At 71.6% G+C, this 57671-nt stretch carries 50 protein-coding genes, 1 tRNA gene and 1 pseudogene (2 of these 52 cut by a window edge); 42 read left to right on the top strand and 10 right to left on the bottom strand.

What is annotated here, in order from left to right; translation table 11 throughout:
• Positions 1-786, bottom strand: the 5' portion of a protein-coding gene (locus tag ACFO6V_RS05730) for an aldo/keto reductase (protein ID WP_377133133.1). Its footprint begins 189 nt before the window's first position; the window shows 786 of its 975 coding nt (coding positions 1-786); it begins with the start codon at positions 784-786; its stop codon lies beyond the left edge, outside the window.
• Positions 787-854: 68 nt separating this feature from the next.
• Here ACFO6V_RS05730 and ACFO6V_RS05725 point away from each other — a divergent pair, with 68 nt between their 5' ends.
• The 3 genes from ACFO6V_RS05725 to ACFO6V_RS05715 all read left to right on the top strand — a co-directional run bounded on the left by ACFO6V_RS05725 (position 855) and on the right by ACFO6V_RS05715 (position 3476).
• Positions 855-1775, top strand: a complete 921-nt coding sequence (locus tag ACFO6V_RS05725) for an undecaprenyl-diphosphate phosphatase (protein WP_377133131.1) — start codon at positions 855-857, stop codon at positions 1773-1775.
• 63 nt (positions 1776-1838) lie between these two features.
• Positions 1839-3149 carry a cysteine--1-D-myo-inosityl 2-amino-2-deoxy-alpha-D-glucopyranoside ligase gene (mshC, locus tag ACFO6V_RS05720; RefSeq protein ID WP_377133129.1) on the top strand — a complete coding sequence of 437 codons (1311 nt, stop codon included), beginning with the start codon at positions 1839-1841 and terminating at the stop codon, positions 3147-3149.
• A 111-nt stretch (positions 3150-3260) separates the two neighbouring features.
• A complete protein-coding gene (locus ACFO6V_RS05715) occupies positions 3261-3476 on the top strand; it encodes a hypothetical protein (RefSeq protein WP_116675661.1) in 216 nt (71 codons plus the stop codon).
• Between the two features lie 90 nt (positions 3477-3566).
• On the opposite strand, the gene ACFO6V_RS05710 is transcribed toward ACFO6V_RS05715, so the two are convergent.
• Together ACFO6V_RS05710 and ACFO6V_RS05705 are read right to left on the bottom strand one after the other, a co-directional pair.
• A complete protein-coding gene (locus ACFO6V_RS05710; RefSeq protein WP_377133127.1) occupies positions 3567-4445 on the bottom strand; it encodes a PAC2 family protein in 879 nt (292 codons plus the stop codon).
• Between the two features lie 105 nt (positions 4446-4550).
• A complete protein-coding gene (locus tag ACFO6V_RS05705) occupies positions 4551-4838 on the bottom strand; it encodes a hypothetical protein (protein WP_165827219.1) in 288 nt (95 codons plus the stop codon).
• A 151-nt stretch (positions 4839-4989) separates the two neighbouring features.
• Between ACFO6V_RS05705 and ACFO6V_RS05700 the strand changes: the two genes are divergently transcribed.
• Positions 4990-5751 (top strand): helix-turn-helix domain-containing protein, encoded by a 762-nt coding sequence (locus ACFO6V_RS05700; RefSeq protein WP_377133124.1) that lies wholly within the window; start codon positions 4990-4992, stop codon positions 5749-5751.
• The gene (locus ACFO6V_RS05695) at positions 5751-6224 is read left to right on the top strand and encodes an NUDIX hydrolase (protein ID WP_377133122.1); all 474 of its coding nucleotides are present in this window, start codon (positions 5751-5753) and stop codon (positions 6222-6224) included. The genes ACFO6V_RS05700 and ACFO6V_RS05695 overlap by 1 nt, the downstream gene beginning before the upstream one ends.
• Before the next feature lie 43 nt (positions 6225-6267).
• Here ACFO6V_RS05695 and ACFO6V_RS05690 read toward each other — a convergent pair whose 3' ends face one another.
• A complete protein-coding gene (locus tag ACFO6V_RS05690; protein WP_377133120.1) occupies positions 6268-6915 on the bottom strand; it encodes an HD domain-containing protein in 648 nt (215 codons plus the stop codon).
• 15 nt (positions 6916-6930) lie between these two features.
• The gene (locus tag ACFO6V_RS05685) at positions 6931-7350 is read right to left on the bottom strand and encodes a hypothetical protein (RefSeq protein WP_377133118.1); all 420 of its coding nucleotides are present in this window, start codon (positions 7348-7350) and stop codon (positions 6931-6933) included.
• A gap of 187 nt (positions 7351-7537) precedes the next feature.
• Between ACFO6V_RS05685 and ACFO6V_RS05680 the strand changes: the two genes are divergently transcribed.
• Entirely contained in the window at positions 7538-9880 is a 2343-nt protein-coding gene (locus ACFO6V_RS05680; protein WP_377133116.1) for a protein kinase domain-containing protein, read from the top strand.
• A 127-nt stretch (positions 9881-10007) separates the two neighbouring features.
• A complete protein-coding gene (locus tag ACFO6V_RS05675) occupies positions 10008-10550 on the top strand; it encodes a hypothetical protein (RefSeq protein ID WP_377133114.1) in 543 nt (180 codons plus the stop codon).
• A gap of 17 nt (positions 10551-10567) precedes the next feature.
• Here ACFO6V_RS05675 and ACFO6V_RS05670 read toward each other — a convergent pair whose 3' ends face one another.
• Positions 10568-11158 carry an HD domain-containing protein gene (locus ACFO6V_RS05670; protein ID WP_377133112.1) on the bottom strand — a complete coding sequence of 197 codons (591 nt, stop codon included), beginning with the start codon at positions 11156-11158 and terminating at the stop codon, positions 10568-10570.
• A gap of 99 nt (positions 11159-11257) precedes the next feature.
• On the opposite strand from ACFO6V_RS05670, the gene ACFO6V_RS05665 reads away from it, so the two are divergent.
• Positions 11258-11947, top strand: coding sequence for an HAD family hydrolase (locus tag ACFO6V_RS05665; protein WP_377133110.1), 690 nt, complete (start codon positions 11258-11260; stop codon positions 11945-11947).
• A gap of 106 nt (positions 11948-12053) precedes the next feature.
• Here ACFO6V_RS05665 and ACFO6V_RS05660 read toward each other — a convergent pair whose 3' ends face one another.
• Positions 12054-12971 carry a RecB family exonuclease gene (locus ACFO6V_RS05660; protein ID WP_377133108.1) on the bottom strand — a complete coding sequence of 306 codons (918 nt, stop codon included), beginning with the start codon at positions 12969-12971 and terminating at the stop codon, positions 12054-12056.
• Positions 12972-13064: 93 nt separating this feature from the next.
• Between ACFO6V_RS05660 and ACFO6V_RS05655 the strand changes: the two genes are divergently transcribed.
• The 27 genes and pseudogenes from ACFO6V_RS05655 (at position 13065) to ACFO6V_RS05525 (ending at position 46911) form a co-directional block, all read left to right on the top strand.
• A complete protein-coding gene (locus ACFO6V_RS05655; protein ID WP_377133106.1) occupies positions 13065-14237 on the top strand; it encodes a site-2 protease family protein in 1173 nt (390 codons plus the stop codon).
• Positions 14238-14295: 58 nt separating this feature from the next.
• Positions 14296-15309 (top strand): tRNA (adenine-N1)-methyltransferase, encoded by a 1014-nt coding sequence (locus ACFO6V_RS05650; protein ID WP_377133104.1) that lies wholly within the window; start codon positions 14296-14298, stop codon positions 15307-15309.
• Between the two features lie 141 nt (positions 15310-15450).
• Positions 15451-17112 carry a proteasome ATPase gene (gene arc, locus ACFO6V_RS05645; protein ID WP_377133102.1) on the top strand — a complete coding sequence of 554 codons (1662 nt, stop codon included), beginning with the start codon at positions 15451-15453 and terminating at the stop codon, positions 17110-17112.
• Between the two features lie 142 nt (positions 17113-17254).
• On the top strand, positions 17255-18916 hold the full coding sequence (gene dop, locus ACFO6V_RS05640) for a depupylase/deamidase Dop (protein ID WP_377135165.1): 1662 nt from the start codon (positions 17255-17257) through the stop codon (positions 18914-18916).
• 96 nt (positions 18917-19012) lie between these two features.
• Positions 19013-19210 carry a ubiquitin-like protein Pup gene (locus ACFO6V_RS05635; RefSeq protein ID WP_116675649.1) on the top strand — a complete coding sequence of 66 codons (198 nt, stop codon included), beginning with the start codon at positions 19013-19015 and terminating at the stop codon, positions 19208-19210.
• Positions 19200-20045 carry a proteasome subunit beta gene (gene prcB, locus ACFO6V_RS05630; protein ID WP_377133100.1) on the top strand — a complete coding sequence of 282 codons (846 nt, stop codon included), beginning with the start codon at positions 19200-19202 and terminating at the stop codon, positions 20043-20045. The genes ACFO6V_RS05635 and prcB overlap by 11 nt, the downstream gene beginning before the upstream one ends.
• Positions 20042-20752, top strand: a pseudogene (gene prcA / locus ACFO6V_RS05625) (proteasome subunit alpha); the annotation flags it as partial. The gene prcB and the pseudogene prcA, both read left to right, overlap by 4 nt.
• Positions 20753-21030: 278 nt before the next feature.
• Positions 21031-22392 carry a Pup--protein ligase gene (gene pafA, locus ACFO6V_RS05620; RefSeq protein ID WP_116675647.1) on the top strand — a complete coding sequence of 454 codons (1362 nt, stop codon included), beginning with the start codon at positions 21031-21033 and terminating at the stop codon, positions 22390-22392.
• Between the two features lie 90 nt (positions 22393-22482).
• Entirely contained in the window at positions 22483-23436 is a 954-nt protein-coding gene (locus ACFO6V_RS05615; protein ID WP_377133097.1) for an FKBP-type peptidyl-prolyl cis-trans isomerase, read from the top strand.
• Positions 23436-24206, top strand: a complete 771-nt coding sequence (hisF, locus tag ACFO6V_RS05610; protein ID WP_377133095.1) for an imidazole glycerol phosphate synthase subunit HisF — start codon at positions 23436-23438, stop codon at positions 24204-24206. The genes ACFO6V_RS05615 and hisF overlap by 1 nt, the downstream gene beginning before the upstream one ends.
• A 244-nt stretch (positions 24207-24450) precedes the next feature.
• Positions 24451-26391 (top strand): ABC transporter ATP-binding protein, encoded by a 1941-nt coding sequence (locus ACFO6V_RS05605; RefSeq protein ID WP_377135163.1) that lies wholly within the window; start codon positions 24451-24453, stop codon positions 26389-26391.
• Positions 26388-28274, top strand: a complete 1887-nt coding sequence (locus ACFO6V_RS05600) for an ABC transporter ATP-binding protein (protein WP_377133093.1) — start codon at positions 26388-26390, stop codon at positions 28272-28274. Before ACFO6V_RS05605 ends, ACFO6V_RS05600 begins: the two co-directional genes overlap by 4 nt.
• 70 nt (positions 28275-28344) lie before the next feature.
• Positions 28345-28791, top strand: coding sequence for a phosphoribosyl-AMP cyclohydrolase (gene hisI, locus ACFO6V_RS05595; protein WP_377133091.1), 447 nt, complete (start codon positions 28345-28347; stop codon positions 28789-28791).
• A complete protein-coding gene (locus ACFO6V_RS05590; protein WP_377133089.1) occupies positions 28788-30404 on the top strand; it encodes an anthranilate synthase component I in 1617 nt (538 codons plus the stop codon). Before hisI ends, ACFO6V_RS05590 begins: the two co-directional genes overlap by 4 nt.
• On the top strand, positions 30401-31045 hold the full coding sequence (locus tag ACFO6V_RS05585; protein WP_377133087.1) for a Trp biosynthesis-associated membrane protein: 645 nt from the start codon (positions 30401-30403) through the stop codon (positions 31043-31045). The genes ACFO6V_RS05590 and ACFO6V_RS05585 overlap by 4 nt, the downstream gene beginning before the upstream one ends.
• A 60-nt stretch (positions 31046-31105) precedes the next feature.
• Positions 31106-31366: an HGxxPAAW family protein gene (locus ACFO6V_RS05580; RefSeq protein WP_116675641.1), complete on the top strand. Its 261-nt coding sequence runs from the start codon at positions 31106-31108 to the stop codon at positions 31364-31366.
• A 4-nt stretch (positions 31367-31370) separates the two neighbouring features.
• Positions 31371-31700, top strand: a complete 330-nt coding sequence (locus ACFO6V_RS05575; RefSeq protein WP_377133084.1) for a DUF4190 domain-containing protein — start codon at positions 31371-31373, stop codon at positions 31698-31700.
• Positions 31684-32151: a DUF2752 domain-containing protein gene (locus tag ACFO6V_RS05570; protein WP_377133082.1), complete on the top strand. Its 468-nt coding sequence runs from the start codon at positions 31684-31686 to the stop codon at positions 32149-32151. Before ACFO6V_RS05575 ends, ACFO6V_RS05570 begins: the two co-directional genes overlap by 17 nt.
• A 238-nt stretch (positions 32152-32389) precedes the next feature.
• On the top strand, positions 32390-33205 hold the full coding sequence (gene trpC, locus ACFO6V_RS05565) for an indole-3-glycerol phosphate synthase TrpC (RefSeq protein WP_377133080.1): 816 nt from the start codon (positions 32390-32392) through the stop codon (positions 33203-33205).
• An 11-nt stretch (positions 33206-33216) separates the two neighbouring features.
• On the top strand, positions 33217-34500 hold the full coding sequence (gene trpB / locus ACFO6V_RS05560) for a tryptophan synthase subunit beta (protein WP_377133078.1): 1284 nt from the start codon (positions 33217-33219) through the stop codon (positions 34498-34500).
• Entirely contained in the window at positions 34497-35441 is a 945-nt protein-coding gene (trpA, locus tag ACFO6V_RS05555; protein ID WP_377133076.1) for a tryptophan synthase subunit alpha, read from the top strand. Before trpB ends, trpA begins: the two co-directional genes overlap by 4 nt.
• On the top strand, positions 35438-36526 hold the full coding sequence (lgt, locus tag ACFO6V_RS05550; RefSeq protein ID WP_377133074.1) for a prolipoprotein diacylglyceryl transferase: 1089 nt from the start codon (positions 35438-35440) through the stop codon (positions 36524-36526). Before trpA ends, lgt begins: the two co-directional genes overlap by 4 nt.
• 114 nt (positions 36527-36640) lie before the next feature.
• On the top strand, positions 36641-41224 hold the full coding sequence (gene gltB, locus ACFO6V_RS05545; protein WP_377133072.1) for a glutamate synthase large subunit: 4584 nt from the start codon (positions 36641-36643) through the stop codon (positions 41222-41224).
• The gene (locus tag ACFO6V_RS05540; RefSeq protein WP_377133070.1) at positions 41217-42695 is read left to right on the top strand and encodes a glutamate synthase subunit beta; all 1479 of its coding nucleotides are present in this window, start codon (positions 41217-41219) and stop codon (positions 42693-42695) included. The genes gltB and ACFO6V_RS05540 overlap by 8 nt, the downstream gene beginning before the upstream one ends.
• Positions 42696-42765: 70 nt before the next feature.
• A complete protein-coding gene (pyk, locus tag ACFO6V_RS05535; protein WP_377133068.1) occupies positions 42766-44202 on the top strand; it encodes a pyruvate kinase in 1437 nt (478 codons plus the stop codon).
• A 125-nt stretch (positions 44203-44327) separates the two neighbouring features.
• Complete coding sequence (locus ACFO6V_RS05530; protein WP_377133066.1) at positions 44328-45998, top strand: RyR domain-containing protein; 1671 nt, start codon at positions 44328-44330, stop codon at positions 45996-45998.
• 100 nt (positions 45999-46098) lie between these two features.
• On the top strand, positions 46099-46911 hold the full coding sequence (locus ACFO6V_RS05525; protein WP_377133064.1) for an oxidoreductase: 813 nt from the start codon (positions 46099-46101) through the stop codon (positions 46909-46911).
• A gap of 34 nt (positions 46912-46945) precedes the next feature.
• Here ACFO6V_RS05525 and ACFO6V_RS05520 read toward each other — a convergent pair.
• Positions 46946-47029 (bottom strand) — tRNA-Leu (locus ACFO6V_RS05520).
• A 136-nt stretch (positions 47030-47165) separates the two neighbouring features.
• On the opposite strand from ACFO6V_RS05520, the gene ACFO6V_RS05515 reads away from it, so the two are divergent.
• Complete coding sequence (locus tag ACFO6V_RS05515) at positions 47166-47774, top strand: ANTAR domain-containing response regulator (protein ID WP_233257301.1); 609 nt, start codon at positions 47166-47168, stop codon at positions 47772-47774.
• Positions 47775-47899: 125 nt separating this feature from the next.
• Positions 47900-48547 carry a GNAT family N-acetyltransferase gene (locus ACFO6V_RS05510; RefSeq protein ID WP_377133062.1) on the top strand — a complete coding sequence of 216 codons (648 nt, stop codon included), beginning with the start codon at positions 47900-47902 and terminating at the stop codon, positions 48545-48547.
• 32 nt (positions 48548-48579) lie between these two features.
• On the opposite strand, the gene ACFO6V_RS05505 is transcribed toward ACFO6V_RS05510, so the two are convergent.
• Entirely contained in the window at positions 48580-48921 is a 342-nt protein-coding gene (locus ACFO6V_RS05505; protein ID WP_377135160.1) for a PaaI family thioesterase, read from the bottom strand.
• A 121-nt stretch (positions 48922-49042) separates the two neighbouring features.
• On the opposite strand from ACFO6V_RS05505, the gene polA reads away from it, so the two are divergent.
• Complete coding sequence (gene polA / locus ACFO6V_RS05500) at positions 49043-51772, top strand: DNA polymerase I (RefSeq protein WP_417715003.1); 2730 nt, start codon at positions 49043-49045, stop codon at positions 51770-51772.
• Between the two features lie 74 nt (positions 51773-51846).
• Here polA and ACFO6V_RS05495 read toward each other — a convergent pair whose 3' ends face one another.
• Positions 51847-52647 (bottom strand): class I SAM-dependent methyltransferase, encoded by an 801-nt coding sequence (locus tag ACFO6V_RS05495; protein WP_377133058.1) that lies wholly within the window; start codon positions 52645-52647, stop codon positions 51847-51849.
• Between the two features lie 227 nt (positions 52648-52874).
• On the opposite strand from ACFO6V_RS05495, the gene ACFO6V_RS05490 reads away from it, so the two are divergent.
• The 4 genes from ACFO6V_RS05490 to ACFO6V_RS05475 form a co-directional block, all read left to right on the top strand.
• On the top strand, positions 52875-54521 hold the full coding sequence (locus ACFO6V_RS05490) for an ABC transporter substrate-binding protein (protein WP_377133056.1): 1647 nt from the start codon (positions 52875-52877) through the stop codon (positions 54519-54521).
• A gap of 122 nt (positions 54522-54643) precedes the next feature.
• The gene (locus tag ACFO6V_RS05485) at positions 54644-55651 is read left to right on the top strand and encodes an ABC transporter permease (RefSeq protein ID WP_116675627.1); all 1008 of its coding nucleotides are present in this window, start codon (positions 54644-54646) and stop codon (positions 55649-55651) included.
• A 56-nt stretch (positions 55652-55707) separates the two neighbouring features.
• A complete protein-coding gene (locus tag ACFO6V_RS05480; RefSeq protein ID WP_377135158.1) occupies positions 55708-56610 on the top strand; it encodes an ABC transporter permease in 903 nt (300 codons plus the stop codon).
• Positions 56607-57671, top strand: the 5' portion of a protein-coding gene (locus ACFO6V_RS05475; protein ID WP_377133053.1) for a dipeptide ABC transporter ATP-binding protein. Its footprint extends 753 nt past the window's final position; the window shows 1065 of its 1818 coding nt (coding positions 1-1065); it begins with the start codon at positions 56607-56609; its stop codon lies beyond the right edge, outside the window. Before ACFO6V_RS05480 ends, ACFO6V_RS05475 begins: the two co-directional genes overlap by 4 nt.

Below are 57671 nucleotides of genomic sequence, written 5' to 3'. Positions count from 1 at the left end.
ACGGCCGAGCCCTTCGGCGGCCGTCGCCACCGCCTCGACGACGGCGGACGCCGAACCTTCCAGGTACGGCTGCACGAAGCCGGCGAGGGCCCCGGCCGCCCGGGAGTCCGCGGGGATGGCGCGCCGGTACTTGCCGGTGAGCACGCCGCGCCCGAGCGGCGACCAGGCGAGCAGCCCGGCCCCGAGCGCGTCGGCGGCGGGCAGCACGTCGCGCTCCACGCCGCGCTGCAGCAGGGAGTACTCGAGCTCGACGGCGGCCAGGCCGACGTCCGGCTCGAGCAGCGTCGCGACGCGCGCAGTGGCCCAGCCCGGGTGGTTGCTCAGCCCCACGTAGCGGGCGCGCCCCGTGGTGACGGCGATGCGCAGCGCGTTGCAGGTCTCCTCGAGCGACGTGTGCGGGTCGGGGCAGGCCACGAGGAACAGGTCGACGTGGTCGGTCCCCATGCGCCGCAGCGACTCGTCGAGGCTGTCGAGCAGGGCGCCGCGCGACGCGTCCACGACGCGGCCCGAGCCGCCGTCGGGCCGCGACTCCGAGCGGATGCCCGCCTTGGTGGCGAGCACGAGCTCGTTGCGTGCCACCTTGCCGGACAGCAGCGTGCCGATGACGCGTTCGGCATCGCCGTCGGCATAGCTGGCGGCGGTGTCGACGAGGCTGCCGCCGGCGTCGAGGAAGTCCCGAACCTGCTCGGCCGCGTCGATCTCGTCGGTGTCGCGGCCCCATGTCATGGTCCCGAGCCCGAGTTCGGAGACCCGTAGGCCAGACCTGCCTACGCGGCGTCGTTCCATGTCGGGCAGGCTACCTTCGGCCCTGGCGGGTGCGTCCGGAGGCGCGCCGTGGGGTAGTGTCACCGCCCGTGACCCCGTGGGAAGCGATTCTTCTGGGCCTGGTCCAGGGCCTTACCGAGTTCCTGCCGATCTCGTCGTCGGCCCACCTGCGGATCGTCGGTGAGCTGATCGGCTCCGGCGATCCTGGCGCGGCCTTCACCGCGATCACGCAGATCGGCACCGAGCTCGCCGTCATCATCTACTACCGCAAGAAGATCGGCGCGATCCTCGTCGCCTGGTTCAAGGCGCTGACGGGCGCGAACGGCACCGGCTGGCGCGCACGCACCGGCCTGGGCCCGCGGTCCGGCTCGGTGGACCTGCGGCACGGCCGCCCCGGCTCGGGCGCGGACCACGACGCCGCCATGGGCTGGTACATCATCTTCGGCTCGATCCCGATCGTCCTGCTCGGGCTGCTGTTCCAGGACGCCATCGAGACCACGTTCCGCAACCTCTGGATCACGGTCTTCACGCTCACGTTCTTCGGGCTCCTCCTGCTCCTGGCCGACATCTTCGGCCGCCAGGAGCGCGAGCTGACGTCGCTCACGGGGCCCAGCGCCCTCGGCTTCGGCCTCGCCCAGGCCCTGGCGCTGGTGCCGGGCGTCTCCCGCTCCGGCGGCACGATCACCGCAGGCCTGACCATGGGCTTCACGCGTAAGGCCGCGGCCGACTACTCGTTCCTGCTCGCGCTGCCCGCCGTGCTGGGCTCGGGCTTCTACCAGCTGGTCAAGACCCTCGGCGAGCCCCTCCCGGCCGGCGCACCCGGCTGGGGCGCCACGATCATCGCGACGATCATCGCGTTCGGCGTCGGCTACGCCGTGATCATCGGCTTCCTCAAGATCATCGGGAACTACTCCTACAAGCCGTTCGTGTTCTACCGGTTCGCCCTCGCCGGCGCCGTCGTGTGGCTGCTCATGTCGGGCACCATCGACGCGACCGGCGGCGTCGCGTAGAACACATCTCCGGCGCCCTGACGTGGTCCGGGAGTGCCGTGGGCGGCGGTTATCGTTGGTCGCGTGCACGCCTGGCCCACACCCCAAGTCCCGGAGCTTCCCGGCTTCCCCGTCTCCGACCCGGTGCGGGTCCACGACTCGACCACCGGTGAGCTCGTCGAGGCGGCGCCGGGGCCGCAGGCCCGGCTGTACGCGTGCGGCGTCACGCCGTACGACGCCACCCACATCGGGCACGCGAACACCTACGTCGCGTTCGACCTGCTGGTCCGCGCCTGGCGCGACGCGGGCAAGGACGTCATCTACACCTCGAACGTGACCGACGTCGACGACCCGCTGCTGGAGCGTGCGACGGCGACAGGTGTCGACTGGCGCGAGCTCGCGGCGTCCCAGACCGCGTTGTTCCGCGAGGACATGACGGCGCTCGGCGTCATCCCGCCGCGGACGTGGACGGGTGCCGTCGAGTCCGTGCCCGAGGTCGCGCAGGCCGTGGCCGCCATGCTCGAGTCGGGCGCCGCGTACCGCGTGCCGCTCGAGCCGGGTGCGGGCGGCTCGACGCCGGAGCTGGGCGACGTCTACGCCGACCTCACCGCCGACCCCCGCTTCGGGACCGTCGCGCGGCTCGATCGCTCGCAGGCGCTCGCCGACTTCGCCGAGCGCGGCGGCGACCCCGGCCGCGAGGGCAAGAAGGACCCGCTCGACCCGCTGCTGTGGCGCCGTGAGCGCCCGGGCGAGCCGGCCTGGGACGGCGGCCCGCTGGGCACCGGACGCCCCGGCTGGCACATCGAGTGCGCGGTCATCGCCCGTGACGGGCTCGGCCTGGCCGCGGGGGAGCGGTTCGACGTGCAGGGCGGCGGCTCGGACCTGCTGTTCCCGCACCACGAGATGTCGACGTCGCACCTGCGCGTGCTGTGCCCGGTCCCCGAGGGTGCGGAGCCGTACGGGGCGCGCACGCACGTGCACGCGGGCCTGGTCGGCTACGAGGGCGAGAAGATGAGCAAGTCGCTCGGGAACCTCGTCCTGGTCTCCCGCCTGCGCGAGGCCGGGCACGACCCGATGGCGATCCGGCTGGCCCTGCTGGCCCACCACTACCGCACCGAGTGGGAGTGGGACGAGACCTCCATGCCCGAGGGCGAGGCACGGCTCGTCCGGTGGCGCGACGCGGTCTCGGGCAACGGCGGCCCGTCGGCCGACGCGACCCTCGCCGCGGTCCGCGCGGCGCTCTCGAACGACCTCGACGCGCCGTCCGCGCTGGCGGCCGTGGACGCCTGGGCCGAGGTTTCCCTCGACCCCACGCGGGATACGTCCGCGGACGAGGAGGGCGCTCCGGGTGTCATGGCCCGGACGGTAAATGCCCTGCTCGGGGTGCGTCTTTAGCCATTTCAGTGTCCGGTTTGGGCCAGGTAGGCCAGCGCCACGCCAGACGCCGGACGGGTTAGTTTTGACCCCTGCTTCCGTTTGTATTTAACCCGGGGCAGGATGGGGAACATGACGGAGTACGAGGAAGACTTCACGGGCGAGACCCGGGTCACCGTCACGACGACGCCCCGGTGCAGCACGCGCTATCGCGTGGTGCGCAACGGACCAGGATATGCACCGGTCTATGACCGCGTAGAAGACGCCGCACGGTGTCTCGAGACGTGGGTGGGATTTCACGGTCCGGACGCCGGAGTGCGGATCGAACCAATTTCCAGCAGCGTGTGAACCCAACCGTCGAAACCGACTGAAAGAGGCCTGAGCCCGCTGGGCTCAGGCCTCTTTTGCCGTGCTGGTTCCTGTGCCGGCCGAGCCGGGTCAGAGCTTCTCGGGACCGCTGTCCTTGCCCCCGGTGTCGCGCCGGCGCAGGTAGCGCTCGAACTCTCGCGCTATCGCGTCGCCCGAGGCCTCCGGAAGCTCGGCGGTGTCCTTCGCCTCCTCGAGCTGCGCCACGTACTCGGAGATCTCCGAGTCCTCGGACGCCAGCTCGTCCACGCCGTGCTGCCAGGCCGCGGCGTCGTCGGGCAGCTCGCCCATGGGGACCGGCTCGCCGAGGATCTCCTCCACGCGCGTGAGGATGGCGAGCGTCGCCTTGGGCGACGGCGGGTTGGCGACGTAGTGCGGAACGGCCGCCCACAGGCTCACCGACTGCAGGTCGCGCTGCGCCGCCTCGTGCTGCAGCACGCCGACGATCCCGGTGGGTCCCTGGTACGTGTTGGCCTCGATGTCGAGCACCGCCTGCAGGCCCACGCTGTCCGACGTCGCGGTCATCGGGATCGGCCGCGTGTGCGGCACGTCGGCCAGGAGCGCGCCGAGTGTGATCACCGTCCGCACCCCGAGGTCGCCGGCCACCTGCAGCAGCTCCTCGCAGTACTTGCGCCAGCGCATCGACGGTTCGACACCGTGCACCAGCACGACCTTGCGCTCGCCCACCTGGGCCACCGAGATCGACGTCGTCGGCCAGGTGATGGAGCGTTTGCCGTCGTCGTCCAGCGAGATGTACGGCCTGTTGACCTGGAAGTCGTGGAACTCCTCAGGGTCGAGCTCTGTCACCTTCTCTGCGCCCCACACCTCGGCCAGGTGCGTGAGGGCCGACGTGGCAGCACTCCCCGCGTCGTTCCAACCTTCGAAGGCAGCGAGGAGCACGGTCTGGCGAGGCGAGGCCTGCTCCGGCTGCTCGTGATGCGCGTCGGTCATCCCCCCAGCCTATGGTGTGGGACGCCCGGCGTGGCCAGGGGCGCGGTCGCGTTCGCGGACGGGCGAATCGGCGGGCGGACGTCGGCGGCGGACCCGAGGTACAGGTCAGAACACCGGGACGCCGGCGCGCAGCGCGCCCCGGACCTGGACCTCGACGCCGCGCCAGGTACCGGTCCAGAGCGTGTAGCCGGGTTCCATCATGCGCTGGTCGATCGCGTGGTCGAGGCCCAGCGCGCGGGCGATGCTCTCGCCGTCGTCCAGGTGCCAGGGCTGCAGGCACACCCGCTCCGGCGTGACCGTCAGTACCTCTATCCAGTCCGCGCGAACGTGCCGCAGCAGATCGATGACATCGCCGAGACGTTCGGTGACCGACTGCGTCGCAATGGGATTCACGAGACTCTCCGGAGCGTGGATCGGGCAGGGGGCAGGCATGGAGGCGGGCATGGGGCAACTGGCTGAGACAACTGTGCGTCAAAGCACGGGACGTGCCATCGGCAGCGCTCGGGACGTTTCGGTGATAGATACGTCCCTGGGGGTATTCACGATGAGAAATCAACGACTGGTCGCAGCGATGGCTCAGGCAGGCCTGAGCCAGGTGCGGCTTGCGGCTGCCGTGGGCGTGGACCCGAAGACGGTCGAGCGCTGGGTGGCCCAGGGCCGCACGCCGCACCCGCGCCATCGGGTGGCGGTGTCCGACGCCCTGGGCTGCGACGTCGCGGCGCTGTGGGGCGACGTCGACCGGGCCGAGGCCGCGGCGCAGGAGATCGTCGGGGTGTACCCGGCGCGCCGCGCGATGCCGGCCGGTACCTGGCGTGCCTTCCTCGCCGGCGTGGAGCAGCGGTTCGAGCTGCACGCGTTCGCCGCGACGTTCCTGCCCGACCAGACCCTCGACCTGACGACGGAGATCGTCACCATGGCTGCCCGTGGTGTGCAGGTGCGGCTGCTGCTCGGTGACCCGGAGGGCGACGCCGTGGCGGTCCGCACGCAGGAGGAGGGCGGTACGGGCCTCGCCGGGCGGATCGCGCTGGTGCTGGCCTACCTGGCGCCCGCGCTCGGCACACCGGGCGTCGAGGTGCGGCTGCACGACCGCACGCTGTACGCCACGACCTTCCGGTTCGACGACGACCTGCTGGTCAACACCCACGTATGGGGATCGCCCGCCGGGGCCAACCCGCTGCTGCACCTCAAGGACGGTCCGGAGGCGTCGATGGCGCCCGCCTACCAGGCGGGGTTCGAGCGGGTCTGGACGGCCGCCAAACCTCTGGAGGCATGGCCTCGGACGGAGGACTCGGACAGGGTGGCCTGATGATGCGGTTCGACTACTTCGACGACCCGGCCGCTCCGCCCGTGAACTCCGTGGTCCCGTCGGTGACGGTGGCGGTGCGGGACGACGTCGGACGGCTGCTGCTCATCCACCGCACCGACAACGACCTCTGGGCCCTGCCCGGCGGGGGCATCGACCCCGGGGAGACGGTCCGGGAGGCCGGGGTCCGCGAGACCGAGGAGGAGACCGGGTACCGCGTGCGGATCACCGGCCTGGTCGGGATCTACACGGATCCCCGGCACGTAATCGTTTACTCGGACGGCGAGGTCCGCGCCCAGTTCTCCATCTGCATGCGCGGCACGGTCACCGGGGGCGCCGCACGGACCTCGGCGGAGTCGAGCGAGGTCGTGTGGCAGCAGGTCGACCGGCTCGGCGAGCTGGAGATCCACCCCTCGATGCGGCTCCGGATCGAGCATGCGGTGGACCCGACGCGGACGCTGCCCTTCCTGACCTGACGGGCCGCACCCGACCCTGGTGGGCTTCATCCGACCCCGGGTCTCACCTGAAGGGCAGCCCCAGCCGGCGCTCGATCCCGGACACGAGCCGGCGCAGCCGTGGTTCAGCGGAGTGCATGCTGCGGGACACGAGATGGTCGGGCGGGTAGCGGTCGTAGATGCGCTCGAACCGCTCGTCGACGGTTACGGGCTCACCCCGCGCCGACGTGGTCATGTCGCAGTAGGTGAGCAGGTCCAGCAGCTCGGGGGCCGGCTCGGGGAACTCGCGCCGCAGTGCGTCGTCCAGGCCGCGCTCCGCGGCTTCGACGGTGGCCTCCGTGTGGTGCGCGACGAGGCCGGTCAGCTCCGCCGGTACCCCCAGCCGCGCGAGGTAGCGGGCGCCGTCGAGCTGGTGCAGGCCGGTGTCCAGGGCCGCGGCGGCGTAGCCGATGTCGTGCAGGTAGGCGGCGGAGACGAGCAGGTCCGGGCTGCCGAGCACGCGTGCGACCTGCTCGGCGCGGCGGCCGACGCCTCTCGAGTGCGCGAGGCGGTCGGTGCCGGGCTCGAAGAGCGCGGTCAGCAGTGCCTGTGCGCCCGCGGGGTCCAGCTCCCGCGGGATGGTTCCGTGCATCGGTTCACCGTAGATCGCCGTGCCGCGCACGGCGCGACGGGCGGCAAAGGGCGCGGTCAGGGGACGTGTGCTGGTCTGCATCCTGGACCTCCGTCGTCACAGCTCCGGTCGGCCGTTGACTATCCAGTCGCGGACCATCGCCGTGGTGCGGTGGTGGCCGGCGAGCGCGTCGTCGCGCGTCGCGTGCAGCTCCGCGTACTCCTCGGTGCAGTCGAGCTTTTCGTCCTCGGGCAGGATGCCGTCCGGGTCGAGCCGCTCGACGAAGACCATCGTCTCGTAGATCAGCGGGGTACGGCCGTGGGTGTGGGCGTGGCCGTTGTCGTCGTCCGCCGAAGCCGTCGAGTCGATACCGGTCCAGACGGTGGAGACGTGGTAGAAGCCGATGTGGTCGCGCGCGACGTGGCCGCTGCCGGCCCCGCGGCGCAGCACCGACCACTGGTTCTGGGTGATCGGGTTGCCGTCGAGGTCGTAGTACGTCCGCTGCGAGAGTCGCTCGAAGAAATCGGGTCCGAACACGGTCACTCCTCCTCGTCGGTGTTACCGGGATCGTCGGCCGTGGCCGCCGATCGTGGGCCAGCATCACCCAGGACGTCGCGGTGCGCGCGGCGAGGCTGTGAGTTGCGTGGTCCGCCGGCCGGCGCGTTTGCCCAGCCCGCCGGGGCGGGGCTCCGCTATCGTCCTGGGTCGTGACCAGGTGGCAGCGGTGAGAGCGACGCTCGAGCACCTCACCGCTGCCGTGGCTGAGCTGACCGGTCGCTCGGCCGGCCCGGCGCGCCCGGCGGGGTCGGGGCGCCCGGCCGCGCTGAACGGCTGGCGGACCCAGGACTGGCACGTCGCCCTGCTGGACGTCCCGCTCGACGAGCGCGCGTACGCGGACCGGTTCCAGGTGTCCCGTCGCGCGGAGATCGAGGGCCTGTGGCGCTGGTGGTCGGAGCGGGACACCGCCTCTCCGCTCGAGCCGCGTGCCGACGGGTTCCTCGGGTTCTACCTGCTCACCCTGGTCGCCATGCACTGCTCGGACCGCATGCGGTTCCACGGTGACGCGGCGCCGGACGTGACGCTGGCCGGCACGACGGCGCAGGACCTGAGCGCCGCGCTGGTGGCCGATCCCGAAGTGCGCCGCGCCATCGTCGCGCTGCACGATCCGGACGCGCCGCTGAGCACGCGCGGCGGCACGCCGAAGGGCTCGCGGACGGACTCGGGGGCGGGCGATCCGCCGTCCTCCGCGACACGGGCGGAGTGGGCGGCGATCGACGTCGCGAGCCTCGAGTTCTATCGGCACGGCACGACGTCGATCATCCTCACCGGCCGGGCCGCCGCACCGTCGCAGGGCCGGACCGCCGCGTTCGCGCTGAAGTGCCTGATCCACCCGTACCGCACCATCCCCGTCATCACGGCCGCGACGCGGGGCTACCTCGCCGAGCACGGCAGGCTCGACGCCCAGGAGAGCTCGCCGGCGGTGCGCGTGTGGGCCAGCCATGACAGCTGGATCCTCATGGACCTGATCCGCGGTCGCACTCTCGGCGAGCACCTGGCGCACCTGGCGACCACCCGCCCGCCGGCCCCCGCGCGGGAGATCCTCCGTACCGTCGACACGGATGCGCTCCGCGAGGTGGGCGGCGCCCTCCTGAGCGCGCTGGCCGACCTTGAGCGAGAGGGTCGCCGGCACGACGACCTCACGCCGTCGAACATCATCGTCGAGACGGAACGGGAACAGGAGCCGGGCCGGTTCCGACTGCGGTTCGTCGACCTGGGCGTCAGCTACCTGCACGCCCGGTCGATCGCGGGCCAGGTCCGAGGCGACGGGGCGTACGCGGCGCCGGAGGTGCGGCGCGACGGCGTCGGGCATCCGCGGGCCGACCTCTACTCGCTGGGCGCGCTGCTGATCAGCGTCGCGGGGATCCCGCACAGTGCGGACGGCACGGTGCCCGACCAGTTCTACGTGGCCGCGGTCGGCCTGGCCCGGCTGCTGGAGGACCTGACCGACGCCGACCCGCGCCGCCGGCTCCTCGTCACGCCGGTCGATCCGGCCGCCCCCACGTTCGAGCATGTAGGCAGGGTGTTCCGGGACGAGGTGGCGATCCTCGAACAGGACGGCAGGGAGCGCCCGCGCGGCCGGCTCCAGCGGCTGCGGGACCTCTCGCCCGGCGCCGGGACGGTGGCCAGGCAGCGTCGGATGCTGCAGGTGCGCAGCGGCCAGGTACGCGACCGCGCAGGTGCGGCGCACCTGCGGCAGGCGCGCTGGCTGCGGCGGTGGGCCTGGCTCTGTGCCGTGCTCCTGTGGTCCGCGACCGCGCTGGTCGTGACGTGGTGGTCACGTGACCTGGGGCTGTCCTGGCAGGCGAGGTGGTTCGAGATGGCGGACGAGGTGTCCGGCACGTCAGGGATCGGTCTGGGGTTCCTCGACGACGTCCGGGCGGACGACTACCCGATCCCCGACCCGTGGGGAAACCTCCCGGTACGCCTCGTCACGCTGACGTTCGCGCTGGTCAGTGCTCGGTTGTATCTGAACGTCTTCGCCGAGCTGAGCACTGTCTGGGCGCTGCCCCGCGGGCGAGCGGCGAGGGTGCGGGCCGTGGCCGCCGAGATCGGCCTGCGGTCCCTGGCGGTCCTGCCGGCGGTCTACGTGGTGCTGCCGACGCTCGTGCAGCGGGACTGGTGGCCGCTCGGCACCCTGGTCGGGCACGTCACCTTCGCCGTGGTCGTCCAGGCCTGCCTCTGGTTCGCGTGGGACACGAACGCGCGTGCCCGTGCCGCAGGGCTCTCGTCGGTGCCGCGGGGCGAGATCGCCACGCTCGGACGACTGGCGGCGTGGCAGCCGACCGTGGCGGTCTACCTGGTCCCGATCGTGGGCATCGGCACGCTCCTGTCGCTGGGCCTGGTGCACGACGAGCTGGTCTACGCGTGCTTCGTCAGCCTCATCAACCTGGGCATCTTCTACCCGAAGAGCGCCGGGACGGACGCGCCGTACATCCGGGCCGGCATGAACCGAGCGGCGCTGGCGGCAGAGCGGCTGGAGCGGCTGGAGACGGTGCGACTTCGCTGACTTCTGCTGGTCGGGGGAGCACCCGAGCGAGATTTCTGCCCGAAAGAGGCGCAAATGTCGGATTGCTCCGCTCCGAATCACACTGAGAGGTGCGCAGAGCACCCCCGGTTCGGGCGAGTATGAAGTAATGGGCAACCTGCGAAATCATCGGGCACTGCTGTCTGCCGTCGGAGCGTTCGTCGTCGCCGGCGCCGGCAGCGGCATCGCCTGGTCCCAGGCCGAGCGCAGCAGCGAGCCCGCTGACGTGCTGCTCGACGCCGTGGAGCACAGCGAGTCGACGATGCGTGACTACATCGACGAGATCGCGCAGCGGTTCGACGAGATAGAGGCAACCTCCGACGCCCGGCGGCAGGAGGAGCTCGCCACCGCGCTCATGAAGGACGTGCCCGCGCTGGCCGAGGACGCACGGGCCGAGGTACTGACGGCCAAGGAGGACGCCAAGGCCGTGAGCCTGCCGGACGACGGCGAGCTCGACCGCGCCCGCGACGCCTATGTGGCGCACATCGACGCGTGGATCGCGGAGTACGACGAGGCGATGGTCTCCCCGGTCGGCGTCGTGGAGATCGAGCCCGTCGTGAACCGGACGTTCGACGAGGCCGTCGCCGCGTTCGACCGGACCGGGCTCGACGCTGACCAGGCCGAGCGCGCCGAGCGGCTCCTCACGGACTGAACCGCCGGGCGTTCGCCTCAGTCCGGCCGGCTCATGTCCGGCCGGCTCATGTCCCGCCAGCTCATGGGGGACAGGCTGAGGGCGGCGTCCGCCACCCGCTTCGCGACATCCGTGCGCAGGGCCGCGTAGGACGAGTCGATCCACTCCTGCACCCCGGCCTGGCCGCCGTGCCGGTACTCGACCGCCTGGACCAGGCACTCCAGCTTGTCGGCGTCGCGCGCGCAACGTGCCTCCGGCGTCTGCTGCGCCTCGAACTCGGTCACGGCGTCGACAACGGTCGCCGCAGCGGCGGCCGGCAGGGGGGCCACCTGGTCACGCGTGACCGCGACGTTGTCGGGCTTGGTGACGTACGGGCGGGCGGTGTGGGGCAGGTCGGTGATGCGGGTCTCCTGGGAGTCGTGCCAGAGCGCCAGGTAGGCGGCGCGAGCGGGGTCGGCGCCCTCCTCGGCGGCCAGCAGCGCCGCGAGCTGCGCGACCCGCAGGCTGTGCTCGGCGACCGACTCCGGGTCCCGCACCCCGACCTGCCACCAGCCGGAACGACGCAGGCGCTTGAGCACGCCCATCTCGAAGGTGAAGGCGGCGATGCCGGATGCGGCGGTATGCGTCATGGCGCTATCGTCCGGCATTCCCGCGTGGCTCGTCGGAGCGTCACGCGCTGGACCTTCGGCCGTTACCGGCCGTACGACGTCGCCACCTACGATGTGCCGGTGCCTCGCGACTCCTCCGCAGTCCTTCCCGCCGCCGTCCTGTTCGACATGGACGGCACCCTCGTCGACACCGAGCCCTACTGGATGCGCGCCGAGCGCGAGATCGTCGCGGCGCACGGTGCGACCTGGACGCACGAGGACGCCCTCGGCGCCGTCGGACAGGCGCTCCTGACCACGGGCACCATGCTGCGTGACGCCGGCGTGCCGCTCGAGCCCGCCGAGATCGTGACCTGGCTCGTGGCCCGCGTGAACGAGCAGCTGCGCGAGAGCGTGCCGTGGCGGCCCGGCGTCCTGGAGCTGCTCGAGGAGCTGCGCGCCGCCCAGGTCCCGTGCGCGATAGTCACCATGTCCTACCGCAGCCAGGCCGAGGTGGTGGCCGACGGCGCCCCCGCCGGGACCTTCGCCCACCTCGTCACCGGTGACGAGGTCACGCACGGCAAGCCGGACCCGGAGCCGTACCTGGTGGCCGCCGGCCTGTTCGGCGCCCGGCCGGAGGACTGCGTGGCCATCGAGGACTCCCACCCCGGGATCACGTCCGCGCTCGCCTCGGGCGCGCGCACCCTCGGTGTGCCCGCCGAGGTGCCCGTGCCGCCCCGGCCAGGGCTCAACCGGGCGGCCTCGCTCAAGCAGATCGACCTCGAGACGCTCGCGCGGATCGCGTCGGGCGAGGTCGTCGACCTGCTGGGCTGAGCTCGTCCGCTGGGCTCGTTCGCTGGGCTCGTTCGCTGAGCTCCGCTTGGTCCGTCCGCTTGGTCCGTCCGCTTAGTCCGCCCGACGGTGGGTGTCGCCGCAAACGTCACACGGCTATACCCAGGCGCAGCGGGATCGCGCCGTCCGGCACCTCCGGGGGAGTGCCACCGAACTCCGGGCACAGCGACTGGTGGGCGCACCAGCCGCACAGCTTGGTCCGGCGCGGCTTCCACACGCCGGTCCGGGCGGCGTCCTCGATGGCCGACCAGATGGTGCGGATCTTCTGCTCGGTGTGCTCCAGCTGCTCGACGGTCGGCTCGCCGCGCAGCACCTGGCCGTCACCGAGGTACACGAGCTGCAGCATCTTGGGCAGCACCCCGCGCTCGCGCCACAGGACGAGCCCGTAGAACCGCATCTGGAACACCGCCGACGACTCGTAGCCCGGCCGCGGCGACTTCCCGGTCTTGTAGTCGACTACCCGCACGGCGCCGGTCGGCGCGACGTCCAGCCGGTCCACGATGCCGCGCAGCAGCGGGCCGCCGTCGAGCTGTGACTCCACCAGGAGCTCCCGCTCCGCCGGCTCGAGCCGGTTCGGGTCCTCCAGCGTGAAATAGGTGCCGAGCAGCGAACCCGCGCCCGCGAGCCAGCCCGCCCGGTCCTGCCCGTCCGGGCCGACCCCGTCCGTGAACAGCGACGTGTACCGGTCGTCCGCCTCCAGCAGCCGGTCCCACTCACCGGGCAGCAGGTCGTTCGCCGCGGCCAGCGTGCGCTCGCCCAGCGGGGCGTCGTACAGCCGCTCCAGCACCGAGTGCACCAGCGTCCCGCGCGCCGCGGCGGCCGACGGGGGCTCCGGCAGCCGGTCGACCGTGCGGAACCGGAACAGCAGCGGGCACTGCATGAAGTCGTTCGCGCGGGACGGCGACAGAGCCGGCGGCCGCGACGGCGCACGCACGGCCGACGCGGTGTCGACCGCCTTCGCCGTCACGTCCGGGACCGGCTCCTGGGATACCTCCGTCGTCGTCATGGCCCCCACCCTAGGTGCGGTCACCGACATCCCCGGGCAGCCATCCACAGCGCGCCGTGCCCTCGACGGCGACAGGCCGGATAGGTTTGTCCGGTGACCACCTCGGAGCCCGCCTCCACGCCCGCACCGCCCGCCCCGCAGCGCTCGAAAGGGTTCGTCATCGGCCGTGTGGCCGGGGCGCCAGTGATCGTCACGCGGTCCTGGTTCCTCGCCGCCTTCGTCCTGACGATCCTGTTCGTGCCCAACGTGCAGAATCTCGCGCCGGGACTCGGCGCGGGCGCCTACCTCGTGGCGTTCGTGTTCGTGCTGCTCCTGTTCGGCTCCGTGTTCCTGCACGAGGCCGCGCACGCACTCGTCGCCAGGGCGCGCGGGCAGAACGTGACCGAGCTCGCCGTCACGCTCTGGGGCGGCCACACCGCCTACACCGGCGGCCTGGGCCGGCCGCTCGACGGGTTCCTGGTCGCGGTCGTCGGGCCCCTGACGAACCTGGCGCTCGCCGCCGGGTTCTGGTTCGCGTACCAGGCCTCGCCGGTGCTGAACGTGCCGACGCTCCTGCTGTTCGCCGGCGCGGCGTCCAACGCGTTCGTCGGCGCGTTCAACCTGCTCCCCGGCCTGCCGCTCGACGGCGGCCAGATCCTCGAGTCCGTCGTCTGGGCCGTCACGGGCAAGCGCACCACCGGCACCGTCGTGGCCGGCTGGGCCGGTCGCGTCGTCGCAGTCGGCGTCCTGCTCTGGGCGCTGGTCGTGCCGTTCCTGCGGGGCGCCACCCCGGACATCACGAACGTCCTGCTGTCCGCGCTGATCGGAGCCTTCCTCTGGGCCGGTGCGGGCGCCGCGATCGCGAACGGGCGGCGCAGGGAGGCGGTCGACGGGCTGACCGCCGCCGGTCTCGCAGGTCCCGCCGTCCTGGTGCCGCTCGGCTCCACCGTCGCCGACGCGCTCGACGCCCAGGCGGCAGCAGCGGGCGGCGGTACGCCGTCGCACTACGTGGTCGTCGTGGGGCACGGCGACGTCCCGATCGCGGTGATCGACGGGGGCGCCGTCACGGCGGTCCCGGAGTCGGCCCGCGGCGTGACCCTGGTCGACGCCGTGGCCGTGCCGTTCGTGCCGGGGTCGGCCGTGCACCCGGAGCTGGCGGGTACCGACCTGCTGACGCAGCTGGCCCAGCGGTCGGGTGGAGCGCGGCTCGTCCCGGTCGTCGACGACGGCCGGGTCACCGGGGTGCTCGACCTCGCCGACGTCGCCCGGGCGATCCGCGCCACCTGACGCCCGGCCCGAGCCCGGCGCACGCGCGGTCCCGGCCCAGCACCTAGGATGGTCGGTCGTGACCACACCCACCGACACCCCTGTCGCCACCGGCGCCGAGCAGCGCCGCGGCCCGTTCCGCGTGGGCGACAAGGTCCAGCTGACCGACCCCAAGAATCGCCTGCACACCATCACGCTGCAGCCCGGCGGCACGTTCCACACGCACCGGGGCTATTTCCAGCACGAGCAGCTCATCGGACAGCCCGAGGGCTCCGTGGTGGTCAACACCGCCAACATCGAGTACCTCGCCCTGCGCCCGCTGCTGGCCGACTACGTCCTGTCGATGCCCCGCGGTGCTGCCGTCGTGTACCCGAAGGACGCCGCGCAGATCGTCGCCATGGCCGACATCTACCCGGGTGCCCGGGTCGTCGAGGCCGGCGTCGGCTCCGGCGCGCTGACGATGTCCCTGCTGCGTGCGGTCGGCGACGCCGGGCACGTGCACTCGATCGAGCGGCGCGAGGACTTCGCGGCCATCGCGAAGGGCAACGTCGAGACCTTCTTCGGCGGGCCGCACCCGGCGTGGGAGCTGTCCGTCGGTGACCTCTCCGACGTGCTGCCCGAGGTGGCCGAGCCGGGCACCGTCGACCGCGTGGTCCTGGACATGCTGGCACCGTGGGAGAACGTCGAAGCGGTCGCCTCGGCGCTCGCACCCGGCGGCGTCGTCGTCTGCTATGTGGCCACCACGACCCAACTTTCGCGCACAGCGGAAGATCTGCGTGCGGACGGCCGGTTCACCGAGCCGGCGGCCTTCGAGACGATGATCCGCGGGTGGCACCTCGAGGGTCTGGCGGTGCGTCCCGAGCACCGGATGATCGGCCACACGGGCTTCCTCATCATCGCCCGCCGGATGGCCGACGGAGTGGTCGCACCCGAGCGGAAACGGCGTCCTGCCAAGGGTGCGTACCCCGCGACGGCCGAAGCGGAGTGGACTCCGGAGGAGCTCGGGGAGCGTGCGGTGTCGGACAAGAAGGTCCGCAAGGTGCGGCGTGACCTGGGCGTTGCGCCCGAGGATGCGAGTACCCCGCCTGCGTGAACGGGCTGTAACGATCGAGTACCCCGGACGTCTCAAACGGGTGTTCTTACTCCCGGTGTGTCAGTGACTGTGCTTAAGGTGCTGTTCTCGGAGGCGTTTGCGTCATATGGTCGCCTCCCGGGCCCTACGAGAGGGGATGTCATGACCGAGAACACGTCAGGATACAACCATCCCGAGAACGAACCTTTGCCAAACCGCGACTACGAGCGCCAGATTGCCCTCCTCTCAGCCAAGAACGAGCGCCTGGCGGAGGCACTCCGCGCGGCGCGCGACCAGATCGTCGAGCTGAAGAAGCAGCTCGACGATCTCGCCAAGCCGCCGGGCACGTACGCCGTGTTCCTGGGGGCGCACGCCGACGGTTCGGTGGACATCTCGTCCGCCGGCCGCAAGATGCACGTCTCCGCGAGCCCGAGCCTGGACGTCACGCGGCTCAGCCCGGGCCAGGAGGTCAAGCTCAACGAGGCCATGACGGTCGTCGGAGCGGGCGAGTACGAGCGCACGGGCGAGCTGGTGACCGTCAAGGAGATGCTGGGCGGTGACCGCGTGCTCGTGGTCGGCCGCGCCGACGAGGAGCGCGTGGTGCGCCTCGCCGGATCCTTGATGGACTCCCCGCTCCGGGTGGGCGACTCGCTCACGGTCGACACGCGCAGCGGCTTCGTGTTCGAGATCGTGCCCAAGTCCGAGGTCGAGGAGCTGGTGCTCGAAGAGGTCCCGGACATCGAGTACGAGGACATCGGTGGCCTCGGCCCGCAGATCGAGGCGATCCGCGACGCGGTCGAGCTGCCCTTCGCGCACCCCGACCTGTTCCGGGAGCACGGGCTGCGCCCGCCCAAGGGCGTGCTCCTGTACGGCCCGCCCGGATGCGGCAAGACGCTCATCGCCAAGGCGGTCGCGCACTCCCTCGCCGGGATGGTGGCCCGCGCCAACGGGGGCGACCCCAACGCGAAGAGCTTCTTCCTGAACGTCAAGGGTCCGGAGCTGCTCAACAAGTACGTCGGCGAGACCGAGCGGCACATCCGGCTGATCTTCGCCCGCGCCCGGGAGAAGGCCAGCCAGGGCATGCCCGTCGTCGTCTTCTTCGACGAGATGGAGTCCCTGTTCCGCACCCGCGGTACGGGCCTCTCCTCGGACGTGGAGACCACCATCGTGCCCCAGCTCCTCGCGGAGATCGACGGCGTGGAGCGGCTCGACAACGTCATAGTCATCGGCGCGTCCAACCGTGAGGACATGATCGACCCGGCCATCCTGCGCCCGGGACGTCTCGACGTGAAGATCAAGATCGAGCGGCCCGACGCCGAGGGCGCCAAGGAGATCTTCGGCAAGTACCTCACCAAGGACCTGCCGATCCACCCCGACGACCTGGCGGAGTACGGCAACAACATGCCCGAGGCGCTCGACGGCATGATCACCTCGGTGGTCGAGCGGATGTACTCGGAGGACGAGGAGAACCAGTTCCTGGAGGTCACCTACGCCTCCGGGGACAAGGAGACCCTCTTCTTCAAGGACTTCAACTCGGGCGCGATGGTCCAGAACGTGGTCGACCGCGCCAAGAAGAACGCGATCAAGGACTTCCTGGCCACGGGGCAGAAGGGCATCCGCGTGGAGCACCTCCTGACCGCGTGCGTCGACGAGTTCAAGGAGAACGAGGACCTCCCGAACACGACCAACCCCGACGACTGGGCGCGCATCAGCGGCAAGAAGGGCGAGCGCATCGTCTTCATCCGCACCATCGTCCAGAAGAAGGGCGAGGGCGCCACGCCGCGCACCATCGACACCGTCCAGAACACCGGTCAGTACCTCTGACAGCACGTCGAGGCAGGGTCCGCGTCCGTCCAGCGGGCGCGGGCCCTGCTTGATCGACGCGGCTGGTCAGCGTGGCTGATCAAGTGACCGACCAGCGGGACTACTCCGGCATAGGGTGGTGAACGTGAGCGTACGTCGTGTGATGGGCATAGAGACCGAGTACGGAGTCCTGCAGCCAGGCCGTCCCCTGGCCAACCCCATGCTGCTCTCCAGCCAGGTGGTGACGACCTACCGGGCGATCTCCACGCGTTCTGAGGGCCGGGGTGGCAAGGCTCGCTGGGACTACGACGACGAGGACCCGCTGCAGGACGCGCGCGGGTTCCATCTCGACCGCGCCTCGGCGCAGCCTTCGATGCTGACCGACGACCCCGCGCGACCAGCGCCGTCGGGCCCGGTCACCGGGCAGGTGCCGGTGGTGGAGCCCGGCCTGCCCGGCCGTGGCCGCCGCCGGTCCGGCTCGACGCAGGAGGTGGAGCGGCCCGCCGCCGAGGAGTACGACGACCCGAGTGCCGCTAACGTCATCCTGACGAACGGTGCCCGGCTGTACGTGGACCACGCCCATCCCGAGTACTCCTCGCCCGAGGTCATGTCGCCCGAGGACATCGTGCGCTGGGACGTCGCCGGCGAGCGGGTGATGCTGGCGGCCCTGCGGGAGCTGGCTGGTTTCCCCGGCAGCGAGGTGGTGCTCTACAAGAACAACGTGGACGGCAAGGGTGCCAGCTACGGCACCCACGAGAACTACCTCGTCGACCGGTCGCTGCCCTTCACGACGCTCGCCGAGCTCATCACGCCGTTCCTCGTCACCCGGCAGGTGTTCACGGGCTCCGGCCGCGTGGGCCTCGGCGCGACGAGCGGTACCGCCGGCTACCAGATCTCCCAGCGTGCCGACTACATCGAGGCCGAGATCGGCCTGGAGACGACGCTGCGCCGGCCCATCGTCAACACGCGCGACGAGCCGCACGCCGACCGGCAGCGGTGGCGCCGTCTGCACCTCATCCTCGGCGACGCGAACCTGATGGAGGTGCCCACCTACCTCAAGATGGGTACGACGTCGCTCGTGCTGTGGGTGCTGGAGCACCTCGACGAGCTGGCCGAGGCCGGCGTGGACGCACGCGCAGAGCTCGGCGCCCTCCGGCTGGCCGACCCGGTCAGCGACGTGCAGAAGGTCTCGCGCGACCTCGTGCTGACCGCGCGGCTCGACCTGGCGGACGGCCGGACGATGACCGCGCTGGAGGTCCAGGGCGAGGTCACCGACATCGTCCGGCGGTCCCTGAAGGTCCTCGGGACGGACGCGGAGTCCGACGCCGTGCTCGACCGCTGGGCGTCCGTCGTCGAACGGCTGGGCACGGATCCGGCGACCTGCGCGCGCGAGGTCGAGTGGGTCGCGAAGCTGCGGCTGCTGGACCGTCTGCGCTCGCGCGACAACCTGGAGTGGGACCACCCGCGCCTGCACGCCATGGACCTGCAGTGGTCCGACGTGCGGCCCGAGCGGGGCATCTACCACCGGCTGCTCGCCAAGGGGGCGGTGGACCGGCTGGTCGACGAGGAGAGCGTCGCGCGAGCGGTGCAGCACCCGCCGACCGACACCCGCGCCTACTTCAGGGGCGAGGTGATGGCCCGCTACGGGAGCCAGATCTCCGCGGCGAGCTGGGACTCGGTCATCTTCGACGTCGACGGGTCGCAGGCCCTGCAGCGTGTGCCGATGCTCGACCCGACCCGCGGCACACGGCGCCATATCGGCGCGCTGCTCGACGCGAGCCCCGACGCCGCGACCCTGCTCGCGGGACTCTCCGGAAGAAGGTGACCGTGGATGTCAGTGTCACCGCCTAGGGTCAATACATGAGGTCAGGGCCTAGGCTTCGAGACCAGTAATACGTCAGTGAATCACCAGGAGGCGATCATGGCCGGTCAGGAAAGAATCAACCCGTCACACGAGGACCGCACTCCGGACGACGACGCGGAGGCCCCGGCGCCCGCCGCTGCGGCGGCGCAGAAGGACGACGACGAGGTCGACGCCCTGCTGGAGGAGATCGACGAGGTGCTGGAGACCAACGCCGAGTCGTTCGTTCGTGGATTCGTCCAGAAGGGTGGGCAGTGACCTGAGCGCAGACCGCACCACAGGACGACTCCCGGACGCCTTCCTGCGTCCGGGATCGTCGTCCTTCGTGGACTTCCTGGCCGAGCACGCCCCCGACCGCCTTCCCATGAACCGGGTCATGCCGGTCGGCGTGACCGACCCGGCGACCCTTGCCCCGCACGCCACCACGATCGTGGCGCTCACCTTCGACGGCGGGGTCCTGCTGGCGGGTGACCGTCGTGCGACCGCCGGGCCGATGATCGCCAGCCGCAGCATCGAGAAGGTGTTCCCGGCCGACGAGTACTCGGCAGTGGGCATCGCTGGTTCAGCAGGTATCGGGCTAGAGCTGGTGCGGCTCTTCCAGCTCGAGCTCGAGCACTACGAGAAGATCGAGGGGTCGCTGCTCTCGCTCACGGGTAAGGCGAACCGCCTGGCCACGATGCTGCGCGCCAACCTGCCCATGGCGATGCAGGGGCTGGCGGTCGTGCCGCTGTTCGCGGGCTACGACCTGGACAAGGAGACCGGCCGCATCTTCAGCTACGACGCCACGGGCGGTCGCTACGAGGAGCACGAGCACCACGGCATCGGCTCCGGCTCGCTCTTCGCCAGGGGCGCCATGAAGAAGCTCTGGCGGCGCGGGATGGACGCGGAGGCCGCCGTCCACGTAGCGGTCGAGGCGCTGTACGACGCCGCGGACGACGACTCGGCGACGGGCGGCCCCGACACCGTCCGCGGGATCTTCCCCGTGGTCGCCACGGTGTCCGCCGACGGCTACCAGCGCATCGAGGACGCGGAGGTGGCCCGCGTCGCGGAGCACATCGTGGCGCAGCGCCGAGAGAGGGGGCACCTCGCATGAACATGCCGTTCTACGTCTCGCCCGAGCAGCTGATGAAGGACCGGGCGGACTTCGCCCGCAAGGGCATCGCCCGCGGCCGGTCCGTGGTGGTGCTCGCCTACGACGGCGGTATCGCGTTCGCCACCGAGAACCCGTCGCGTGCGCTGCACAAGATCTCGGAGATCTACGACCGCATCGCCTTCGCGGCCGTGGGCAAGTACAACGAGTTCGAGAACCTGCGGGTGGCCGGCGTGCGGTACGCCGACATGCGCGGCTACTCCTACGACCGGTCCGACGTGACGGCGCGGGGCCTGGCGAACGCGTACGCGCAGACGCTCGGCACCGTGTTCATCACCGAGTCGAAGCCCCTCGAGGTGGAGATCGTCGTCGCCGAGGTGGGTGCCGAGTCGGCGGACGACCAGATCTACCGGCTCACCTACGACGGCACGGTGGCCGACGAGCACGGGTTCGTCGTCATGGGCGGCCAGGCCGAGCAGCTCGGCCGGCGCGTCAAGGAGGGCTGGCGCGAGGACATGTCCCTCGGCGAGGCCCTGCGGCTCGCGGTGGCGGCCCTGGGCTCGGGCGAGGGTTCGGCGTCGCGCACCATCGAGGCGGCCCAGCTCGAGGTGGCGGTTCTGGAGCGGGACCGGCCGCGACGGTCGTTCCGGCGTCTGACGCGTCAGGTCCTGGCCGACCTGCTCGCCGACGGCGCGGAGCCCGCGGAGGGCGAAACGGTGCCGTCCGACGACCTTCCGCCCTCGGACGACGTCGCGGTGGGCTCGGCGACGCCGGGCCTGGCAACGGCGGACACGGTGCCGCCGGAGACCGCTGATACTGCCGAGGCAACCGAGGCAACCGAGGCAACCGAGGCGAGCACCGAGACCGACACCGACACCACCGCCGAGTCCCCGAGCGAGGAAAAGCCCGACGACGAGCCGGGCACCTCCGGCGACTCGCCCGGCACCGACCGATAGCAGCACGTTCCGCGAACAGGGAGGGGAAGTCCATGGACCGCAGGATCTTCGGTCTCGAGACCGAGTACGGCGTGACGTGCGCTGCCGACGACGGGCGTGGCCTGTCTGCCGACGAGGTCGCCCGCTACCTGTTCCGGAAGGTGGTGGCGTGGGGCCGTTCCTCGAACGTGTTCCTGAGGAACGGCTCCCGCCTCTACCTCGACGTGGGATCGCACCCCGAGTACGCGACGGCGGAGTGCGACGACGTGCGTCAGCTCGTCTCGTACGACCGGGGCGGGGAACGCATCCTCGAAGGCCTGGTGGCCGACGCGCAGCAGCGCCTCGAGCACGAGGACCTGCCGGGCAAGATCCACCTGTTCAAGAACAACACCGACTCGGCGGGCAACTCCTACGGGTGCCACGAGAACTACCTGGTGCGGCGGTCGGGAGACTTCTCGCGCCTGTCGGACGTGCTCGTGCCGTTCCTCATCACGCGGCAGATCCTGGTCGGGGCGGGCAAGGTACTCTCGACGCCGCGCGGCGCGGTGTTCTGCCTCTCGCAGCGCGCCGACCACATCTGGGAGGCGGTCTCCAGCGCGACCACGCGGTCGCGTCCCATCATCAACACGCGCGACGAGCCGCACGCCGACGCCGAGCTGTACCGCCGGCTGCACGTCATCGTCGGCGACTCGTCGATGGCCGAGCCCACCACGATGCTCAAGGTGGGTTCGACGGACCTGGTGCTGCGGCTCGTCGAGGCCGGGGTCCCGATGCGGGACCTCACGCTCGAGAACCCGATCCGCGCCATCCGGGAGATCAGCCACGACCGCACGGGCAAGCACGCCGTGACGCTGGCCAACGGCCGGACCATGACGGCCATCGAGATCCAGTCGGAGTACTACGAGCGTGCCCGCGAGCTCGTGGAGGCGAACCTCGAGGTCACGCCGGTGGTCAAGCAGGTGCTCGACCTGTGGGAGCGCGGGCTGCGCGCGCTGGAGGCGGAGAACCTGTCGCTCATCGACCGGGAGCTGGACTGGGCCATCAAGCTCAAGCTCATCCGGCGGTACCAGGAGAAGCACGGCATGGGCCTCGACGACCCGCGCATCGCCCGGCTCGACCTGGCCTACCACGACATCTCCCGCACCGAGGGCCTGTACAACCTGCTCGCGGCCCGCGGCATGGTCGAGCGGGTCACCACCGACCTGGAGGTCTTCGAGTCGACGGCCCTGCCGCCGCAGACCACCCGGGCCAAGCTGCGCGGCGACTTCGTGCGGGCGGCCCAGGAGGCCCGGCGGGACTACACGGTCGACTGGGTGCACCTCAAGCTGAACGACCAGGCGCAGCGCACGGTGCTGTGCAAGGACCCGTTCAAGAGCGTCGACGACCGGGTGGAGCGCCTGATCGAGAGCATGTGACACCAGCGGGTGCCCCGGGAGCGGCCACAGGGCCGGTCCCGGGGCACCGGTCGTTCCGGGGGCGTCGTCGCGTCGTGGGAGAATCTGCTGGTGAGTTCCTGGTTACGCGTCATCGTCGGTGCGCTGGCAGCGACGACGGTGGCGGTGACCACGGCGTGCGCGCCCGCGTCTTTGCCGGTGGAGGTCGGCCCCGCGCCGACGTCCACCGCATCGCAGGCGCCGCTGCAGGTCACGGGCACGAGCGGCGCCCCGCCCACGCTCGAGTACGAGAAGCCGTTCGCCGTCGTGCAGCCGGGGTCGCGCACGGTCTGGCCGGGTACGGGGGACGTGCTGGAGCGTGACGACCCGGTGCTGCTGAACCTCTACGCGCAGGACGGCAGGGACGGCACGGAGCTGCAGAACACGTTCCGCACCGCGCCCGCGGCCTACACGATGACCGAGAAGTCGCTCGGCAGCCACCTCTTCGAGTCGCTCGAGGGCGAGCGCGTCGGCGCGCGGCTCACGCTCATGGAGGAGCAGGACGGCGTCCCGGTGCTGCTGGTCGTCGATGTGCTGCCGGTCCGCGCGTCCGGCGTCGCGGGGGAGGCGCCGGGCAAGGACCTCCCGCAGGTAAGCCTCGACGACCTCGGGGCGCCGACGATCCGCGTCCCGCGCGGCGTCGAGCCGCCGTCGGAGCTGGTCGTGCACCCGCTGATCCGCGGGTCCGGGCAACAGGTGCGCGCCGGCCAGATCCTCACCGTCGAGTTCACGGCAGTGCGCTGGAGCGACGGCGGCGTGGTCGACACGACGTGGACGGAGGACACCCCGCCGCAGTCCGCGGAGATCGGCATCGGCAGGCTGGTCGAGGGCTGGGACCAGGGGCTGCTGGAACAGACGGTCGGCTCCCAGGTCATGCTGGTGGTGCCGCCGCAGGACGGTCATGCCAACACGAAGAGCCAGCTTGCCGGCGAGACAGTGGTGTACGTGGTCGACATCCTCGACGCGCACAAGCTCGACCCCCGCGAGGCGGGCGTCGAGGAAGAACCCGAGAAGAAGGAGGGCTGATGTCCGTCGTGATCCGCGTGATCCCGTGCCTGGACGTCGACGCGGGCCGAGTGGTCAAGGGCGTCAACTTCGCCGACCTGCGGGACGCCGGGGACCCGGTGGAGCTCGCCGGCCGGTACGACGCCGAGGGCGCCGACGAGCTCACGTTCCTGGACGTGTCGGCCTCGTCCGGCGACCGGGAGACCATGGTCGACGTCGTGCGCCGCACCGCCGAGCAGGTGTTCGTGCCGCTCACCGTGGGCGGCGGCGTGCGCTCCACCGACGACGTCGACCGGCTGCTGCGCGCGGGCGCCGACAAGGTCGGCGTGAACACCGCCGCGATCGCGCGGCCCGAGCTGATCGCCGAGATCGCCCAGCGGTTCGGCTCGCAGGTACTGACGCTGAGCGTCGACGCGCGGCGCGTCACGGGCGACGTCACCACCCCCTCCGGCTACGAGGTCACCACGCACGGCGGACGGCGCGGTACCGGGATCGACGCCGTCGAGTGGGCGGAGAAGGCAGCCGCGCTGGGAGCCGGGGAGATCCTGCTCAACTCGATGGACGCCGACGGCACCACCGCGGGCTTCGACCTGGTGATGCTCCGCGCCGTGCGGGAGCGGGTGAACGTACCGCTCGTCGCGTCCGGCGGCGCGGGCACGCCCCAGCACTTCGTGGAGGCGGCGCAGGCAGGGGCGGACGCCGTCCTCGCCGCGTCGGTGTTCCACTTCGGCGTACTGACGGTGGGCCAGGTCAAGGACGCCATGCGCGCGGCGGGCATCGACGTCCGCTGACGGTCCGCGAAGTAGAGCGCCTGTCCGGCTTCCGCACGGTCGACCCGTGCGAAAGCCGGACAGGCGCTCTACTTCGCGGACCGTCACGACACCCCTGCTTGACCTCAACCAAAGTCGAGGTCTTAGCGTCGACAACGCCCGTGGCGAAAAACTGTCGAATCGATTCCCGTGCCGTGAGAAAATTCTGCTGTCCCCGAGGAAGCGAGGTTTTTCCGTGCCCCCAGACGCCCCGCGATCCAGACCGATGGCCCTGACCGGCTCTCGTGTGCGCCGGTCGCTCGCACTCATGTGGCGCGGTATGCGCGCCCACCCCGGCATCTACGTCCTGGCCGTCGGCGCATCGGCGATGTTCGGCGCCCTCACCGTCGGCGTGAGCCGCGCGGTCGGCTGGGCCACCGACTCCGTCGTCGTCCCCGCGATCGCCGGTGACGAGATCGCCCGCGACCGGGTCTGGCTCGGCGGCCTCGTGCTCGCCGCCGTCGCGCTGTCACTCGCCGTGTCGGTCGCCGCACGCCGCATCTGGGCGGGTTTCGGCTTCGTCCGGATCCAGGCCGGCCACCGCACCGCGCTGACCCGCCAGTACCTGCGCCTGCCCGCCTCGTGGCACCGCTCGCACCCGGCCGGCCAGCTCCTGAACCACACCACCTCGGACACCGAGGCCGCCACCGGCGTCTTCAACCCGCTGCCGTTCGCGCTCGGCGTCGTGGTCATGATCGGCGTCTCGATCGTCCTGCTCCTGACGATCGACCCCTGGCTGGCGCTCGCGGCGCTGGCCGTCATCCCCGTCACCGTGGGCGTGAACGCCGTCTACCAGCGGCACATGTCACCCGCGGTGACCCGGGCGCAGCGCCTGCGCGGCGACGTCGCCGACGCGGCGCACGAGAGCTTCGAGGCGGCGCTGCTGGTCAAGTCGCTCGGCACCGAGGACCGCGAGGAGGACCGGTTCGACGCTCGCACGCAGGAGCTGCGCGCCGCGAACGTGCGCGTCGGCATCGTTCGCTCCCTGTTCGACCCCGTGATCCAGACCCTGCCGGCGGTCGGCACCCTGCTGGTGCTCGGCGTCGGCACGTGGCGCATCTCCACCGGCGACGTCGTCGCCGGGGACATCGTCACCGCGGCCTACCTGCTCACGATGATGACGGTGCCCGTCCAGGCGTTCGGCTGGGTGCTCGGCGAGCTGCCGCGCGCACTGGTCGGCTACGAGCGCATCGCACAGGTCGTCGACTCGACGGGCGCCCTCGAGTACGGCGACGCCCGCCTGCCCCGGACGCCCGGCCAGCCCGGCCTCGCCGTCCGCCTGGAGGACGTCGGCGTCGACGTCCCCGCGATCAGTGGCGCCCGCGGCCGCTCGATCACCCTGCTCGACGACGTCTCCGTTGACGTCGCGCCCGGCACGACGGTCGCCGTCGTCGGCACCACCGGCGCAGGCAAGACCACGCTGGTGAGCCTCCTGGCCCGCCTGTCCGACCCCACGCGCGGGCGCGTGCTGCTCGACGGCACCGACGCGCGGACCCTCGCCGAGGGCGAGATCCCGGCCCAGGTCGCGTTCGTCACCCAGACCACCTTCATCTTCGAGGACACGGTGCGCGCCAACGTGACCCTCGCGGACGAGGGAGCGCCCGGCTCGCCGTCCGACGACGAGGTCTGGGAAGCCCTCCGGCTCGCCCGCCTCGCGGACACTGTGCGCGAGCTCGCCGGCGGCCTCGACGCACCGCTCGGCGAGCGCGGCGCCAACCTGTCCGGCGGCCAGCGGCAACGCCTCGCGATAGCGCGCGCCCTGGTGCGCAGCCCTCGCCTCCTCGTGCTCGACGACGCGACCAGCGCCGTCGACCCGCGCGTGGAGCAGGAGATCCTGCGCGGGCTCGCGGACCGGGCCGACGAGCGGACCGCTGACCAGGCTGCCGACCAGGCCAGCTCCGGGACCGGTGCGGAAGCCGCGCCGGGCACCACGGTGATCATGGTCGCCTACCGGATGTCGTCGGTGGCGCTCGCCGACCGCGTCATCCACGTCGAGGGCGGCCGCGTGGTCGACGCCGGGACGCACGACGAGCTCATGGCGCGCGACCCCGGCTACCGCGAGCTCGCCACGGCCTACGAGGTCGAGACGGAACGCAGGGAGCAGGAACGGGCCGACGCCGCTGCCGCCGGTGTGCTGGACGAGAAGCTGGAAGAGGTGGCCGGATGACCGCGGCGACGGACGAGCGCGAAGCGACCGACGTGCCGGAGGACCTGCTCGACGCCGACGGCGCACGCATCGAGTCGACGAGCAACCTCGGCGTGTTCGCGACGCTGCGCCGGGGCATCGAGATCAGCCCGGAGATCGCTCGGGGGATGTGGGTGACGCTCGGCCTGGCGTCGCTCGCCGCCGTCGGCCGCGTGGTGGTGCCGCTCGCGGTGCAGCAGACCATCGACGTCGGCATCCTTGCCGACGCCGGGCCCGAGGTCGGCCGGGTGGCGCTCCTCGCGTCGCTCGCGGCGGGCGCGCTCGTGCTGGCCGGGCTGTGCGCGGCGCTCGTCAACGTGCGCCTGTTCCGCTCGGCCGAGGCCGGGCTCGCGACGCTGCGGGTCAAGGCGTTCCGGCACGTGCACGACCTGTCGACCCTCACGCAGAACACCGAGCGGCGGGGCGCGCTGGTCTCGCGCGTGACCAACGACGTCGACACGGTGTCGCTGTTCGTGCAGTGGGGCGGCATCATGCTGCTCGTCAGCGCCCTGCAGATCGTGGTGGCGACCGGGCTGATGCTCGTCTACTCGCCGATCCTGACGGCGGTGGTGTGGGTCGCCTTCATCCCGATGTTCCTCGTGATCCGGTTCGGGCAGAAGTACGTGAACCGCGCCTACACGCTGGTGCGCGAGCGGGTCGGGGCGATGCTCGGCGCGATCTCGGAGGCCGTCGTGGGCGCCGAGACGGTCCGCGCGTACGGCGTCTCGGAACGCACCGGACGGCGCATCGACGCCGCCGTGGAGGACACCCGCCGGTCGCAGGCCCGGTCGCAGATCCTGGTCGCGGCGACGTTCTCGTCGGGCGTCCTGATCTCGAACCTCGTGCTGGCGATCGTGGTGGTCGTCGGGACGCTGCTCGGCGTGGGCGGCGGCCTGACAGCGGGCCAGCTTGTGGCCTTCCTGTTCCTGGTGCAGCTGTTCACCGGGCCGGTGCAGATGGCCACCGAGATCCTCAACGAGCTGCAGAACGCGGTGGCCGGCTGGCGCCGGGTCATCGCCGTCATCGACACCCCGGTGCAGGTGGCCGAGAAGCCGGACGCGGTGACGCAGGAGCGCGGGCCCGCCCGGGTGACGCTGCGCGACGTCCGGTTCTCCTACCCGAACGGCCCCGAGGTGCTGCACGGCGTGACGCTCGACCTGCCGCCGCGCACCAAGGTCGCGGTGGTGGGGCAGACCGGATCCGGCAAGACGACCATCGCCAAGCTCGTCACGCGCCTCATGGACCCGACGGCGGGCGCCGTCGAGCTGGACGGCGTGGACCTGCGCGACCTGGCGTTCGCGTCGCTGCGCGAGCGGGTGGTGCTGGTGCCGCAGGAGGGCTTCCTGTTCGACGGGACGGTGCTGGAGAACGCGGCGTACGGGCTGCGGGTCACTACAGACTCGGCCACGGAACCGGCGGTCGAGCCCGTCGAGACCTCGGCCGCGACGCGTGCCGCTGTCGAGCAGGCGTTCGCCGAACTCGGCCTGTCCGACTGGGTCGCCGACCTGCCCGACGGGCTCGACACCGAGGTGGGCCAGCGGGGCGAGTCGCTGTCGGCGGGGGAGCGGCAGCTCGTCGCGATCGCGCGTGCCTACCTCGCCCAGCCGGACCTGCTCGTGCTGGACGAGGCGACGTCGGCCGTGGACCCCGCCACCGAGGTCCGCATCGCGCGGGCCCTCGACTCGCTCACGGCCGGCCGGTCGACGATCACCATCGCGCACCGGCTCTCGACCGCCGAGGCGTCCGACCTGGTGGTGGTGGTCGACGAGGGCCACGTCGCCGAGGTCGGCCCGCACGACGAGCTCGCTGCTGCGGACGGCATCTATGCCCGCATGCACGCGAGCTGGGTCGCCCAGACCCGATAGGACCGCTCCCGACACGCGCCGGCGGCGGACATCACACCGCCGTCGGCCCGTGACGTGGCAGGATTCTCAGGTGCCCGAAGTTCTCGACCCCACGATCTCTGCCCGACTCAAGCGCGACGACGCCGGCCTGGTCGCCGCCGTCGTGCAGCAGCACGACACGGGCGAGGTGCTCATGGTCGGTTGGATGGACGACGAGGCCCTGCGCCGCACGCTCACCGAGGGCCGGGTGACTTTCTGGTCCCGGAGCCGCAGCGAGTACTGGCGCAAGGGCGACACGTCCGGGCACGCCCAGTACGTCAAGGCCGTGAGCATGGACTGCGACGGCGACGCCCTGCTGGTCCAGGTCGACCAGGTGGGCGCCGCGTGCCACACCGGTACCCGCACCTGCTTCGAGGCCGGGGGCGACCTCGGCGCCGTGGTCGGCGAACGCGACCGGCACGACGGCACGCCGCAGGACACGAACCAGCAGGACACGAACCAGCAGGACACGAACCAGCTGTACGAGGAGCACCGGTGACCCAGCTCGACACCCAGCTCGATCCCCACGAGGCGCGCGCGGCGACCGCACCCGCCGACCTGCCCTGGGGTCGCACCTGGCCGAGCCTGCCGGAGTTCCGGGAGATGGCCGCCGACCGCCGGGTGATCCCGGTGGTCCGCCCGCTGCTGGCCGACGACGCCACGCCCGTCGGCCTCTACCGGACGCTGGCGCAGAGCAAGCCGGGCAGCTTCATCCTGGAGTCGGCGGAGTCCGGGGTCTGGGCCCGCTGGTCGTTCGTCGGCGTCGCGTCCCGCGCGACCCTGACCAGCGACAACGGCCGCGCCGTCTGGACCGGCGACGTACCCGTCGGCGTCCCGACGGAGGGCGACGTCGTCGACGTGCTCGAGGCGGCCCTCGTCGCGCTCCGCACGCCCGGCGTGGCCAACCTGCCCCCGCTCACGGGCGGCCTGGCCGGTGTGCTGGGCTGGGACATCGTGCGGCACTGGGAGCCCACGCTCCCCGCGACCGCCCCGGACGAGGTGGGCGCGCCCGAGCTGGCCCTGTGCCTCGCCACCGACCTCGCGGTGGTGGACCACCGGGAGGGGACCGTCTGGCTGGTCGCCAACGCGATCAACGCCGATGCCACGGACGAGCGCGTCGACGAGGCCTACGCGGACGCCGTCGCCCGGCTCGACGCCATGGCGGCGCAGCTGGCGACGGCCGGGCCGCGCGTCACCTCCGTCGTCGCCGAGGGCCCCGAGCCGCAGCTCGAGTTCCGCTCCACGAGGGACGAGTTCGAGGACGCGGTGCTCGCGGGCAAGGAGGCGATCCGCGACGGCGAGGTGTTCCAGGTCGTGCTGTCGCAGCGTCTCGACCTGGACTGCCCGGCCGACCCGCTCGACGTCTACCGCGCGCTGCGGACCATCAACCCGAGCCCGTATATGTACTACTTCCACCTGGCCAAGCCGGACGGCGCCGAGTTCGCAGTGGTCGGCTCCAGCCCCGAGACCCTGGTGAAGGTGGACGACGGGCACGTCACCACCTACCCGATCGCCGGGTCCCGGCCGCGCGGCGCCCACCCGGAGGAGGACGCCGAGCTGGGCGAGGAGCTCCTGGCCGACCCCAAGGAGCGGGCCGAGCACATCATGCTCGTCGACCTGTCCCGCAACGACATGGTGAAGGTCTGCGAACCCACCAGCGTCGAGGTCGTCGAGTTCATGAAGGTGCGCCGGTTCAGCCACATCATGCACATGTGCTCGACGGTGGTGGGCAGGCTCCGCGCCGGCCGCAGCGCCCTGGACGCGCTGCGGGCGACGTTCCCGGCAGGCACGCTCTCCGGCGCTCCCAAGCCCCGGGCGATCGCGCTGATCGACGAGCTGGAGCCCGCCTCGCGCGGCATCTACGGCGGCGTCTGCGGTTACTTCGACTTCGGCGGGAACATGGACATGGCGATCGCCATCCGCACCGCGTACATCGCCGACGGCCGGGCCAGCGTGCAGGCCGGCGGCGGGATCGTCGCCGACTCGGTGCCCGCGCTGGAGTACGCGGAGTCGCGCAACAAGGCCGCCGCGGCGGTGCGGGCCATCCAGCTCGCGTCGCGCCTGGCCCCGCTGCCGAAGACCCTGCTGCGGAAGGGCGGGGACGACAAGTGACCCGCGCCCGCACCGTCCTCGCACTGCTGGTCCTGGGCGCGCTGACCTTCGGCACCGGCTCACCCACCTGGGTGACCACCACGGTTGCCACCGCTCTGGAGCCCGAGGTGGCGGTCGCCGCCGCGGGCACCTCGGCCGCGCCGGGAGTCGGCGCGGGAGCGCTCGTGCTCCTGGCCGCCGGCATCGCCTGCGCGCTCACCGGTCGGGTCGCCCGGTACGTGGCCCTGCTGGTCGCGGCGGCGGCCGGGGTGCTGGTCGTGGTGAGCACGCTCGTCGTCGTCGGCGACCCCACGCCCGCCGCCACCGCCGCCGCGTCCGCGACGAGCGGCGTCACCGAGCTCACGTCACCGGTGACGCTCACCGCGTGGCCGTGGGCCGCTGTCGCCACGGGTGTGCTCGCCGTGGTCGTCGCGGTCTGGGGCGCGGTCGCGGCGCGCGGCTGGACGGCGACGTCGGGCCGGCACGAGCGGGCGGACGCCGCGGCGTCGGCCGGCGCCACCACCGGCACGAGCACCGCTGCCACCGGCACCACCGAAACCTCCGCCGCCGACGACGGCACCGCCGTCGGACCGGACGACGAGATCGACCCCCACGACGCCTGGGACGCGCTGTCCCGGGGCGACGACCCTACGGGCCGCTGACCTGACCTGGAACGGTTAGGCTGAGCGCGTACCGCACGACACGAAAGGCACCCACCCGCGATGACCGAGAACAAGCCCGAGATCGCCTACCTGCCGCCGGGCGTCCCGCCGAACAACCATGGCCACACCGTCGCCGCCTGGGTGACGATGGCCGGCATCACGCTGGGTGCGCTGATCGCCTCGTGGGGTGTCATCGTGGCGCAGTCCTCGTCGGCCTGGCTGGTGATCTTCGTGCTCGGCTTCGTCGTGATCGGTGCCTCGCTGATCGTCGGCCTGGTGCTGCGCAACCTGGGTATGGGCCAGAAGAAGGTCCAGCGGTAGCACCATGACGACCGAGGCGACGAGCGAGACGACGACCGAGGCGACGACCGACCTCGTGATGCCCGCGAGGTCGGCCCCGCTTCCCCGGAACAACCTGGGGGCCTGGTCGCTCGTGCTGGGCATCGCGTCGGTGGTCCTCCTGCTGGGCGTCATCACCGGTATCCCCGCGATCATCATCGGCAACCAGGGCCGCCGGGCCGTGCGTGCCGGTGAGGCGGACAACGAAGGCATGGCGATGACCGGCGTCGTGCTGGGCTGGATCTCGCTCGCGATCCTGGCCGCGGTCATCGTGCTGGTGATCGCCCGCTTCCTGGCGGGTGGGCCCGATTCCTGAGGTTTCCGGCGAGGCCTCCGAGCCTTCCACCCGCAGCAGCGCCCGGCCCGCCGTCCCCTCGGCGCTCCGGGCGCCGCTGCTCACGGGGGCCGCGGTCGGTGCGGCCACGCTGCTGCTCGCACTGCGCGACCCCCACGTGCGCGGCTCCTACGGGTTCTGCCCGCTGCTGGAGCTGACGGGCCTGGCCTGCCCCCTGTGCGGCGGGCTGCGGGCCACGCACGACCTGGCCCATCTCGACCTGGCCGGTGCCTGGTCGGCGAACGCGCTGTGGACGGTGACCGCCCCCGTCGTGGTGGTCCTCTGGCTGATGTGGCTCGTGTCGGCCGCGCGCGGCAGGCCCGTCAACGGCTTGTCCAGCACCGCCGGCTGGGTCACCCTCGGCGTCGCGCTGACGTTCTTCGTGGCACGCAACCTCCCGGGGCTGCAGCCGTACCTGACTCCGTGGGTCTGACCCAGCGGGTCCTACCCGGTGGATCCGGCCGTCCGACCGCGCCCTGAGCCCGGTCAGGTGATCCCCAGGGAGTCCTCGGACCACACCCGGCCCGGGATCTGACGGGACGTCGTCTCACGGTCCGGGAGTGGTCAGGACCACACCCTGGATCCGCCTACGATGACCATGGGGCGATCGCCCCGGCAAACGTACGAGGCGTAGCACGAGGGCAGAGCAAGGGCACGGGGAGGCTCATTACATGTCGGTCCTGGAGGACATCGTCGCGGGGGTTCGTGAGGACCTCGCGGAGCGTGAGGCACGTGTGTCTCTCGACGCGCTCAAGGAGCGCGCCACCGCGGTGCCCGGGGCCCTCGAGTGCCTCGGCCGCCTGAAGCAGGCGGACGCCGTCTCGGTGATCGCCGAGGTGAAGCGCTCGAGCCCGAGCAAGGGCTCGCTGGCGCAGATCGACGACCCGGCGGCGCTCGCCGCCGAGTACGAGACCGGCGGCGCGTCCGCGATCTCCGTGCTCACCGAGCAGCGCCGGTTCAACGGCTCGCTCGCGGACCTGGACGCCGTGCGCGGCCGGGTGGACGTCCCGGTGCTCCGCAAGGACTTCGTCGTGACGCCGTACCAGGTGTGGGAGGCACGTGCGCACGGGGCCGACCTGGTGCTGATCATCGTCGCCGCCCTGGAGCAGACGGTGCTCGAGTCGCTCGTCGAGCGCGTGCACTCGCTCGGCATGACCGCCCTGGTCGAGGCGCACAACCTCGAAGAGGTCCGCCGCGCCGTCGGTGCGGGCGCCCGGGTGGTCGGTGTCAACCACCGCAACCTGAAGACCCTCGAGCTGGACCGCGGCCTGTTCCGCAGCCTCGCCGAGTACATCCCGGACGACGTGGTCAAGATCGCGGAGTCCGGCATCCGTGGCCCGCACGACGTGATGGAGATGGCCCGCGCCGGCGCCGACGGCGTCCTGGTGGGCGAGGCCCTGGTGACCGACGGCGCGCCGCGCGCCTCGGTGGCCGACCTCGTCGCAGCGGGCTCGCACCCGTCGCTGCGGTCCGTCCGTCCGGCTTGAAGGGATCCGAGGTGACCTCCGTGAAGCTTTCCGACGTCTCCGGCCCGTACTTCGGTGAGTACGGCGGGCGGTTCGTGCCCGAGGCGCTCATCGCCGCGCTCGACGAGCTCGACACCGAGTTCCGCAAGGCGGCCGACGACCCCGAGTTCGCCGCCGAGCTGCAGCGCCTGCACCGGGAGTACACCGGCCGGCCCAGCCCGCTGACCGAGGTGCAGCGGTTCGCCGCGCACGCCGGCGATGCGCGGGTGTTCCTCAAGCGTGAGGACCTCAACCACACCGGCTCGCACAAGATCAACAACGTGCTGGGGCAGGCCCTGCTGGTCAAGCGCATGGGCAAGAAGCGCCTCATCGCGGAGACCGGAGCGGGCCAGCACGGCGTCGCCACGGCCACCGCCGCCGCCCTGATGGACCTCGAGTGCGTGGTCTACATGGGCGAGGAGGACACCCGGCGCCAGGCGCTGAACGTGGCCCGGATGCGCCTCCTCGGCGCCGAGGTCGTGCCGGTCAAGATCGGCTCGCGCACCCTCAAGGACGCGATCAACGAGGCCCTGCGGGACTGGGTGGCCAACGTCGAGACCACGCACTACCTCCTGGGCACCGTCACGGGTCCGCACCCGTTCCCCGAGATGGTGCGCCAGTTCCACCGCATCATCGGCGAGGAGGCGCGCGAGCAGATCCTGGAGCGCGCCGGCCGCCTGCCCGACGTCGTCGCGGCGTGCGTGGGTGGCGGGTCGAACGCGCTCGGCATCTTCAACGCGTTCCTCGACGACAAGGACGTCGAGCTGCGCGGCTTCGAGGCCGGCGGCGAGGGTGTCGAGTCGGGCCGGCACGCCGCCCGGTTCAGCGGCGGTGCGCTCGGCGTGCTGCACGGCGCCAAGTCCTACCTGCTGCAGGACGACGACGGCCAGACCCTGCCCAGCCACTCGGTCTCCGCGGGCCTGGACTACCCGAGCGTCGGCCCCGCCCACGCCTGGCTGCACGACCTGGGCCGCGCCACCTACGAGCCGGTGACCGACGACGAGGCCATGGAGGCGTTCCGCCTGCTGTGCCGCACGGAGGGCATCATCCCCGCCATCGAGTCGGCGCACGCCCTCGCGGGCGCGCTGCGCGTCGGCAAGGCGGCGGCTGAGCAGGGGCGCACGGGACCGGACGGCGAGCCGCTCCTGATCCTCGTGAACCTGTCCGGTCGCGGTGACAAGGACGTGGCGACGGCGGCCCGCTGGTTCGGGCTGCTCGAGGGCGCCGACAACGGCGTCGCCGCGGAAGAGCTGGAACGGCAGGAGGGCCGGGGATGAGCACTGTGACTGAGTCGGCTACAGGGCCGGCCACCGGGCCGCACACCGGACGGCAGTCGGGCGACCTGATCGCCCACCTGCGCGAGCAGGAGAACCGCGCGGCGCTGGTGGGCTACCTGCCGGTCGGCTACCCGACCGTCGACCGGTCGATCGAGGCGCTCAAGACGCTCGTGGACCACGGCGTCGACGTGATCGAGCTCGGCGTCCCGTACACCGACCCCGTGCTGGACGGGCCGGTGATCCAGCAGGCGGCACAGGGTGCGCTCGACGCGGGCGCCCGGGTCTCCGACGTGTTCCGCGTGGTGCGGGAGCTGACCGACTACGCGCCGCACGTCCCCGTGCTGGTCATGACCTACTGGAACCCGGTGCTGAAGTACGGTCCGGACGCGTTCGCACGCGACCTGGCCGCCGCGGGCGGCGCCGGGCTGATCACGCCCGACCTCATCCCCGACGAGGCCGCCGACTGGCTCGCCGCGAGCGAGGCGCACGGGCTGGACCGCGTCTTCCTCGTGGCCCCGAGCTCGACGACAGAACGGCTGCGCCTCACCGTCGACGCGACGCGGGGCTTCGTCTACGCGGCGTCGCTCATGGGCGTGACGGGGGAGCGGACCCAGGTGGGCTCGCGCGCCGAACAGCTCGTCACCGACACCCGCGCGGCCGGCGCAGTCAACGTCTGCGTGGGCCTCGGTGTCTCCACCGGGGCGCAGGCCGCCGAGGTGGGTCGCTTCGCCGACGGCGTCATCGTCGGCTCCGCGCTGGTGCGTCCGCTGCTCTCGGACGGGCCGCTCACGGACGCCGACTGGGCGGTCCGTCTCACGAATCTGGCCGAGGTGACGGAGGACCTCGCCGCCGGGGTACGGTCGGCGCGCGCTTCCGCGCCCACTGATACACCCGATGCCGCCGTGCCCGGCGGCGTGACCACTTCCGGAGAGGCTCTGTGACGCTGCTGACCGCACTGCCGGCTGCCCTGTACGTCGAGCTGCCTGCCTTGCTGCCCGCTGCGCCCGCCACCGAGGTCGTCACAGGGATGGTCACCGAGATACCCAGCCCTTCCGAACACACCTGGTACCTCGGGATCTTCCCGCTGCGCGCCTACGCGCTGGCGATCCTCGCGGGGATCGCCATCGCCCTCTGGATGACCGCCAGGCGCTGGAAGGCGCGCGGGGGGAACCCGGAGGACGTCCTGGAGATCGCGTTCTGGGCGGTGCCGTTCGGCATCGTCGGGGGCCGGATCTACCACGTGCTCTCCTCTCCGGACCGGTACTTCGGCGAGAACTTCTCGGGCGGGGGCGACCCGGTCACGGCGCTCTACGTCTGGGAGGGCGGCCTCGGCATCTGGGGCGCGATAGCGCTCGGCGCCTTCGGGGCGTGGCTGGGCTGCCGGCTGAAGGGTGTCAGGCTCTCGTCGTTCGCCGACGCCGTCGCACCGGGTCTCCTGGTCGCGCAGGGCGTCGGCCGGCTCGGCAACTGGTTCAACCAGGAGCTGTACGGGCGGCCCACCGAGCTGCCCTGGGGCCTGCGCATCGACGCCGAGCACGTGGTGTCGAACCCCGCCACGGGCGTGGCGTACCCGGAGGGCACGCTGTTCCACCCGACGTTCCTGTACGAGCTCCTGTGGTGCTTCCTGATGGCCGGGGTTCTGCTCTTTCTAGACCGTCGGTTCAAGTTGGGTCATGGGCGGGTATTCTGGGCGTACGTCCTGCTCTACACTCTCGGACGGGTCTGGATCGAGATGCTCCGCATCGACGATGCGGAGCTGGTGCTGGGGCTACGCCTCAACGTCTGGACGTCGATCCTCCTGGGCCTCGCGGCCCTGGTGGTCTCGGTGGTGCTGGCTCGGAGGTTCCCCACCAGGGAAGAGTCGGTACGGCTGCGGCCGGAGGGGGATGATCCGTCGGCCGGGAGTCCGGCAGACCCAGAGCCTGACCCAGCAAGTGCAGGGACCGGTGCGGCAGCCGCCGAGCCGGAGGAAGTGAAGACAGCAGCAGTGGAGACGTCCGACGCGGACAGCTCCGCGCGCACCTGAGGGGCACGGCGCCGGGACCACCGGCCGACGAGCCCCCTGACCGACCGGGCCGCCGTCGTCCCGGACCATCGCAAGGAACTGCGCCCGGCCACGGCCGGGTGCCTGTGAGGACCCATGACCAAGCCGTTGCCGACACAGAAGGTTGGGCTGCCCGCGCAGACGTTCGAAGGCGGCCTGTACGACCCGGCGGCCGAGCATGACGCGTGCGGCGTCGCCTTCGTGGCGACCCTGCGTGGCACGCCCGGACGAGACATCGTCGATGCCGGTCTGACCGCCCTGCTGAACCTCGACCACCGCGGCGCGGTGGGGGCTGAGGAGGACAGCGGCGACGGCGCCGGGATCCTCACCCAGATCCCCGACGCGTTCATCCGTGACGTGGTGGGCGTCGACCTGCCGCCCGCCGGGATGTACGCGATCGGTACGGCGTTCCTGCCGACCGACGACGCCGAGCGCGACGCCGTGGTGCACCGCGTCGAGGCGCTGGCCGCCGAGGAGAAGCTCGACGTCCTCGCGTGGCGCGACGTCCCGGTGGACGCCGGGATCGTGGGCCCGACGGCGCGCGCCTCCATGCCGGTGTTCCGGCAGATCGTCGTGGCCGACCCCTCACGGGGGCTGTCCGGGATCGACCTGGACCGGCGCACGTACCGCCTGCGCAAGCGTGCCGAGATCGAGCTGGGCCTGTACTTCGCCTCGCTCAGCGCCCGCACGCTCACGTACAAGGGCATGCTGACGACGGCGCAGCTGGAGCCGTTCTTCCCGGACCTGTCCGACCCCCGGTACGCCACCGAGCTCGCCCTGGTCCACTCGCGGTTCTCCACCAACACGTTCCCGTCGTGGCCCCTGGCCCAGCCGTTCAGGCTGCTGGCCCACAACGGCGAGATCAACACGGTGCGCGGCAACCGCAACTGGGTGGCGGCGCGCGAGGGCACCATGGAGTCCGACCTGCTCGGTGACCTGGAGGCGCTGCAGCCGGTGTGCTCGCCCGGCGCGAGCGACTCGGCGAGCTTCGACGAGGTCCTCGAGCTGCTGCACCTGAGCGGGCGGTCCCTGCCGCACTCCGTGCTCATGATGGTGCCGGAGGCCTGGGAGAACCACTCCAGCATGGACCCGGCCCTGCGGTCCTTCTACGAGTACAACGCGAACCTCATCGAGCCGTGGGACGGCCCGGCCTCCCTCACGTTCACCGACGGCACCCTGATCGGCGCCGTGCTGGACCGCAACGGCCTGCGCCCCGGGCGCTGGTGGGTCACGGAGGACGGGCTGGTCGTGCTGGCCTCCGAGGCCGGCGTGCTCGACATCGACCCCGCCACGGTGGTCCGCAAGGGCCGCCTCGAGCCCGGCAAGATGTTCCTCGTGGACACCGGCTCCGGCCGGATCATCGAGGACGAGGAGATCAAGTCCGGCCTGGCGTCGCTGCACCCGTACGGCGACTGGATCCGTGAGCACTCGGTCCGCCTCGAGGACCTGCCGGACCGGGAGCACGTGGCGCACAGCCCGGCTTCGGTGCGGCGTCGGCAGCGCGCCTTCGGGTACACCGAGGAAGAGCTCAAGATCATCCTGTCGCCGATGGCGACCACGGGTGGCGAGCCGCTCGGCGCCATGGGCTCCGACACGCCCGTCGCGGTGCTCTCGCAGCGCCCACGCCTGCTGTTCGACTACTTCACGCAGATGTTCGCGCAGGTGACCAACCCGCCGCTGGACGCGATCCGCGAGGAGCTCGTCACGGCCATCGGCAGCGCCATCGGACCCGAGCCGAACCTGCTCGCGGACATCCCGGAGCACGCGCGCAAGCTCGTGCTCGGCTTCCCGGTGCTGGACAACGACCAGCTCGCCAAGGTCGTGCACGTCGAGCGCGACAAGGAGCTGGAGGGTGTCTTCCAGGCCGAGACCATCCAGGGCCTGTACGAGGTCTCGGGCGGCGGCGCCGCTCTCCTGACCCGGCTCGAGGAGATCTTCGCCGACGTCGACCGGTACGTGGAGGAGGGCGCGAGCTTCCTCGTGCTCTCCGACCGTGACGCCAACTCCGAGCTGGCGCCGATCCCGTCGCTGCTCCTGACCAGCGCCGTGCACCACCACCTGGTGCGCAAGCACACCCGCAACCGGGTGTCGCTGGTGGTCGAGGCCGGCGACGTGCGCGAGGTGCACCACGTCGCGCTGCTGATCGGCTACGGCGCGGCCGCCGTGAACCCGTACCTGGCCATGGAGACCGTCGAGGACCTGGCCCGCCGCGGCTACCTCGACGTCACACCGGAGAAGGCTGTCGCGAACCTGATCAAGGGGCTCGGCAAGGGCGTGCTCAAGGTGATGTCCAAGATGGGCATCTCCACGATCATGTCCTACCGCGGCGCCCAGATCTTCGAGGCCATCGGCCTGTCCCACGACCTGGTCGAGGACTACTTCACCGGCACGACGTCGCGGCTCGGCGGCATCGGGCTCGACGTCATCGCGGCAGAGGTCGCGGCCCGGCACGCCGAGGCGTACCCGCCGTCGGGCAACAAGAAGCCTGGCGAGCGCCTCACCACGGGCGGCGAGTACCAGTGGCGGCGCGACGGCGAGGACCACCTCTTCGACCCCGAGACGGTCTTCCGCCTGCAGCACGCCACGCGCTCCGGCCGGATGGACATCTTCCGGCAGTACACGCGGCGCGTGGACGAGCAGTCGAACCGCCTCATGACGCTGCGCGGCCTGCTGCGCTTCAGCCCCGACCGCGAGCCGGTGCCGATCGACGAGGTCCAGCCGGTCAGCGAGATCGTCAAGCTGTTCAACACGGGCGCCATGTCGTACGGCTCCATCTCGGCCGAGGCGCACGAGACGCTCGCGATCGCGATGAACCGCCTCGGCGGCCGGTCCAACACGGGAGAGGGCGGCGAGGACCCGGAGCGTCTGTACGACGACGAGCGCCGCTCGCGCGTCAAGCAGATCGCCTCGGGCCGGTTCGGCGTGACGTCGGAGTACCTGACGCACGCCACGGACATCCAGATCAAGCTCGCGCAGGGTGCCAAGCCCGGCGAGGGCGGCCAGCTGCCCGGGCCGAAGGTCTACCCGTGGGTGGCGCGCACGCGGCACTCGACGCCGGGCGTCGGCCTCATCTCGCCGCCGCCGCACCACGACATCTACTCGATCGAGGACCTGGCCCAGCTGATCCACGACGCCAAGAACGCCAACCCGGACGCGCGCGTGCACGTCAAGCTGGTCAGCGAGTTCGGCGTCGGCACGGTCGCGACGGGCGTCTCCAAGGCGCACGCCGACGTCGTCCTGATCTCCGGGCACGACGGCGGTACGGGCGCCTCGCCGCTCACGTCGCTCAAGCACGCGGGCACGCCCTGGGAGATCGGTCTGGCCGAGACCCAGCAGACGCTCGTGCTCAACGACCTGCGCGACCGCATCGTGGTGCAGGTGGACGGCCAGATGAAGACCGGCCGCGACGTCATCGTCGCCGCGCTGCTCGGGGCCGAGGAGTTCGGCTTCGCGACCGCGCCGATGGTGGTCTCCGGCTGCGTCATGATGCGCGTCTGCCACCTGGACACGTGTCCCGTCGGCGTCGCCACGCAGAACCCCGAGCTGCGCGCCCGGTTCACGGGCAAGCCCGAGTTCGTCGTGAACTTCTTCGAGTTCATCGCCCAGGAGGTGCGCGAGCACCTCGCCGCGCTCGGTTTCCGGAGCCTCGAGGAGGCCGTCGGCCAGGTGCAGGTGCTCGACACCCGCAAGGCCGTCGACCACTGGAAGGCGCAGGGGCTCGACCTGACCCCGGTGCTGGCCAAGCCGCAGCTCAAGGAGGGCTCCTCGCTGCGGCACACCACGCTGCAGGACCACGGCCTCTCGAGGGCGCTGGACAACCAGCTCATCACGGCGGCGGCCCCGGCCCTCGAACGCGGTGAGCCGGTGCGCATCGAGCTGCCCATCCGGAACGTGAACCGCACGGTCGGCACGATGCTCGGCCACGAGGTGACCAAGCGGTACCGCGGCGCCGGCCTGCCCGACGACACGATCTCCGTTACCCTCACCGGATCGGCGGGCCAGTCGCTCGGCGCGTTCCTGCCCCGCGGCATCACCCTGCGCCTGTTCGGTGACGCCAACGACTACGTCGGCAAGGGCCTGTCGGGCGGCCGCATCGCGGTCCGCCCGGACAAGGCGTCGGTGCTCGACGGCGCGAACGTCATCGGCGGCAACGTCATCGGCTACGGCGCCACGTCCGGCGAGGTCTACCTGCGCGGTCGCGTGGGGGAGCGGTTCGGCGTGCGCAACTCCGGTGCCACCCTCGTCGCGGAGGGCGTGGGCGACCACGCCTGCGAGTACATGACGGGCGGCCACGTGCTGGTGCTCGGGCCCACGGGCCGGAACGTCGGCGCCGGCATGTCCGGTGGCATCGCGTACTTCCTGGACCTGCGGGTCTCGCGCGTCAACCAGGCGGCTCTCGAGGCGGGCGAGCTCGCCCTCGAGGCCCTGACCGACGCCGACTGGGAGACCGTGCGCGGGCTCCTGGAGCGGCATCACGCGGAGACCGGGTCGGCCGTCGCGGCCGAGCTGCTCGCCGACCCCGCCGCGGCACGCGGCCGGTTCACCCGCATGCTGCCGCCTGGCTGGGCGCGGGTGCGCCTTGCCCTCAGCGAGGCGGAGGCCGCAGGCGCCGACGTCTCCGGAAAGACCCAGTGGGACCCGTCCGTCTGGGACCAGATCATGGAGGTGGCACGTGGCTGACCCCAGAGGATTCCTCAAGGTCCGGGAGCGGGAGCTCCCGCCGAACCGGCCCGTCGAGGTCCGGCTGCGCGACTGGAAGGACACCCACGCGCACCGGGCGGAGGGCCAGCCGTTCCTCAAGGAGCAGGCCGGCCGCTGCATGGACTGCGGCGTGCCGTTCTGCCACCAGGGCTGCCCGCTGGGCAACCTGATCCCGGACTGGAACGACCTGGTGTGGCGCGGGCAGTGGGCCGACGCGATCGACCGCCTGCACGCCACGAACAACTTCCCGGAGTTCACGGGCCGCGTGTGCCCGGCGCCGTGCGAGTCGTCCTGCGTGCTGAGCATCAACCAGCCCGCGGTGACGATCAAGAACGTCGAGGTCTCGATCATCGACGAGGCGTTCGCCCGCGGTCTGGTCACCCCGCACGTGCCGGAGCGGCTCACGGGCTCCACGGTCGCCGTCGTCGGTTCCGGGCCTGCGGGCCTCGCCGCCGCGCAGCAGCTCACGCGCGCCGGCCACACCGTCGTCGTCTACGAGCGGGACGACGCCGTCGGCGGCCTCCTGCGCTACGGCATCCCGGACTTCAAGCTCGAGAAGCTGCACATCGACCGCCGTCTGGCGCAGATGGAGGCCGAGGGCACGCGGTTCCGGACCGGTGTGGCGATCGGCACGGACATGAGCTGGGACGCCCTGCGCCGCCGGTTCGACGCCGTCGTGGTCGCCACGGGCGCCACGGTGCCGCGCGACCTGCCCCTGCCGGGCCGGGACCTGGCGGGCATCCACTTCGCCATGGACTACCTGACGCCCGCCAACCACGCGGTCGCCGCCGGTACGCCGGACGTCCTGCCGGAGGGTGCGCCGTCGGCGACAGGAAAGCACGTCGTCATCATCGGCGGCGGCGACACCGGCTCGGACTGCCTCGGCACCGCGCTGCGCCAGGGTGCCGCGAGCGTCACCACGCTCGCCATCGGCAAGATGCCGCCGACCGAGCGCCCGGCGAACCAGCCGTGGCCGACCGACCCCATCCTGTTCGAGGTCTCGACCTCGCACGAGGAGGGCGGCGAGCGTACCTACCTCGCCTCGACCGTCGAGTTCCTGGCCGACGACCAGGGCAACGTCCGCGCCCTCAAGGTCGCGGAGACGCAGTACCTGCCCGACGGCCGCCGTGCGGCCACCCCGGGCACGGAGCGTGAGATCCCCGCGGACCTCGTGCTCGTGGCCATGGGCTTCACCGGCCCCGAGACCGGCGTGCTCGAGGAGCAGACCGGCATCGAGGTCACCGAGCGTGGCCTGGTCGCCCGCGGCGAGGACTACGCTGCAAGCCTGCCCGGAGTTTTTGTGGCCGGCGACGCCGGTCGCGGGCAGTCCCTCATCGTGTGGGCCATCGCGGAGGGCCGCGCCGCGGCCGCCTCGGCTGATACCTACCTGCAGGGCAGCACCGAGCTGCCTGCCCCGGTGCGTCCGCGCACGTTCGCTCTGCGGTCGTGACCCGAGAACTTCACCGGGAGTTGTTCACCCCCACAGGGCGCTGCGGCGCCCACCTGCCTAGGCTGGAGACATGCGCAGAGCCAAGATCGTGTGCACCATCGGACCCGCCACGGAGTCGCCGGAGAAGCTTCGGGAACTCGTAGACGCCGGCATGAACGTGGCGCGGATCAACCGCAGCCACGGCGAGCAGGAGGCGCACGCGGCGGTCTACCGTCACGTGCGTGAGGCCGCGAAGGCGGCCGGAAAGTCGGTCGCCGTACTCGTCGACCTGCAGGGCCCCAAGATCCGGCTCGGCCGGTTCGCCGGGGACGAGAAGCACTTCCTGAACAAGGGCGACACCTTCACCATCACCACCGAGGACATCCTCGGTAGCCGGGAGATCGTGTCGACCACCCACAAGGGTCTGCCGAACGACGCCAAGATCGGCGACCCGCTGCTGATCGACGACGGCAAGGTGCGCGTGCGCGTCACCGCCGTCGAGGGACCGCGGGTCATCACCGAGGTCGAGGTCCCCGGCCCCGTCTCGAACAACAAGGGCATCAACCTGCCCGGCGTCGCGGTCTCCGTGCCGGCTCTGTCCGACAAGGACGAGTCCGACCTGCGCTGGGCGCTCCAGCTCGGCACCGACTTCATCGCGCTGTCGTTCGTGCGGTCCGCCAAGGACTACGAGGACGTCCGCCGCGTGATGGAGGAGGAGGGCCGCACGGTCCCCGTCATCGCCAAGATCGAGAAGCCGCAGGCCGTCGACAACCTGGCGGAGATCATCGCCGCGTTCGACGGCGTCATGGTGGCGCGCGGTGACCTCGCGGTCGAGATGCCCCTGGAGCAGGTGCCGCTCGTCCAGAAGCGGATCGTCGAGATGGCGCGGCGCAACGCCAAGCCGGTCATCGTCGCCACGCAGGTCCTCGAGTCCATGACGACGTCGCCGACGCCGACCCGCGCCGAGGCCTCGGACTGCGCCAACGCGGTGCTCGACGGTGCCGACGCCGTGATGCTGTCCGGTGAGACCTCGGTGGGCGACTACCCGATCCTCACGGTCGAGACCATGGCCCGGATCATCGAGGCCACGGAGGAGGCTGGCCGGGAGCGCATCGCGCCCCTCGGCTCCACGCCGCACACCCGTGGTGGCGCCATCACGCGTGCCGCCGCCGAGATCGGCGAGACGCTCGGGGTCAAGTACCTCGTGACGTTCACGCAGTCGGGCGACTCCGCACGCCGGATGTCCCGCCTGCGCTCGTCGATCCCGCTGCTCGCCTTCACCCCGGAGCAGCACGTCGCCAACACCCTCGCCCTGACCTGGGGTACCAGCGAGTACCTCGTGCCGAAGGTCGAGAACGTCGACGCGATGGTCGACCAGGTGGACCTGACCCTGCAGGACCAGGGCCTCGCCGAGAAGGGCGACCTGGTGGTCGTCGTCTCGGGCGCCCCGGTAGGCGTCCCAGGCACGACCAACTCGATCCTGGTGCACCGCATCGGCTCGCACACGGACGGCCGCAGCGCGAACTGAAAGTCGAGTACGCCGAAGTAGAGCGTGTGTCCTGTGCACGCGGGGTAACCCCGCGTGCACAGGACACACGCTCTACTTCGGCGTACTCGACTACGCGGCGGGGGAGATGTCGCTATTGTTCCGGCGTGACCCGCTCATTCCCCTGGACCCGCCTCGGCTTCGCCGTTCTCGTCGTGGTCTCCCTCGGCCTCGGATGGTGGGGCCTCGCGCTCGACACCAGCCACCAGCCCGGCCGCACCTGGTACGACGTCGTCTACCACGACCTGCAGCTCTTCGTGATGGGTGCCGACCCCGCCAGCGGCGGCGGTCCGCTCTCCTGGCAGCTCCAGGTGGCGCGGTTCCTCGCGCCGGCCACCGCGGTCTACGCGCTGTTCGAGGCCGCCCGCGCCCTGTTCACCGGGGAGATCCGCCGGTTCAGGGACCGCCGCGCTCGCGGCCACGCGATAGTCGTCGGCGAGACCGACGCCGCCGACACCGTCGCCGCCGCACTGGAGGCGGCAGGCCACCGGGTGCTGCGCACCCCTGACGCCTCCGGCCTGCACGACGTAGGCCTCACTGGCGCGACTGTTCTGTACGCGTGCGGCGAGGACACCGACGAGGCGACGGCCAACGTACTGACCGTCGCGGAGGCGGAGAACGCAGTCCGCGCGGCGGGCCAGGGACCCCAGCGGCTGTACGCCCACGTCAGTGACCCCGACCTCGGCGTAGCCCTCCAGGCGCGGCACCTGAGCTGCGCCGAACCCGGCGTCGACTTCTTCACGCTCGACGTCATCGCCGCGCAGGCGCTCGCGGTGCGCGAGGTGCGGCGCATCGTGGACGCACCGGGCGGTCCCGCCCCGCTGACGAAGGTGCTGGTCATCGGCTCCGGCGAGTTCGCCAAGGCGCTCGTGGTCGGTCTGGCCCGCGAGTGGGAGCTCGCGGGCGACGGCGTCCGGCTCGCGGTAGACCTGCTCGCCGACGACGCCGAACAGGTGGTCGAGGCGCTCCGGACCCGCTGGTCGCCCGTGGCGGAGAAGATCGAGCTGCGGGTCGCGCCGGCGCTCGGCACGGGCAGCCTCGGGGCGCCGGACGTGGTCTACGTCTGCCACGCCTCGGACGGCAGGTCCCTGCGGGTGGCCCTCACCGCCACGAAGCTGTGGCACGGCGGCCCCGGGTCGCTCGTGCTCCTGCTCGACGGCCTGGCGGGCCTGACGGGCGCGTTCGGCACCGAGGCCTCGCGCGTGCTCGACAACCTGGACGGCCGCCTGCGGACGGTGACCATGCGCGACCTGCTCGCCGACGTCGAGCGGGAGGAGGCTCGCGCCCACGCCGACATGTACGAGCGGATCGCGCGGGCCGTGCACCACGTGTACCTGCGCAACCAGCGCGAACGCGGCGTCGGCTGGGGCGAGCTCCCGGCGATGGTGCGCTGGGAGGACCTCTCGGAGGACCTGCGGGCCTCCAACCGGGGCTGGGTCGTCGGGCTGCCGGCGCGGCTGTCGCGGATGGGGGCGACCATCGCACCGCGCGACGGAGCGCCCGAGGTGGTGTTCGAGGGCGCCGAGCTGGACAAGCTCGCCGAGGCGGAGCACGAGCTGTGGGAGTCGGTGCGGGTGGCCCAGGGCTGGCGGAGCGGTCCCGTCCGGGACGACGCCGCCAAGGTGCACCCGATGATCGGCGTGCCGTGGTCCGAGCTGCCCGAGGACAACCGGGAGAAGGACCGCGACGTGGTGCGGCTGCTGCCCGAGATCCTCGCCGAGTTCGGCCTGGAGGTCGTGCGGTACGACGAGAGCCTGGTGTCCGCCGCGACGACCTGACCGTCCGGGGGCGGGCGCTTCACCTGGCAGGATGGCGGTTGCTCCCCGCTCCGGCGGGGCGCTGCCCGTCCATCGGACCTGTGCCGGAGAGGTGTGAACGATGAAGGTGTGTCTTGTCACGGGAGCCTCGTCAGGGATCGGGCTCGCGACAGCGCTCGACCTGCTCGGCGCGGGGTACGTGGTGTACGGCGCCGCGCGGCGCGTGGAGCGGATGGACGTCGTCCGAGCGGCCGGCGGGCACGTCGTCCCGACCGACCTGCGCGACCCCGACGACCTCGACCGGCTCGTCGAGACGGTGGTCGCGGAGCAAGGGCGGATCGACGTCCTGGTCAGCAACGCGGGGACGGTCCTGCACGGAGCGGTCGAGGACGTACCGCTCGGCACGGCGCGCGAGTACCTCGACCTGAACCTGCTCGCTCCGGCCCGGCTGGCGCAGCTCGTGCTGCCGCACATGCGCGCGCAGGGGTCCGGCACGATCGTCAACGTGTCGTCGGTGGCCGGCGAGATCGCGATGCCGCTCGGCGGCTGGTACTACGCGGCCAAGCACGGGCTCGAGGCGCTCTCCGACACGCTCCGGATGGAGGTCGGGCACTTCGGGATCGACGTCGTGATCATCCAGCCGGGCATCATCCGCACCGAGTTCGGTGACCATGCCGCCGACCAGCTTCGCGAGTTCTCCGGGGAGGGCGCCTACCAGGACATGGCCGGCGTCATGGCCGGACGCATGGGGTCGGGACCCGACCAGCAGGGCTCCGAGGCCACGGTGGTCGCCGAGGTGGTGCGACAGGCCATCGAGGCCGACCGGCCGGAGACCCGTTACGCCGTCGGCCTCATGGCGGAGGACCTGTTGCGCCTCGGCCGGACGCTGCCGGACCGCGCGTTCGACGAGATGATCCTGCGCTCGGTCCGGTGAGCTCTCTCCGGTGAGACCTCCGGAGAGCATGGTGTGCCGGGTGTGGGACTCGAACCCACATGTCCTCTCGGACAGCGCTTTTTGAGAGCGCCGCGTCTGCCTGTTCCGCCAACCCGGCTTGCCGGGACATGAACATGTCCCGGCGGACATCGAACCACACCCCAGGTCCAGGCCCCAAGCCCGGGTACGCGGGACGTAGGATGTACCCCGTGACCGACGAGAACACCGAGAAGCTTTCCCTGGATCTGCCCCCGATGATCGACGCCGAGCCGGAGGCCGCTCCTGCCAACCCCTCGCGCCGCGCCGTGGTGGCGGAGGACGAGGCACTCATCCGTATGGACGTCGTGGAGACCCTGCGCGAAGCCGGGTTCGACGTCGTGGGCGAGGCCGGCGACGGCGAGACCGCCGTGAACCTGGCGATCGAGCTCAAGCCCGACGTCGTCGTGATGGACGTGAAGATGCCCGAGCTGGACGGCATCTCGGCGGCCGAGCGCATCGGCAAGGCCCACGCGGCTCCTGTGGTGTTGCTCACGGCGTTCTCGCAGACCGAGCTCGTCGAGCGCGCCCGCGACGCCGGTGCCATGGCGTACGTGGTGAAGCCCTTCACCCCGGCCGACCTGCTGCCCGCCGTGGAGATCGCGATCTCGCGCTACTCGCAGATCGGTGCACTGGAGGCAGAGGTCGCTGACCTCACCGAACGCTTCGAGACGCGGAAGCGCGTGGACCGTGCCAAGGGCCTCCTGATGACCAAGATGGGCCTGTCGGAGCCGGAGTCGTTCCGCTGGATCCAGAAGACGTCGATGGACCGTCGCCTCACCATGCGCGAGGTCGCGGACGCCGTCATCGAGCAGGTCGGCGCCTGACGCGCACCTCGCTCTAGAGCGGGTGAAAACGCGGTTCGCGTGTTCTCTGTCGGCCGGGTGAGGACTAGTCTCTCCGCTCAGCCGGGCCCTCGGCCCGGAAGCTCAGATCCCGGAAGGAGACAAGCGTGCTCGCTATACGCCCTGCCCGCGAGGACGACCTGCCGGCCGTCGCCGCACTGGCCGCCGAGGCACGCGACGACTCGCCGACCGGGGCCCAGCTCGGAGCCCAGGACACGGATCGGCTGCTGGAGCACCTCAGCGTGCTGCTCGCCGCCGGCGGACACGTGCTCGTCGCGGAGCAGAACGGCCAGGTCGCCGGTGTCGTCCTGGGCCGGGTCGTCGCGGCGTACCTCTTCGCCCCTCGCGCGAGCCTGTACCTCGACATGGTGTTCGTCGCGCCGCGGGCGCGTCGCCACGGCGTCGGGCACGCGCTGCTCCGCGCGGCCACCGATCTCGCGGCCGAGCACGGGTGCGAGGACATCTACTCCGCACCGGTACCCGGTAACCGCGGGGTACAGCGCTTCCTCGCGCGGCTCGGGTTCGCCCCGGCGGCAGGCCACCGCGTGGCGTCGGTCGCGGCGCTCCAGCGCCGCCTCGCCACCGACGCCGCGGCACGAGACGGTGCGCACGCGAGCCGCCGGTTCGCCCGCGTAGGCCTCGAGGACCTCATCGCCCGCCGGCGTCGTGCCCGCTCCGTCATCGAGTCCGGGCCCATCGACATGCGCCCGGTGGGCGGCGGCGCGCCGTCCCGCCGGCCCGCGAAGGCCGGCTGAGCGCGCCGTTCCGTACTACCCGAGGATCATGACTACCCGAGGATCATGCAGGTGAGGCGTGCCGTGCACACCCGCTTGCCCGCGTCGTCGGTGATGGCTATCTCGTACGACGCCGTCGTGCGGCCCAGGTGGACAGCGGTCGCCGTACCCGTGACGTAGCCCTCCTTGGCCCCGCGGTGGTGCGTGGCGCTGACCTCGATGCCCACCGTCTGCTTGCCGGGGCCCGCGTGCGCCTGCGCCGCGAGCGAGCCGAGCGTCTCGGCGAGGACCACCGAGGCGCCACCGTGCAGCAGCCCCGCCGGCTGGGTGTTGCCCTTGACCGGGATCCGCCCGACCGCGCGGTCCGGCGCGAGCTCCAGCAGCTCCATCTCCATCCGCTCGAAGAGCGTGCCCGTCGTGTCCGCTCCGCCGTACAGGGCCTTCCAGTCGATCACGGGCTGGTCGATCGTCGGCTCGGAAGGTGCAGCGGAAGCGCTCGTGTCAGTCATGCGGGCTATGTTGTCAGGCGTGACCTCCACCGTGCCAAGCCGTACTCCGGACAAGCCCTCCTCGGGCCGCCCCCGTCTCCTGCTGATCGATGGCCATTCCATGGCCTATCGGGCGTTCTACGCGCTGCCCGACACCCTCGCGACCAGCTCAGGACAGATCACCAACGCCGTCTACGGCTTCACGTCGATGCTGACGAACCTGCTGCGCGACGAGCAGCCCACGCACCTGGGCGTGGCGTTCGACGCGGGCCGCGTCACCTTCCGCACCGAACGGTTCCCCGCGTACAAGGGCACGCGGGACGCCACGCCGGACGCGTTCAAGGGACAGGTCCCGCTCATCAAGGAGGTGCTCGACGCGCTGCACGTCTCCTCGATCGAGCTCGCCGGCATCGAGGCCGACGACATCCTGGCGACCCTCGCCGTGCAGGCCAGGACCGCCGGCATGGAGGTGCTGGTGTGCTCGGGTGACCGCGACACGCTGCAGCTGGTGAACGGCGACGTCACCGTCCTGTACCCCAAGAAGGGCGTGTCCGAGCTGGCCCGCATGGACCCCGCGGCGGTCGAGGCCAAGTACGGCCTGCCCCCTGAGCGCTACCCGGACCTCGCGGCGCTCGTCGGCGAGACCAGCGACAACCTGCCGGGCGTGCCCGGTGTCGGGCCCAAGACCGCCGCCAAGTGGATCACCGCGTACGGCGGCCTGGCGGCCCTGCTCGACGCCGCCGACGAGGTCAAGGGCAAGGCCGGCGAGAGCCTGCGCGCGAACCTGGACCAGGTCCGGGTCAACCGCGAGCTGAACGCCCTCCTCACCGACGTCGAGCTGCCGCTCGGCGTGGCCGACCTCGCCCTCGAGGGCTTCGACCGGGAGGCGGTGCACCTCGTCTCCGACACCCTGCAGTTCGGCCAGCTGCGCGACCGGCTTCTCGCCGTCGACCCAGCGGGCGCCGCCGCGGAAGAGACGCCGGTGGCCGGCGGGGTCGAGCTCGACCTGGCCGACGTCGCCCCGGGCGCCCTCGGCGCCTGGCTCGCGGCCCGCTCGGAACGCGTCGGCGTCGACGTGGCCGGCACGACCGTTGCGGGCGGCGGCGACGCCTGGGCCGTGGCCGTCGCGGAGCCGGACGGCGAGGCCGCCTACCTCGACCTGACGCAGCTCGGACCCGACGACGAGAAGGCGCTCGCGGCCTGGCTGGCCGACCCTGCGGCGCCCAAGACCCTGCACGGGGCGAAGGCCGCGGCGCACATGCTCGCCGCGCGAAGCATGGACCTGGCGGGCGTCGCCTTCGACACCGAGCTCGCCGCCTACCTCTGCTACCCCGACCAGCGCGGGTACGACCTCGGCGATCTCGCGGTGCGGCACCTCGGCCGGGAGCTCAAGGTCGCGCAGGCCGAGGGCGCCCAGGGAGCGCTGGACCTCTCGCTCGAGGGCGAGACCGAGGGACAGGCGGAGGCGGTGCGGGCCCACGGCGTGGCCGAGCTCGCGGCCGCTTTGGAGGGTGAGCTCGCCGACCGCGGCGCTACCCACCTGCTGGACGACGTCGAGCTGCCGCTGTCCGGCGTGCTGGCGCGGATGGAGCGCATCGGCATCGCCGCCGACACGGAGTACCTGACCGGCTTGGAGAAGCAGTTCGCACAGGGGGTCGCCGACGCCGCCGCCGAGGCGTACGCCGTGATCGGCCGCGAGGTGAACCTCGGCAGCCCCAAGCAGCTGCAGGAGGTGCTGTTCGACCAGCTGGGCATGCCCAAGACCAAGAAGATCAAGACCGGCTACACGACCGACGCGGCGAGCCTGCAGGATCTGTTCGTCAAGACGGAGCACCCGTTCCTGGCCCACCTGCTCGCGCACCGCGACGTGTCCCGTCTGCGCACCACCGTCGAGGGGCTGCTCCGGTCGGTCGCGCCCGACGGGCGCATCCACACGACGTTCCAGCAGACCATCGCCGCGACAGGCCGCCTCAGCTCGACCGACCCGAACCTGCAGAACATCCCGATCCGCACGGAGGCGGGCCGGCAGATCCGGCGCGCGTTCCAGGTCGGCGAGGGCTACGAGTCGCTGCTGACCGCCGACTACAGCCAGATCGAGATGCGGATCATGGCGCACCTGTCGGGCGACGAGGGCCTGATCGAGGCGTTCAACTCGGGGGAGGACCTGCACCGGTACGTGGGCTCGCGCGTGTTCGAGGTCGAGCCCGCCGGCGTGACCGCGGAGATGCGCTCCAAGATCAAGGCCATGTCGTACGGCCTGGCCTACGGCCTGAGCGCCTTCGGCCTGTCGCAGCAGCTCAACATCGCCACGGGCGAGGCGCAGACACTGATGGACGACTACTTCGAGCGGTTCGGCGGCGTGCGGGACTACCTCTCCGGCGTCGTCGAGGAGGCGCGGGCGACCGGGTACACCGCCACGATCCTGGGCCGGCGCCGGTACCTGCCCGACCTCACGAGCGACAACCGGCAGCGCCGCCAGATGGCGGAGCGGATGGCGCTCAACGCGCCGATCCAGGGCAGCGCCGCGGACATCATCAAGCTCGCGATGCTCAAGGTGCAGACCGCGCTGGACGAGCGCGGGCTCTCCTCCCGCCTGCTGCTCCAGGTGCACGACGAGCTCGTGGTCGAGGTCTTCCCGGGCGAGCGGGAGGCCGCGGAGGAGGTCCTGCGCAGCGAGATGGGCGCGGCCTACGAGCTCACCGTCCCGCTCGACGTCTCGGTGGGCACGGGCGCCACCTGGCACGAGGCGGGCCACTGATCCCGCCGTTGAGTGCTGGCTATTTGTGAGATCTGGAGGCGTTGACCCACAAATAGCCAGCACTCAGCGAGCGGTCAGGACTTGACTGTGACGAAGACTGCCGTGCCCGGGAGGTAGCGGCCGCGCTCCGGGCCCCAGCCGCCCCAGACCTGGTCGTTCCACTCCGGCCACTCCGGTTCGACCAGGTTCGTCAGGCGCAGGCCCACGGCGGCGACGTCGCGCACGTGGTCACCCACGGTGCGGTGGTACTCCGCGTACAGGACCCGGCCGGCGGCGTCGGCCTCGACGTACGGGCGGCGGTCGAAGTACGAGCGCGACGCCGTCAGGCCGCGCAGGGTCGGGTCGTCGGGGAACGCCCACCGCAGAGGATGGGTGACGGAGAACACCCAGCGTCCGCCCGGGCGCAGCACGCGGGCGGCCTCCCGGTGCACCGGGACGGCGTCGGGCACGAAGGGCAGCGCGCCGAAGGACGTGAAGACGACGTCGAACGAGCCGTCCGCGAACGGCAGCGCCCGAGCGTCCGCCTGGACCCGCGGCACGACGACGCCCGTGGCGGCATCGAGGCGCTTCGCACCGGCCAGCATGCCCGCCGAGTAGTCGGTGGCGACGGCCCGGGCCCCGCGGGCGGCGAGCCAGCGCGAGCAGTGCGCCGCTCCGGCCCCCACCTCCAGCACGTCGCGCCCGTCGACGTCGCCCAGGAGGCCGGCCTCCGCCTCGGTCAGGCCCTCGGGACCCCAGCGGAACCCGGCGTCGCCGAGGAAGTCGCGGTGCTCGTCGAGGTACTCCTCGGCGTTGGCGTCCCACCACGCCCGGGCGGCCCCGGCGTCGTCGGGCAGGTCGCGGTAGCCGAAGGACACGGGCTGGTCATCGCTCACTAGGCAATCATCGCCCCTGTCTGCTTCCTATGGATTCGTACGGCTGTGTCTATGAGTCACGGGCGAATACCACAGGAGCGGCCATAACAAAAGGGTCACGATTGGATTCCGGTCAGGGAAGCGAAATACGCAGGCAACGAGAAGGCTCCTAAGGTCAGGCGCAAACGTCTGCGTGTCGTCGTGTCCCGAACCCGGGCTCGCCGATGCGCTCGAGGAAGGAGAGTGCCATGCGTCGACGCGCTACGCGCCTTGCGGGCGGCGTCACCCTGGTGACTGCGCTCGCAGTGGCTCTGAGTGGATGTGTCGCCAGCGAGCGGGACCCCGAGGGCAGCGGCGAGGGCGGCGGCAAGGACACCTTCGTGTTCGCCGCATCCGCAGACCCCGGATCGCTCGACCCCGCGTTCGCCAGTGACGGCGAGTCGTTCCGGGTCGCACGCCAGATCTTCGAGGGCCTCGTCGGGGTCGAGCCCGGCACCGCCGACCCGGCCCCCCTGCTCGCCGAGAGCTGGGACATCAGCGAGGACGGCCTGGAGTACACCTTCCACCTCAAGGAGGGTGTCAAGTTCCACGACGACACCGACTTCGACGCCGAGGCCGTGTGCTTCAACTTCGACCGGTGGGCGAACTGGACCGGCCTGGCCGCGTCCGAGTCGCTGTCGTACTACTACACGCACGTGTTCGGTGGTCAGGGCGAGAACGGCAAGTACGACTCGTGCGCGGCCTCGGACGCCGCGACCGCTGTCGTGAAGCTGAAGAGCCCGCTGCCCGAGCTCGTCCCCGCGCTCTCGCTGCCGTCGTTCTCCATGCAGTCGCCGGCGGTGCTCGAGGAGTTCAACGCGGACGAGGTCGGCGGCGCCGAGGACGCTCCTGAGCTCTCCGAGTACGCCACCGCGCACCCGGTCGGCACCGGCCCGTACACGTTCGACGAGTGGAAGACCGGCGAGTCGGTCACGCTCAAGGCGTTCGACGGCTACTGGGGCGAGATCCTGGACGTCAAGAACATCGTCTTCACGGTGATCGCCGATGGCACCGCGCGCCGCCAGGCGCTCGAGGCCGGCGACATCGACGGCTACGACCTGGTCGCCCCGGCCGACGTCGACGCCCTCGCGGAGTCGGGCTACCAGATCCTGAACCGCGAGCCGTTCAACATCCTGTACCTGGGCATGAACCAGAAGCAGAAGCCGCTGGACGACATCCGCGTCCGCCAGGCGATCGCGCACGCGATCGACAAGGAGGCGCTGGCCGCGGCCGCGCTGCCCGAGGGCACCGAGGTCGCCACGCAGTTCGTGCCCTCGATCGTCTCCGGCTTCAGCGAGGACGTCGCGCAGTACGAGTTCGACCAGGACAAGGCCAAGAGCCTCCTGGCGGAGGCCGGGCAGGAGAACCTCGAGCTCGAGTTCAACTACCCGACCGACGTCTCGCGTCCGTACATGCCGGACGCCGCGGCGATCTACGAGGCCATCTCGGCAGACCTCGAGGAGGTCGGCATCACGGTGACGGCGACGCCGGAGCCGTGGAGCCCCACCTACCTGGACACCATCCAGGGCAGCGAGAACCACGGGCTGCACCTGCTCGGCTGGACGGGTGACTACAACGACACCTACAACTTCATCGGCACCTTCTTCGGCGCCGAGTCGTCCGAGTGGGGCTTCAACGACCCGGACCTCTTCAAGAGCCTGAGCGACGCGCGGTACGCCGACGTCGACCAGCAGGAGGCCCAGTACAAGGCCGCGAACGAGGCCGTGATGGAGTTCCTGCCGGGCGTGCCGCTCGCCAGCCCGGTGCCGTCGCTCGCCTTCACGGAGCAGGTGCAGGACTACCCGGTGTCGCCGGTGCAGGACGAGGTCTACAGCGTCATCACGTTCTCGGAGTAAGAGAACCCGATGACACACCTAGGGTGCATCGCGCCTTAGGGTGAAGTGCTCAGGTCGGGGCGCGGCGCCTGCCGCGCCCCGACCGCTGTCCGTGACTTTCGAGGATCTTCCTGAGGATAGGTATGCTCCGCCTCATCGTGCAGCGGTTGCTGCTCCTGATACCGCTGCTCCTAGGGCTGTCGGTGCTGTTGTTCGCGTGGGTCCGGGCGCTGCCCGGCGGCCCCGCGACCGCCCTGCTGGGCGAGCGGGCCACACCAGAGGCCATCGCTCGTATCAACACCCTGTACGGCTTCGACCAGCCGTTGCACATCCAGTACTTCAAGTACCTGGGCCGCCTGCTGACCGGGGACTTCGGTGTCTCCACGCGGACCGGCCGTCCGGTGCTGGACGAGTTCATCACGCGCTTCCCCGCGACGATCGAGCTGACCGTCGTCGCGCTGATCATCGCGATCGGCATCGGCATCCCGCTCGGCTACGTCGCTGCTCGCCGTGCCGGCTCGATCATCGACCACTCGTCGGTCGTCGTGTCGCTGATCGGCGTCACCGTGCCGGTGTTCTTCCTCGCCTTCATCCTGAAGTACCTGTTCGCCGTGGAGCTGGGCTGGTTCCCCTCCACGGGGCGGCAGGACCCGACGATGATCGCGACGCATCCGACGAACTTCTACGTGCTAGACGGACTGCTCACCGGTGAGTGGGACGCCGCATGGGACGCGTTGGTCCACCTGATCCTGCCCGGCATCGCGCTCGGCACGATCCCGCTGGCGATCGTCGCGCGGATGACCCGCGCCGCGGTGTCCGAGGTGCAGAACGCCGACTACGTCCGTACCGCCCGCGCCAAGGGCATCAAGCCCGCCCGGCTGCGCGGCGAGCACATCCTGAAGAACGCGATGCTCCCGGTGCTGACGACCATCGGCCTGCAGGTCGGCCTGCTGCTGTCGGGCGCCGTGCTCACCGAGACGGTCTTCGCGTTCAGCGGCATCGGCTCGTTCCTCGCGGAAGCCGTGTTCAACGCCGACTACCCGGTGATGCAGGGCTTCGTCCTGATGATCGCGATCGTGTACGCCCTCGTGAACCTGTTCGTCGACGTGTCGTACGGGCTGATCGACCCCAGGCTGAGGAGGCAGCAGTGAGTGCCAACGAGCTCCCCCTGACCGACGGCGCGGCTGCCCAGCCGCTCCACACCAGCATCCACGGCGACGGGCCGGGCGGTGCCGACCACGGCGGCGAGGGCGTCTGGACGCGTGCCTGGCGCACGCTCCGCAAGAACCCGGTGGCGATCGCCGGTTTCGTGATCGTCGCGGCGTTCGTGCTCATCGCGCTGCTCGCCCCGCTGATCGCACCGTACGGCGCCCACGAGCTGCCGGGCCGGGCCGAGGTGCGCCCGACGATGATCCCCGGGCCGTCGGCCGAGTACCCGCTGGGCCTGGACCGCTACGGCGGCGACGTGCTCAGCAAGCTGATCTGGGGCGCCCGCGCGTCGCTCCTGGTGGGCGTCCTGTCCACGCTGTTCGGCCTGGCTGGCGGTATGGCCCTGGGCCTGCTCGCGGGCTGGTTCGGCAAGTGGGTCGACTTCGGCGCGATGCGCCTGGTGGACCTGATGCTGTCCGTGCCGTCGCTGCTGCTGGCCGTCTCGATCGCCGCGATCGCCGGCCAGTCCTCGATGTCGGTCATCGTCGCCATCGGTGTGGTGCAGGTCCCGATCTTCGCCCGCCTGCTGCGCGGCTCGATGCTCGCGCAGCGCGGCCAGGACTACGTGCTGGCCGCGTCGGCGCTGGGCCTGAGCCGGCGCTCGGTGACCATGAGCCACGTGCTGCCCAACAGCGTCGGCCCGGTCATCGTGCAGGCGACGCTGACCCTCGCCACGGCAGTGATCGAGGCGGCTGCGCTGTCCTTCCTCGGCCTGGGTGGCGGCGAGCCCTCCACCGCCGAGTGGGGCCGCATGCTGACGGCCGCGCAGCAGGAGCTGGCGGTCGCGCCGCGCCTGGCGATCCTGCCCGGTATCTGTATCGCCGTGACGGCCCTCGGCTTCACCCTCGTGGGCGAGAGCCTGCGCGAGGCCCTCGACCCCCGGAACAGGACCCGAAAATGAGCGACACCCCTGAGCAGAAGACCTCCGGCACAGCGTCCGACTCTGTGGCCGGACCGGAGGCCGCCGACGTCGTCCTGCGCGTCGAGGACCTGTGCGTCGACTTCCGCACCGAGAACGGTGCGGCACGCGCCGTCGCGAACGCGAACCTGACCGTCCGGCGCGGGCAGACCGTGGCGATCGTGGGGGAGTCGGGCTCCGGCAAGACCACCCTGGCCATGGCTGTCCTCGGCCTGCTGGCCAGCAACGGCTCGGTGGCCGAGGGGCACATCTGGTTCAAGGACGAGGACCTGGGCAAGGTCAGCCCGCAGCGCATGGCGCAGCTGCGCGGCACCGAGCTCGGCCTCGTGCCGCAGGACCCGATGACCAACCTCGACCCGATCATGCGGATCGGGCAGCAGATCGACGAGGGCCTGATCGACAACGGCCTGCGCACCCGCCGGGACGCACGTACCCGCACGGTCGAGCTGCTCGACGAGGTCGGCCTGCCGGACGCGCGGCGCCGGGCGAGCCAGTACCCGCACGAGTTCTCCGGCGGCATGCGTCAGCGCGCGCTGATCGCCATGGGCCTGTCGGGCCGTCCGGCCCTGCTGGTGGCGGACGAGCCGACGTCGGCGCTCGACGTGACCGTGCAGCGGGGCATCCTCGACCAGCTCTCCGGGCTGACCGAGGAGCTGGGCACGGCGGTGCTGCTCATCACGCACGACCTCGGCCTCGCGGCCGAGCGTGCCGACGTCGTCGTGGTCATGTACCGCGGTGACATCGTCGAGCAGGGTCCCGCGCGCCAGGTCCTCACCGACCCGCAGCACGAGTACACCAAGCGCCTCATGGCGGCAGCGCCGTCCCTCGCCTCGCGGCGCATCGAGATCGCGCGCGAGCGCGGCCTGGACGACGTCCTGGAGGACGCCCTCCTGGCCCACGGTTCCCCAGGGTCTGCCGAAGTAGAGCGCGTGTCCGAGGACGCGGAAGGTGCACCCACCGGAGAGGCGGACACGCGCTCTACTTCGGCAGACTCGGCGAACCTGGTGTCCGTTCGGGACGTGAGCAAGGTGTTCTCCATCCGG

The organism is Promicromonospora alba (assembly GCF_042654905.1).
In the GTDB taxonomy this organism is placed as follows: domain Bacteria; phylum Actinomycetota; class Actinomycetes; order Actinomycetales; family Cellulomonadaceae; genus Promicromonospora; species Promicromonospora alba.
This window is presented reverse-complemented; position numbering and strand designations above follow the sequence as displayed.

What these genes read in the sequence shown, in the direction of transcription:
- ACFO6V_RS05690 (WP_377133120.1), bottom strand. Translation starts at nt 6,915, where the DNA reads ATGCAGACCAGCACACGTCCCCTGACCGCGCCCTTTGCCGCCCGTCGC.
- ACFO6V_RS05675 (WP_377133114.1), top strand. Translation starts at nt 10,008, where the DNA reads ATGGGCAACCTGCGAAATCATCGGGCACTGCTGTCTGCCGTCGGAGCG.
- pafA (WP_116675647.1), top strand. Translation starts at nt 21,031, where the DNA reads ATGGACCGCAGGATCTTCGGTCTCGAGACCGAGTACGGCGTGACGTGC.
- ACFO6V_RS05695 (WP_377133122.1), top strand. Translation starts at nt 5,751, where the DNA reads ATGATGCGGTTCGACTACTTCGACGACCCGGCCGCTCCGCCCGTGAAC.
- ACFO6V_RS05635 (WP_116675649.1), top strand. Translation starts at nt 19,013, where the DNA reads ATGGCCGGTCAGGAAAGAATCAACCCGTCACACGAGGACCGCACTCCG.
- ACFO6V_RS05670 (WP_377133112.1), bottom strand. Translation starts at nt 11,158, where the DNA reads ATGACGCATACCGCCGCATCCGGCATCGCCGCCTTCACCTTCGAGATG.
- ACFO6V_RS05710 (WP_377133127.1), bottom strand. Translation starts at nt 4,445, where the DNA reads ATGACCGACGCGCATCACGAGCAGCCGGAGCAGGCCTCGCCTCGCCAG.
- ACFO6V_RS05605 (WP_377135163.1), top strand. Translation starts at nt 24,451, where the DNA reads ATGGCCCTGACCGGCTCTCGTGTGCGCCGGTCGCTCGCACTCATGTGG.
- ACFO6V_RS05505 (WP_377135160.1), bottom strand. Translation starts at nt 48,921, where the DNA reads ATGGAGATGGAGCTGCTGGAGCTCGCGCCGGACCGCGCGGTCGGGCGG.
- ACFO6V_RS05715 (WP_116675661.1), top strand. Translation starts at nt 3,261, where the DNA reads ATGACGGAGTACGAGGAAGACTTCACGGGCGAGACCCGGGTCACCGTC.
- ACFO6V_RS05485 (WP_116675627.1), top strand. Translation starts at nt 54,644, where the DNA reads ATGCTCCGCCTCATCGTGCAGCGGTTGCTGCTCCTGATACCGCTGCTC.
- polA (WP_417715003.1), top strand. Translation starts at nt 49,043, where the DNA reads ATGTTGTCAGGCGTGACCTCCACCGTGCCAAGCCGTACTCCGGACAAG.
- dop (WP_377135165.1), top strand. Translation starts at nt 17,255, where the DNA reads ATGGGCATAGAGACCGAGTACGGAGTCCTGCAGCCAGGCCGTCCCCTG.
- trpA (WP_377133076.1), top strand. Translation starts at nt 34,497, where the DNA reads ATGAGCACTGTGACTGAGTCGGCTACAGGGCCGGCCACCGGGCCGCAC.
- gltB (WP_377133072.1), top strand. Translation starts at nt 36,641, where the DNA reads ATGACCAAGCCGTTGCCGACACAGAAGGTTGGGCTGCCCGCGCAGACG.
- ACFO6V_RS05575 (WP_377133084.1), top strand. Translation starts at nt 31,371, where the DNA reads ATGACGACCGAGGCGACGAGCGAGACGACGACCGAGGCGACGACCGAC.
- ACFO6V_RS05700 (WP_377133124.1), top strand. Translation starts at nt 4,990, where the DNA reads ATGAGAAATCAACGACTGGTCGCAGCGATGGCTCAGGCAGGCCTGAGC.
- arc (WP_377133102.1), top strand. Translation starts at nt 15,451, where the DNA reads ATGACCGAGAACACGTCAGGATACAACCATCCCGAGAACGAACCTTTG.
- ACFO6V_RS05600 (WP_377133093.1), top strand. Translation starts at nt 26,388, where the DNA reads ATGACCGCGGCGACGGACGAGCGCGAAGCGACCGACGTGCCGGAGGAC.
- ACFO6V_RS05515 (WP_233257301.1), top strand. Translation starts at nt 47,166, where the DNA reads ATGATCGACGCCGAGCCGGAGGCCGCTCCTGCCAACCCCTCGCGCCGC.
- hisF (WP_377133095.1), top strand. Translation starts at nt 23,436, where the DNA reads ATGTCCGTCGTGATCCGCGTGATCCCGTGCCTGGACGTCGACGCGGGC.
- ACFO6V_RS05490 (WP_377133056.1), top strand. Translation starts at nt 52,875, where the DNA reads ATGCGTCGACGCGCTACGCGCCTTGCGGGCGGCGTCACCCTGGTGACT.
- ACFO6V_RS05660 (WP_377133108.1), bottom strand. Translation starts at nt 12,971, where the DNA reads ATGACGACGACGGAGGTATCCCAGGAGCCGGTCCCGGACGTGACGGCG.
- trpC (WP_377133080.1), top strand. Translation starts at nt 32,390, where the DNA reads ATGTCGGTCCTGGAGGACATCGTCGCGGGGGTTCGTGAGGACCTCGCG.
- ACFO6V_RS05525 (WP_377133064.1), top strand. Translation starts at nt 46,099, where the DNA reads ATGAAGGTGTGTCTTGTCACGGGAGCCTCGTCAGGGATCGGGCTCGCG.
- ACFO6V_RS05580 (WP_116675641.1), top strand. Translation starts at nt 31,106, where the DNA reads ATGACCGAGAACAAGCCCGAGATCGCCTACCTGCCGCCGGGCGTCCCG.
- pyk (WP_377133068.1), top strand. Translation starts at nt 42,766, where the DNA reads ATGCGCAGAGCCAAGATCGTGTGCACCATCGGACCCGCCACGGAGTCG.